The 54232-nt window shown below is 61.9% G+C and carries 62 protein-coding genes (2 of these 62 running past the window's edge); 30 read left to right on the plus strand and 32 right to left on the minus strand.

What is annotated here, in order from left to right; genetic code table 11:
- From hflX to GGD40_RS20640, 8 genes are all read left to right on the plus strand, one after another.
- A protein-coding gene (hflX, locus tag GGD40_RS20605; RefSeq protein ID WP_179703868.1) for a GTPase HflX crosses the window boundary here: on the plus strand, positions 1 to 847 show its 3' portion. The gene continues 326 nt to the left of window position 1, outside the view; the window shows 847 of its 1173 coding nt (coding positions 327–1173); the start codon falls outside the window, past its left edge; it ends in the stop codon at positions 845 to 847.
- 49 nt (positions 848 to 896) lie between these two features.
- Positions 897 to 2309 (plus strand): FtsH protease activity modulator HflK, encoded by a 1413-nt coding sequence (gene hflK / locus GGD40_RS20610; RefSeq protein ID WP_179744718.1) that lies wholly within the window; start codon positions 897 to 899, stop codon positions 2307 to 2309.
- 12 nt (positions 2310 to 2321) lie between these two features.
- Positions 2322 to 3224: a protease modulator HflC gene (gene hflC, locus GGD40_RS20615; RefSeq protein WP_179703870.1), complete on the plus strand. Its 903-nt coding sequence runs from the start codon at positions 2322 to 2324 to the stop codon at positions 3222 to 3224.
- A gap of 44 nt (positions 3225 to 3268) precedes the next feature.
- Complete coding sequence (locus tag GGD40_RS20620; RefSeq protein ID WP_035546416.1) at positions 3269 to 3460, plus strand: DUF2065 domain-containing protein; 192 nt, start codon at positions 3269 to 3271, stop codon at positions 3458 to 3460.
- A gap of 244 nt (positions 3461 to 3704) precedes the next feature.
- The gene (locus tag GGD40_RS20625) at positions 3705 to 4856 is read left to right on the plus strand and encodes an ATP phosphoribosyltransferase regulatory subunit (protein WP_179703871.1); all 1152 of its coding nucleotides are present in this window, start codon (positions 3705 to 3707) and stop codon (positions 4854 to 4856) included.
- A gap of 225 nt (positions 4857 to 5081) precedes the next feature.
- On the plus strand, positions 5082 to 6428 hold the full coding sequence (locus tag GGD40_RS20630) for an adenylosuccinate synthase (RefSeq protein ID WP_179703872.1): 1347 nt from the start codon (positions 5082 to 5084) through the stop codon (positions 6426 to 6428).
- A gap of 3 nt (positions 6429 to 6431) precedes the next feature.
- Positions 6432 to 7022, plus strand: a complete 591-nt coding sequence (locus GGD40_RS20635) for a phosphoribosyltransferase (RefSeq protein ID WP_179703873.1) — start codon at positions 6432 to 6434, stop codon at positions 7020 to 7022.
- Between the two features lie 330 nt (positions 7023 to 7352).
- Complete coding sequence (locus GGD40_RS20640) at positions 7353 to 9239, plus strand: potassium transporter Kup (protein ID WP_179744719.1); 1887 nt, start codon at positions 7353 to 7355, stop codon at positions 9237 to 9239.
- A gap of 129 nt (positions 9240 to 9368) precedes the next feature.
- On the opposite strand, the gene GGD40_RS20645 is transcribed toward GGD40_RS20640, so the two are convergent.
- Positions 9369 to 11717, minus strand: a complete 2349-nt coding sequence (locus GGD40_RS20645) for a Tex family protein (protein ID WP_179744720.1) — start codon at positions 11715 to 11717, stop codon at positions 9369 to 9371.
- A gap of 294 nt (positions 11718 to 12011) precedes the next feature.
- On the opposite strand from GGD40_RS20645, the gene GGD40_RS20650 reads away from it, so the two are divergent.
- From GGD40_RS20650 to GGD40_RS20660, 3 genes are all read left to right on the plus strand, one after another.
- On the plus strand, positions 12012 to 13028 hold the full coding sequence (locus GGD40_RS20650; RefSeq protein WP_306456587.1) for a hypothetical protein: 1017 nt from the start codon (positions 12012 to 12014) through the stop codon (positions 13026 to 13028).
- A gap of 179 nt (positions 13029 to 13207) precedes the next feature.
- Entirely contained in the window at positions 13208 to 13426 is a 219-nt protein-coding gene (locus GGD40_RS20655; protein ID WP_035546409.1) for a DUF465 domain-containing protein, read from the plus strand.
- Between the two features lie 63 nt (positions 13427 to 13489).
- A complete protein-coding gene (locus GGD40_RS20660) occupies positions 13490 to 15754 on the plus strand; it encodes an ATP-dependent DNA helicase (protein ID WP_179744721.1) in 2265 nt (754 codons plus the stop codon).
- Positions 15755 to 15913: 159 nt separating this feature from the next.
- On the opposite strand, the gene GGD40_RS36975 is transcribed toward GGD40_RS20660, so the two are convergent.
- Together GGD40_RS36975 and GGD40_RS20665 are read right to left on the minus strand one after the other, a co-directional pair.
- Positions 15914 to 16189 (minus strand): hypothetical protein, encoded by a 276-nt coding sequence (locus GGD40_RS36975; protein WP_081935648.1) that lies wholly within the window; start codon positions 16187 to 16189, stop codon positions 15914 to 15916.
- A gap of 245 nt (positions 16190 to 16434) precedes the next feature.
- Positions 16435 to 17676, minus strand: coding sequence for a cupin domain-containing protein (locus GGD40_RS20665; protein WP_179744722.1), 1242 nt, complete (start codon positions 17674 to 17676; stop codon positions 16435 to 16437).
- A gap of 32 nt (positions 17677 to 17708) precedes the next feature.
- Here GGD40_RS20665 and GGD40_RS20670 point away from each other — a divergent pair, with 32 nt between their 5' ends.
- Entirely contained in the window at positions 17709 to 18248 is a 540-nt protein-coding gene (locus tag GGD40_RS20670) for an FKBP-type peptidyl-prolyl cis-trans isomerase (protein WP_179744723.1), read from the plus strand.
- On the opposite strand, the gene GGD40_RS20675 is transcribed toward GGD40_RS20670, so the two are convergent.
- Entirely contained in the window at positions 18228 to 19607 is a 1380-nt protein-coding gene (locus tag GGD40_RS20675; protein ID WP_179744724.1) for a hypothetical protein, read from the minus strand. The genes GGD40_RS20670 and GGD40_RS20675 overlap by 21 nt on opposite strands.
- Positions 19594 to 22233 (minus strand): DNA mismatch repair protein MutS, encoded by a 2640-nt coding sequence (gene mutS / locus GGD40_RS20680; protein WP_179744725.1) that lies wholly within the window; start codon positions 22231 to 22233, stop codon positions 19594 to 19596. The genes GGD40_RS20675 and mutS overlap by 14 nt, the downstream gene beginning before the upstream one ends.
- 233 nt (positions 22234 to 22466) lie before the next feature.
- Between mutS and GGD40_RS20685 the strand changes: the two genes are divergently transcribed.
- Positions 22467 to 23771 carry a tyrosine-type recombinase/integrase gene (locus GGD40_RS20685; protein ID WP_179744726.1) on the plus strand — a complete coding sequence of 435 codons (1305 nt, stop codon included), beginning with the start codon at positions 22467 to 22469 and terminating at the stop codon, positions 23769 to 23771.
- Here the strand turns inward: GGD40_RS20685 and GGD40_RS20690 are convergent, their stop codons facing one another.
- The 9 genes from GGD40_RS20690 to GGD40_RS20730 form a co-directional block, all read right to left on the minus strand.
- Positions 23772 to 24245 (minus strand): helix-turn-helix transcriptional regulator, encoded by a 474-nt coding sequence (locus GGD40_RS20690; RefSeq protein ID WP_257030445.1) that lies wholly within the window; start codon positions 24243 to 24245, stop codon positions 23772 to 23774.
- A 360-nt stretch (positions 24246 to 24605) separates the two neighbouring features.
- On the minus strand, positions 24606 to 25355 hold the full coding sequence (locus GGD40_RS20695; protein WP_179744727.1) for a hypothetical protein: 750 nt from the start codon (positions 25353 to 25355) through the stop codon (positions 24606 to 24608).
- A gap of 20 nt (positions 25356 to 25375) precedes the next feature.
- A complete protein-coding gene (locus GGD40_RS20700) occupies positions 25376 to 25915 on the minus strand; it encodes a hypothetical protein (RefSeq protein ID WP_179744728.1) in 540 nt (179 codons plus the stop codon).
- A gap of 12 nt (positions 25916 to 25927) precedes the next feature.
- Complete coding sequence (locus GGD40_RS20705) at positions 25928 to 26074, minus strand: hypothetical protein (RefSeq protein ID WP_179744729.1); 147 nt, start codon at positions 26072 to 26074, stop codon at positions 25928 to 25930.
- 100 nt (positions 26075 to 26174) lie between these two features.
- The gene (locus GGD40_RS20710; RefSeq protein WP_179744730.1) at positions 26175 to 26780 is read right to left on the minus strand and encodes a hypothetical protein; all 606 of its coding nucleotides are present in this window, start codon (positions 26778 to 26780) and stop codon (positions 26175 to 26177) included.
- A 40-nt stretch (positions 26781 to 26820) separates the two neighbouring features.
- Positions 26821 to 27174 carry a hypothetical protein gene (locus GGD40_RS20715; protein ID WP_179744731.1) on the minus strand — a complete coding sequence of 118 codons (354 nt, stop codon included), beginning with the start codon at positions 27172 to 27174 and terminating at the stop codon, positions 26821 to 26823.
- Between the two features lie 55 nt (positions 27175 to 27229).
- On the minus strand, positions 27230 to 27433 hold the full coding sequence (locus tag GGD40_RS20720) for a hypothetical protein (protein ID WP_179744732.1): 204 nt from the start codon (positions 27431 to 27433) through the stop codon (positions 27230 to 27232).
- Between the two features lie 69 nt (positions 27434 to 27502).
- Positions 27503 to 27646 (minus strand): hypothetical protein, encoded by a 144-nt coding sequence (locus GGD40_RS20725; RefSeq protein WP_179744733.1) that lies wholly within the window; start codon positions 27644 to 27646, stop codon positions 27503 to 27505.
- Between the two features lie 66 nt (positions 27647 to 27712).
- Complete coding sequence (locus GGD40_RS20730; RefSeq protein WP_179744734.1) at positions 27713 to 27910, minus strand: hypothetical protein; 198 nt, start codon at positions 27908 to 27910, stop codon at positions 27713 to 27715.
- Positions 27911 to 28047: 137 nt separating this feature from the next.
- Between GGD40_RS20730 and GGD40_RS20735 the strand changes: the two genes are divergently transcribed.
- Positions 28048 to 28275, plus strand: coding sequence for a hypothetical protein (locus GGD40_RS20735; RefSeq protein ID WP_179744735.1), 228 nt, complete (start codon positions 28048 to 28050; stop codon positions 28273 to 28275).
- Positions 28276 to 28333: 58 nt separating this feature from the next.
- On the opposite strand, the gene GGD40_RS20740 is transcribed toward GGD40_RS20735, so the two are convergent.
- From GGD40_RS20740 to GGD40_RS20785, 10 genes are all read right to left on the minus strand, one after another.
- On the minus strand, positions 28334 to 28951 hold the full coding sequence (locus GGD40_RS20740; protein WP_179744736.1) for a hypothetical protein: 618 nt from the start codon (positions 28949 to 28951) through the stop codon (positions 28334 to 28336).
- Positions 28952 to 29027: 76 nt separating this feature from the next.
- A complete protein-coding gene (locus tag GGD40_RS20745; RefSeq protein WP_179744737.1) occupies positions 29028 to 29888 on the minus strand; it encodes a hypothetical protein in 861 nt (286 codons plus the stop codon).
- A 75-nt stretch (positions 29889 to 29963) separates the two neighbouring features.
- Positions 29964 to 30137: a hypothetical protein gene (locus GGD40_RS20750; RefSeq protein ID WP_179744738.1), complete on the minus strand. Its 174-nt coding sequence runs from the start codon at positions 30135 to 30137 to the stop codon at positions 29964 to 29966.
- A gap of 158 nt (positions 30138 to 30295) precedes the next feature.
- Positions 30296 to 31381 carry a hypothetical protein gene (locus tag GGD40_RS20755; protein ID WP_179744739.1) on the minus strand — a complete coding sequence of 362 codons (1086 nt, stop codon included), beginning with the start codon at positions 31379 to 31381 and terminating at the stop codon, positions 30296 to 30298.
- A 312-nt stretch (positions 31382 to 31693) separates the two neighbouring features.
- Complete coding sequence (locus tag GGD40_RS20760) at positions 31694 to 32071, minus strand: hypothetical protein (RefSeq protein ID WP_179744740.1); 378 nt, start codon at positions 32069 to 32071, stop codon at positions 31694 to 31696.
- 117 nt (positions 32072 to 32188) lie between these two features.
- Entirely contained in the window at positions 32189 to 32845 is a 657-nt protein-coding gene (locus tag GGD40_RS20765; RefSeq protein WP_179744741.1) for a hypothetical protein, read from the minus strand.
- Positions 32846 to 32941: 96 nt separating this feature from the next.
- Complete coding sequence (locus tag GGD40_RS20770) at positions 32942 to 33139, minus strand: hypothetical protein (RefSeq protein ID WP_179744742.1); 198 nt, start codon at positions 33137 to 33139, stop codon at positions 32942 to 32944.
- A complete protein-coding gene (locus GGD40_RS20775) occupies positions 33136 to 33990 on the minus strand; it encodes a hypothetical protein (RefSeq protein WP_179744743.1) in 855 nt (284 codons plus the stop codon). The genes GGD40_RS20770 and GGD40_RS20775 overlap by 4 nt, the downstream gene beginning before the upstream one ends.
- Before the next feature lie 3 nt (positions 33991 to 33993).
- The gene (locus GGD40_RS20780; RefSeq protein WP_179744744.1) at positions 33994 to 35001 is read right to left on the minus strand and encodes a hypothetical protein; all 1008 of its coding nucleotides are present in this window, start codon (positions 34999 to 35001) and stop codon (positions 33994 to 33996) included.
- On the minus strand, positions 35001 to 35228 hold the full coding sequence (locus tag GGD40_RS20785; RefSeq protein ID WP_179744745.1) for a hypothetical protein: 228 nt from the start codon (positions 35226 to 35228) through the stop codon (positions 35001 to 35003). The genes GGD40_RS20780 and GGD40_RS20785 overlap by 1 nt, the downstream gene beginning before the upstream one ends.
- A gap of 661 nt (positions 35229 to 35889) precedes the next feature.
- Between GGD40_RS20785 and GGD40_RS20790 the strand changes: the two genes are divergently transcribed.
- Genes GGD40_RS20790 through GGD40_RS20800 form a run of 3 tightly spaced genes read left to right on the plus strand, consistent with a single transcriptional unit; the run spans position 35890 to position 37211 of the window.
- The gene (locus tag GGD40_RS20790) at positions 35890 to 36666 is read left to right on the plus strand and encodes a hypothetical protein (RefSeq protein WP_179744746.1); all 777 of its coding nucleotides are present in this window, start codon (positions 35890 to 35892) and stop codon (positions 36664 to 36666) included.
- Positions 36659 to 36958 (plus strand): hypothetical protein, encoded by a 300-nt coding sequence (locus GGD40_RS20795; RefSeq protein WP_179744747.1) that lies wholly within the window; start codon positions 36659 to 36661, stop codon positions 36956 to 36958. Before GGD40_RS20790 ends, GGD40_RS20795 begins: the two co-directional genes overlap by 8 nt.
- 19 nt (positions 36959 to 36977) lie before the next feature.
- Positions 36978 to 37211: a hypothetical protein gene (locus GGD40_RS20800; RefSeq protein WP_179744748.1), complete on the plus strand. Its 234-nt coding sequence runs from the start codon at positions 36978 to 36980 to the stop codon at positions 37209 to 37211.
- A 31-nt stretch (positions 37212 to 37242) separates the two neighbouring features.
- On the opposite strand, the gene GGD40_RS20805 is transcribed toward GGD40_RS20800, so the two are convergent.
- Both GGD40_RS20805 and GGD40_RS20810 read right to left on the minus strand, forming a co-directional pair.
- Complete coding sequence (locus tag GGD40_RS20805; protein WP_179744749.1) at positions 37243 to 37572, minus strand: hypothetical protein; 330 nt, start codon at positions 37570 to 37572, stop codon at positions 37243 to 37245.
- A 34-nt stretch (positions 37573 to 37606) separates the two neighbouring features.
- Positions 37607 to 37936, minus strand: a complete 330-nt coding sequence (locus GGD40_RS20810; protein WP_179744750.1) for a hypothetical protein — start codon at positions 37934 to 37936, stop codon at positions 37607 to 37609.
- Between the two features lie 228 nt (positions 37937 to 38164).
- Here GGD40_RS20810 and GGD40_RS20815 point away from each other — a divergent pair, with 228 nt between their 5' ends.
- The gene (locus GGD40_RS20815) at positions 38165 to 38902 is read left to right on the plus strand and encodes a DUF5677 domain-containing protein (RefSeq protein ID WP_179744751.1); all 738 of its coding nucleotides are present in this window, start codon (positions 38165 to 38167) and stop codon (positions 38900 to 38902) included.
- Positions 38903 to 38928: 26 nt separating this feature from the next.
- Here the strand turns inward: GGD40_RS20815 and GGD40_RS20820 are convergent, their stop codons facing one another.
- Genes GGD40_RS20820 through GGD40_RS20845 form a run of 6 tightly spaced genes read right to left on the minus strand, consistent with a single transcriptional unit; the run spans position 38929 to position 43332 of the window.
- Positions 38929 to 39735, minus strand: coding sequence for a hypothetical protein (locus tag GGD40_RS20820; RefSeq protein ID WP_179744752.1), 807 nt, complete (start codon positions 39733 to 39735; stop codon positions 38929 to 38931).
- A 36-nt stretch (positions 39736 to 39771) separates the two neighbouring features.
- A complete protein-coding gene (locus tag GGD40_RS20825) occupies positions 39772 to 39978 on the minus strand; it encodes a hypothetical protein (protein WP_179744753.1) in 207 nt (68 codons plus the stop codon).
- Positions 39979 to 40014: 36 nt separating this feature from the next.
- On the minus strand, positions 40015 to 40383 hold the full coding sequence (locus GGD40_RS20830) for a hypothetical protein (RefSeq protein WP_179744754.1): 369 nt from the start codon (positions 40381 to 40383) through the stop codon (positions 40015 to 40017).
- A complete protein-coding gene (locus GGD40_RS20835) occupies positions 40380 to 41873 on the minus strand; it encodes a hypothetical protein (protein WP_179744755.1) in 1494 nt (497 codons plus the stop codon). The genes GGD40_RS20830 and GGD40_RS20835 overlap by 4 nt, the downstream gene beginning before the upstream one ends.
- A gap of 55 nt (positions 41874 to 41928) precedes the next feature.
- On the minus strand, positions 41929 to 42195 hold the full coding sequence (locus GGD40_RS20840; RefSeq protein ID WP_179744756.1) for a hypothetical protein: 267 nt from the start codon (positions 42193 to 42195) through the stop codon (positions 41929 to 41931).
- A 15-nt stretch (positions 42196 to 42210) separates the two neighbouring features.
- The gene (locus GGD40_RS20845; protein WP_179744757.1) at positions 42211 to 43332 is read right to left on the minus strand and encodes a hypothetical protein; all 1122 of its coding nucleotides are present in this window, start codon (positions 43330 to 43332) and stop codon (positions 42211 to 42213) included.
- 210 nt (positions 43333 to 43542) lie between these two features.
- Between GGD40_RS20845 and GGD40_RS20850 the strand changes: the two genes are divergently transcribed.
- The 12 genes from GGD40_RS20850 to GGD40_RS20905 form a co-directional block, all read left to right on the plus strand.
- Positions 43543 to 43788 (plus strand): helix-turn-helix transcriptional regulator, encoded by a 246-nt coding sequence (locus tag GGD40_RS20850; RefSeq protein WP_179744758.1) that lies wholly within the window; start codon positions 43543 to 43545, stop codon positions 43786 to 43788.
- 5 nt (positions 43789 to 43793) lie between these two features.
- The gene (locus tag GGD40_RS20855; protein WP_179744759.1) at positions 43794 to 44153 is read left to right on the plus strand and encodes a hypothetical protein; all 360 of its coding nucleotides are present in this window, start codon (positions 43794 to 43796) and stop codon (positions 44151 to 44153) included.
- A 31-nt stretch (positions 44154 to 44184) separates the two neighbouring features.
- Positions 44185 to 44718 (plus strand): hypothetical protein, encoded by a 534-nt coding sequence (locus GGD40_RS20860; protein ID WP_179744760.1) that lies wholly within the window; start codon positions 44185 to 44187, stop codon positions 44716 to 44718.
- Positions 44719 to 44775: 57 nt separating this feature from the next.
- Positions 44776 to 45030, plus strand: coding sequence for a hypothetical protein (locus GGD40_RS20865; protein ID WP_179744761.1), 255 nt, complete (start codon positions 44776 to 44778; stop codon positions 45028 to 45030).
- Positions 45031 to 45095: 65 nt separating this feature from the next.
- Entirely contained in the window at positions 45096 to 45458 is a 363-nt protein-coding gene (locus tag GGD40_RS20870) for a hypothetical protein (RefSeq protein WP_179744762.1), read from the plus strand.
- A 31-nt stretch (positions 45459 to 45489) separates the two neighbouring features.
- A complete protein-coding gene (locus GGD40_RS20875) occupies positions 45490 to 45804 on the plus strand; it encodes a hypothetical protein (protein WP_179744763.1) in 315 nt (104 codons plus the stop codon).
- Positions 45805 to 45894: 90 nt separating this feature from the next.
- Entirely contained in the window at positions 45895 to 48798 is a 2904-nt protein-coding gene (locus GGD40_RS20880; RefSeq protein WP_179744764.1) for a phage tail tip lysozyme, read from the plus strand.
- A gap of 99 nt (positions 48799 to 48897) precedes the next feature.
- A complete protein-coding gene (locus tag GGD40_RS20885; protein WP_179744765.1) occupies positions 48898 to 50952 on the plus strand; it encodes a hypothetical protein in 2055 nt (684 codons plus the stop codon).
- 30 nt (positions 50953 to 50982) lie between these two features.
- The gene (locus GGD40_RS20890; protein WP_179744766.1) at positions 50983 to 51876 is read left to right on the plus strand and encodes a hypothetical protein; all 894 of its coding nucleotides are present in this window, start codon (positions 50983 to 50985) and stop codon (positions 51874 to 51876) included.
- A 93-nt stretch (positions 51877 to 51969) separates the two neighbouring features.
- Positions 51970 to 52587 (plus strand): contractile injection system sheath initiator, encoded by a 618-nt coding sequence (locus tag GGD40_RS20895; protein WP_179744767.1) that lies wholly within the window; start codon positions 51970 to 51972, stop codon positions 52585 to 52587.
- 12 nt (positions 52588 to 52599) lie between these two features.
- Positions 52600 to 53949 carry a hypothetical protein gene (locus GGD40_RS20900; protein ID WP_179744768.1) on the plus strand — a complete coding sequence of 450 codons (1350 nt, stop codon included), beginning with the start codon at positions 52600 to 52602 and terminating at the stop codon, positions 53947 to 53949.
- Positions 53950 to 54138: 189 nt separating this feature from the next.
- Positions 54139 to 54232, plus strand: the 5' end (the start) of a protein-coding gene (locus GGD40_RS20905; protein ID WP_179744769.1) for a hypothetical protein. 140 nt of this gene lie beyond the right edge of the window; only the first 94 of its 234 coding nucleotides appear in the window; it begins with the start codon at positions 54139 to 54141; the stop codon falls past the right edge of the window.

Below are 54232 nucleotides of genomic sequence, written 5' to 3' on the forward strand. Positions count from 1 at the left end.
CAGCCACGAAGGCAAGTTGCAGGTGGAGCTCGCGCAGTTGCAGTATCTGTCGACGCGACTAATCCGCGCATGGACCCACCTTGAGCGGCAGAAAGGCGGTATCGGTTTGCGCGGTCCTGGTGAAACGCAGCTCGAAACCGACCGCCGTTTGATCGGCGAGCGCATCAAGGCGCTCAAGACGCGGCTCGAAAAATTGCGTCGTCAGCATGGCACGCAGCGCCGCGCGCGCAGCCGCAATCAGACCATGTCGGTATCGCTGGTCGGCTATACGAACGCTGGTAAATCCACGCTGTTCAACGCGCTCACGAAGGCCCAGGCCTACGCCGCCGACCAGTTGTTCGCGACGCTGGATACGACCTCGCGGCGCGTCTATCTGGGCGATGAAGCGGGGCAGGTGGTGGTGTCCGATACGGTCGGCTTCATCCGTGAATTGCCTCACCAACTGGTGGCGGCATTCCGCGCCACGCTCGAGGAAACCATTCACGCCGACCTGCTGTTGCATGTGGTCGACGCGTCGAGCGCGGTGCGGCTCGATCAGATCGATCAGGTGAACGAGGTGTTGCACGCGATCGGCGCGGACAATGTCCGTCAGGTGCTGGTGTTCAACAAGATCGACGCGGTGCCGGAGTTGGCGGCCCGTGGCGACGCGGTTGAGCGGGATGAGTATGGTAATATTTCGCGCGTCTTTTTGAGCGCGCGCACGGGGCAAGGTCTGGATACATTGCGCGCTGCTATCGCTGAGATCGCTACTGCCGAACCTCTTCCCGACACGCATCTCGATCTGTCGGAAGAAGACCGGTCGGCAGTTCCGCGCGACGACCGCAAGGTCCCAGAACTCGGGCACTGACCCGTTCCAATTGCACTGACCCGCTGTCTACTCTGGTGAACGAACACAGGTGAACGATTACAACGAGCGGAGTATCTGGCTGCGCATGCGCGCCATGCTTTCACTGAACGATCCGCGCTGGGGCCGGGGCGACGGCAATGGCGACCGGCAACGGCCGAACGAACCCAAGCGTCCGCCGACCAAAGACGGCGAAGGTCCGCCCGATCTCGACGAAATGTGGCGTGATTTCAACCGTCGTCTGAGCCGCGTGTTCGGCCGCAAGGGCGGCGGCGGTACGGGCGGTGGCCGGCCGGATAATGGCCGCGGCGCACGCATCGGCGTGGGCATCGTGATCGGCGTGCTGGTGGCCGTTTATCTCGGCAGCGGTGTGTTCGTTGTGCAAGACGGACAAGCCGGCGTCGTGATGCAATTCGGCAAGTATCGCTACACCGCCGGGCAGGGTGTGCATTGGCGTCTGCCGTATCCGTTCGAAGCGCATGAGCTCGTCAATATCGGCCAGATCCGTCAGGTCGAGATCGGCCGCAACAACGTGGTGCGTCTCGCGAACGTGAAAGACGCGTCGATGCTCACGCACGACGCGGATATCGTCGACGTGCGCTTCGCGGTGCAGTACCAGGTGCGCAAGCCGACGGACTATCTGTTCCGCAGCACCGATCCCGATCAAAGCGTGATGCAGGCCGCCCAGGCGGCAGTGCGTAGCATCGTCGGTGCGCGCAGCACCAGCGAGATTCTCGATCAGGATCGCGAAACGATTCGCCAGCAACTGATGGCGTCGATCCAGCAATCCCTGGATGAATATCAGTCGGGCCTCGCGGTGACCGGCGTGACGATTCAGGGCGTGCAGGTACCCGACCAGGTGCAGGCCGCGTTCGACGACGCCGCCAAGGTGCGTCAGGAAAACGATCGCGCCAAACGCGACGCGCAGGCCTATGCGGCGGATCTGCTGCCGCGCGCGCAAGCCGACGTGACGCGTCAGATCGACGAGGCGAAGACCTACAGCGACAAAACCGTCGCTCAGGCGCAAGGCGACGCCGAGCGCTTCAAGCAGGTCTACGCACAGTACTCGAAAGCGCCCGCTGTGATTCGCGAGCGCATGTACCTGGAAACCATGCAGCAGATCTATTCGAATACGACCAAGGTGTTTGTGGACAGCAAGAGCGGCAACAACGTGCTGTATCTGCCGCTCGACAAGCTGGTCGAGCAGACCCGCCAGCGTGTGGCCGATGCCGCAGTCGCTGCGTCGGGCGCTTCGGCGGCTGCCGCATCGCAAGGGGCGGGTGGTGCCGCTTCGCCGTCCGCGGCGCCGTCGGTTGCTCCGTCGGCCGCCGCGCCGGGCAGCGTGGCCTCCGCACCCGCCGCTGCCGTGGCTGCAACGCCCGCCAGTCAGGCTGCAGCCAGCAGCGACGCGCTGCGTTCACGCGACTCCTTCCGCAGCCGTATGCGCGAAGACGACGTTCAATAAGGAGCGCACAACATGAACAAGATCATTGCGCTCGTCGTGGCTGTCGTCATCGTGCTGTTCGCGGCGTCGTCGACGGTATTCGTTGTCGATCAGCGGCATTTGGCGGTGTTGTCGTCGCATGGCGACTCGGCGCCGACGCTGCTCGGCCCCGGCTTGCACGTCAAACTGCCGCCGCCGTTGCAAACCGTCACGCTGGTCGATAACCGCATTCAGTCGCTCGACGCGCCGGACGAAGACCGTTACGTCACGTCCGACAAAACCGATCTGCTGGCCAATCCGGTCGTCAAATATCGTGTCACCGATCCGCTGAAGCTGATCGCAGAAACCAAGGGCGATGTGCAAAGCCTGCCGGACCGTCTGGCGCTGCTGTCGCGCAGCGCGCTCGGCGACGCATTCGGCAAGGTCACGCTGTCCGACGCGCTGGCCAAACAGCAGGCCGTCGCCGACGAAGCACGTGGCGCGATGGACAAGGCCGCGGCTTCGCTGGGCGTGTCGGTCGTCGACGTGCAACTGACGCGCGTCGATTTCCCGGCAGCCATGGCCGACTCGGTCTACAAGCGGATGATCGCCGCCCGCGAGCAGATCGCGGCCGACGAGCGCGCCAAGGGCACCGCCGAAGCCGACCAGATCAAGGCGGAAGCGGTGGGCCAGCAGCAGGCGATTCTCGCGGACGGCTACCGTCAGGCGCAGACCATCAAGGGCGAGGGCGATGCGAAGGCCGCGGAAATCGCTGCCGAAGCGTATGGCGCCGACCCGCAGTTCTACCAGTTCTATCAAAGCATGCAGGCGTACAAGAACACCTTCAAACCGGGCGATGTGATCGTGGTCGACCCGAGCAGCGAGTTCTTCCGCTTCATGCGTAGCCCGACCGGCGGCACCGCCCCGGACGCTCCCGCGGTCCCGCGCAAACACTGATAACCGGAAGGCCGCGGCATCCGCATCGCGGCCTCTTGATTCGCATGGATATAGCCGGCTCGTTACTGCTTGCGATCGCGTTGATGCTGATTATCGAGGGGATGTTTCCCTTCGTTTTTCCGAGCGCCTGGCGCGACACGTTCCGTAAAATAGCGGAACGCCCGCCGCATCAGATTCGCGTCGGCGGGCTGATCGTGATGGCGCTTGGGCTGATCCTGCTGTTTATCGTGACCTGAAGCGGTCCGTCCGGCGAAGCGGGCGCAGAAGGCTTAGGCCGCTGTGCGCTCGCCGTGTCGTGACCGCGTCTTTGCCTCGCGGACGCTGGCCTGCCGACTCGATCAGTCGGTACGCTGGCCGAAAATGCCTGTCGCGGGCTGCACCCACGCCTGCGATAGCCGCCAGAATCGAGCCGCCGCCCGCCATTCACATTCACTTACCGGCGCACCCAGTCGCCGTGTTCAACGTCGTAGGACTGTATCGATGTCGACCTGGTTACTTCCCGAGAATATTGCCGACGTGCTGCCGTCGGAAGCCCGCAAGATCGAAGAACTGCGGCGCCATCTGCTGGACCGTTTTCGCTCGTACGGCTACGAGATGGTCATGCCGCCGCTGCTCGAATACATCGAGTCGCTGCTGACCGGCGGAGGGCACGATCTGAATCTGCGCACCTTCAAGCTGGTCGATCAGTTATCCGGGCGCACGCTCGGTCTGCGCGCCGACATCACGCCGCAGGTTGCGCGTATCGACGCGCACTTGCTGAACCGTCAGGGCGTGACGCGTCTTTGCTATGCGGGCAACGTCGCGCATACGCGGCCGCGCGGCCTGCATGCCACGCGCGAGCAGATCCAGATCGGCGCGGAAATTTACGGTCACGCCGGCCTCGAAGCTGACCTCGAAATCCAGCAACTGATGCTCGACGCGTTGCGTCTGGCCGGCCTCGCGAAAGTGCGGCTCGACTTGTGCCACGCGGGTGTGCTGGCCGCGCTGATCGAAGCGGAACCGGTCGCGGCGGAGTTGGGCCAGTCGCTCTACGACGCGCTTGCCGGCAAGGACGTGCCGCGCCTCGTCGAGCTGACCGCGAACCTCACGCCGGTCACGCGCGACGCGTTGCGCGCGCTGCCCGCGCTGTACGGCGACGCGTCGGTGCTCGCGGAAGCGCGCGCCCGTCTGCCGAACGCGCCGGCCATTTCGCGCGCGCTCGACGATCTCGCGTTCCTCGCGAGCCAGGTGGATGGCGCCGAAGTGATGATCGATCTGGCGGATCTGCGCGGCTATGCGTACCACAGCGGCGTGATGTTCTCCGCGTACGTGGACGGCGTGCCGAACGCGGTGGCACGCGGCGGCCGTTACGACCACGTCGGACAGGCCTACGGCCGCGCGCGCGCGGCAACCGGCTTTTCGCTCGATCTGCGCGAAGTGGCGCGGATCTCGCCGGTCGAAGCACGCAGCAGCGCGATCCTCGCGCCGTGGCAGCACGACGACGCGTTGCGCGTCAGCGTCGCCGCATTGCGCGATGCCGGCGAAGTCGTGATCCAGGCGCTGCCGGGTCATGAACACGATCTGGATGAATTCGCTTTCGATCGCGTGTTGGTCGAACACAACGGCGCATGGGTCGTCGAACCGCGCGCGTGAGCGCGTTGAGGCGCGCTCACGCGCGCTTCGTCGGACCCGCCTGAGGTCTCACCTCAGCGCAACTCAGAAGGCGTCCAAAGTGTCGCCGGACCCCCGGCGCGGCCATCCGCCGCGCTGTTTTCGATATACCCACCATAACGTGCATACCGTTGAGCGGAAACGGAAAAATTCGGAAGGTTCCGCGAACATAGGTAGAATACGTTTTTAACCAGCTTACGAAACAACATGTCTGCCAGCGCAGTGAATGTGAACCCCGGGCGTAACGTCGTCGTCGTGGGGACCCAATGGGGTGATGAAGGCAAGGGCAAGATCGTCGACTGGTTGACGGACCACGCTCAAGGCGTCGTTCGCTTCCAGGGCGGTCACAATGCCGGTCACACGCTTATCATCGGCGGCAAGAAAACGATCTTGCGTCTGATTCCGTCGGGCATCATGCATCCCGGCGTCGCGTGCTACATCGGCAATGGCGTCGTGTTGTCGCCGGAAGCTCTGTTCAAGGAAATCGGCGAGCTCGAAGCCGCCGGGGTCGATGTTCAGAATCGCCTCTTCATTTCCGAAGCCACCACCCTGATCCTGCCGTATCACATTGCCATCGACCAGGGCCGAGAAGCGCGCCGTGGCGCGAGCAAGATCGGCACCACCGGCCGCGGCATCGGCCCGGCATACGAAGACAAGGTGGCACGTCGCGGCTTGCGCGTGCAGGACCTGTTCGAGCCGGAAATCTTCGCCGAACGTCTGCGTGAAAATCTCGACTATCACAACTTCGTGTTGACGCAATACCTGGGCGTCGCCGCTGTCGACTTCCAGCAAACGCTCGACACGATGCTGAGCTATGCCGATCGTCTGAAGCCGATGGTCACCGACGTGTCGCGCCGTCTGTACGACGCGAACGCCGCGGGCAGCAATCTGCTGTTCGAAGGCGCGCAAGGCACGTTGCTCGACATCGACCACGGCACGTATCCGTACGTCACGTCGAGCAATTGTGTGGCGGGCGCCGCCACCGCGGGCGCCGGCGTCGGTCCGCAAAAGCTGAACTACATTCTCGGCATCACCAAGGCGTATTGCACGCGCGTCGGTTCGGGCCCGTTCCCGAGCGAACTGTACGACGCGGACAACGCCGCCCGTCAGGAAGCGATCGGCCTTGAACTGGCCACGGTCGGCAAGGAATTCGGCTCGGTCACCGGCCGTCCGCGCCGCACCGGCTGGCTCGACGCCGCCGCGCTGCGCCGCTCGATCCAGATCAACGGCGTGTCGGGTCTGTGCATGACCAAGCTCGACGTGCTCGACGGTCTCGCCGAGGTGAAGCTGTGCGTCGGCTACACGGTCGACGGTCAGTCGGTCGACCTGCTGCCGCGCGGTGCGTCGGAAGTCGCGCGTTGCGAGCCGGTGTACGAAACCTTCGCGGGCTGGAAGGAAAGCACGGTTGGCATCAAGGAATGGGACAAGCTGCCGGCGAATGCGCGCGCGTATCTGTCGCGTGTGCAGGAAGTCGCGGGCATTCCGATCGACATGGTGTCGACCGGTCCGGATCGCGACGAGACCATTCTGTTGCGTCATCCGTTCAAGGTTTAAGCGATGGTTCAAGGTGTACCCATGATTGCGATGAAAGACCCGCGCAACGACGACAAGAACCTGTGGGTCGGCTGGGACGAATATCACCGGCTGATCGAACTGCTGGCGCTGCAGGTGCATGAGTCGGGCTGGAAGTTCGACAAGATCCTGTGCCTCGCACGCGGCGGTTTGCGCGTGGGCGACCAGCTCTCGCGCATTTACGATCTGCCGCTGGCGATTCTCGCCACGAGTTCGTATCGCGAAGCGGCCGGCACGGAGCAGGGCGATCTCGACATCGCGCAATACATCACCATGACACGCGGCGAGTTGCACGGCAACGTGCTGCTGGTCGACGACCTGGTCGATTCGGGCGTGACGTTGGCGCGGGTTCAGCAGCATCTGAAGGAACGCTATCCGGCGATCACCGCGGTGCGTTCGGCGGTGCTCTGGTACAAGGGCTGCTCGAACGTGAAGCCCGACTACAGCGTGCAGTATCTGCCCACCAATCCGTGGATTCATCAACCGTTCGAGGAATGGGACACGGTGCGTCCGCATAACCTCGGCGCGTGGATCAAACGCGGTATGGCGCAAGCGCAGGAGTCGTCGGGGCAGTGATGCCCGCTTCGGCGCCCGAACTGTCGCTTCGGAGCCAGCGCTTTGTGCCGCCTTTGACCCGGCTTTGTCCCGTGTAATACCGCAAAACGGAGTCCCAACGGACTCCGTTTTTTTGTTTGCGCGTCCTGAACGCACCTTCGACACTGCACCCGGCAAAGCGCGAACTCGCGCTTCAAACGAAACACCTTGCACGGCAGACGCGCCCATACCTCAGTGCTACACTGCGCGGACCAGCCACGTGGTGTATCCACAACAAGCCGGGCGGCGCCATGCCGGCAGTTTAGAATGGCGGTCGTTTTTTCCGCTCAGGGAACGGATTTCCTCGCGTTTATGACAGATAACAATCACGTGCACAAACAACCTCTGCCGTCCCTCGCCATTGCCGCGATCGGGGTGGTGTTCGGTGATATCGGCACGAGCCCGTTGTACTCGCTGAAAGAGGCTTTCAGCCCTTCGCACGGCATTCCGCTAACCGACCAATCTATCCTCGGTGTGATCTCGCTGCTGTTCTGGGCGATCGTGATCGTGGTCGGCATCAAGTACGTGTTGTTCGTGATGCGCGCGGACAATAACGGCGAAGGCGGCGTGCTCGCGCTGATGGCGCTGGCGCTGCGCTCCATCGACCAGAAGTCGAAAATGGCCGGCGTGCTGATGATGCTCGGCATCTTCGGCGCCTGCATGTTTTATGGCGACGCGGTGATCACACCGGCCATCTCGGTGATCTCGGCGGTCGAAGGTCTGGAGATCGCCGCGCCCAATCTGTCGCATCTGGTGCTGCCGCTCACCATGGTGATTCTGGTGCTGTTGTTCTGGATTCAGCGACATGGCACGGCCACGGTCGGCCGCCTGTTCGGGCCGATCATGGTGCTGTGGTTCGTGGTGATTGCCGCGCTCGGCCTGTGGCATATCGTTCAATCGCCGAACGTGATTCGCGCACTCAACCCGTACTACGCGTACACCTTCATGGCCGCGCACGTGCTGCAGGCCTACGTGGTGCTCGGCTCGGTCGTGCTGGTGCTGACCGGCGCCGAGGCGCTGTACGCCGACATGGGCCACTTCGGCGCGAAGCCGATCCGCATGGCGTGGTACGTGCTGGTGATGCCGTCGCTGGTGCTGAACTACTTCGGCCAGGGCGCGCTGCTGATGCACGACCCGAAAGCGATCGAAAATCCGTTCTTCCTGCTCGCGCCGGACTGGGCGCTGTTGCCGCTCGTCGTGCTGTCGACGGTGGCGACCGTGATCGCTTCGCAGGCCGTGATTTCGGGCGCGTATTCGCTGACGAGCCAGGCGATCCAGCTCGGCTATGTACCGCGCATGAAGATCCTGCACACGTCGGACCTGGCGATCGGCCAGATCTATGTGCCGGTGGTGAACTGGATGCTGCTGTTCATCATTCTGTGCATCGTGATCGCCTTCAAGAGCTCGGACAACCTCGCCGCCGCCTACGGTATCGCGGTGACGGCCACGATGGTGATTACCACGATCCTCGCGTGCGTCGTGATGGTGAAGGTGTGGAACTGGAACAAGCTGCTGGTGGCGCTGATCATCGGCGTGTTCATGGCGGTCGATCTAGGCTTTTTTGGCGCCAATCTGCTTAAGGTCGCGGAGGGCGGCTGGTTGCCGCTCGGCATCGGCGCGCTGCTGTTCTTCCTGCTGATGACGTGGTTCAAGGGCAGGATGATCGTCAAGGAGCGCACGGCCGCCGACGGTATTCCTCTGATGCCGTTCCTGCAGGGACTGCTCGCGCATCCGCCGCATCGCGTGTCGGGTACGGCGATCTATCTGACCGGCAGCGATTCGCTGGTGCCGGTGAGCCTGCTGCACAACCTGAAGCACAACAAGGTGCTGCATGAACGCACTATCTTCCTGACCTTCGTGACGCGCGACATTCCGTATGTGAATGAAGCGGAGCGCGTGACGGTGAAGGATATCGACGGTGGTCTGTATCTCGTCAAGGCAGCCTACGGCTTCAACGAAACGCCGGACGTGAAGGCGGTGCTGCAAGAGGTCGGCCGCACTAATGACATGACGTTCGAGTTGATGGACACGTCGTTTTTCCTCGCGCGCGAGACGGTGGTGCCGACGCAATTGCCGGGCATGTCGGTGTGGCGTGAACGCGTCTTCGCGTGGATGCATCAGAACGCCGCGAAGCCGACGGACTTCTTCAGCATTCCGGCCAATCGGGTGGTGGAGTTGGGGACCAAGATCGAGATTTAACAACGCCCTGTGCGTTGTCGGGCGCTTCGCTTTGAGCGGAGCGCTCGGGAAAACAAAAAGCCCACGCAATTTTGCGTGGGCTTTTTGTTGGGCGCCGCGGGTTGCGCGGCGGGTGTTTCAGTGTCGGTGTTACTTCTGCTTCAGCTTCGCGAACGCCGCCGCCATTGCGCCGCCTGTTTCCGGCTCGCGCGAGCGCTGTTGCTGCGCGCCGCGTCCACCGCCGCCCGAGCGTGCCGCGCCGCCACGATCTTGCTGCGCGCCGCCACCGCTACGCACCGCGGCCGCACCGAACTCATCATCCAGTCGCATGGTCAGCGCAATACGTTGACGCTTCACGTCGACTTCCAGCACCTTCACCTTGACGATCTGGCCGGCCTTGACGACTTCATGCGGGTCCTTGATGAACTTCGTCGACAGGGCCGACACGTGTACCAGACCGTCCTGATGCACGCCGATGTCGATGAACGCACCGAACGCCGCCACGTTCGTCACGACGCCTTCGAGCACCATGCCCGGCGTCAGATCGCTGACCTTCTCGACGCCTTCGCGGAACGTCGCGGTCTTGAACTCCGGACGCGGATCGCGGCCCGGCTTTTCAAGCTCGAGCAGAATGTCGCGCACGGTCGGCAAGCCGAAACGCTCGTCGACGAATTCAGCCGGCGACAGGCCGCGCAACGCGTCGCGATTGCCCAGCACTTCGCCGACATGCTTGCTGATCTTCGCCAGCATCCGTTCGACGACCGGATACGCTTCCGGGTGAACCGACGAGCGGTCGAGCGGATTTTCGCCGTTGTTGATACGCAGGAAGCCGGCGGCCTGCTCGAACGTCTTGTCGCCCAGGCGCGGCACCTTGCGCAGATGTTCGCGCGACGGGAACGGACCGTTCGCATCGCGATAGTCGACGATATTGCGTGCCAGCGTGGCGTTCAATCCCGACACGCGCGCGAGCAGCGCGACCGACGCGGTATTCGCGTCCACGCCGACCGCGTTCACGCAGTCTTCGACGACCGCATCGAGCGAGCGCGCCAGTTCGCGCTGATTCACGTCGTGCTGATACTGGCCGACGCCGATCGCCTTCGGGTCGATCTTCACGAGTTCCGCGAGCGGATCCTGCAGACGGCGTGCAATCGACACCGCGCCGCGCAGCGTCACGTCCATGTCCGGGAATTCTTTCGCCGCGATTTCTGATGCCGAGTACACCGACGCGCCGGCTTCCGACACCACGATCTTCTGCAGCTTGAATTCCGGATGACGCGCGATCAGTTCGCTCGCGAGCTTGTCGGTTTCACGCGACGCCGTGCCGTTACCGATGCTGATCAGCTCGGCCTGCGTCTGCGCGCAGAGGCGCGCGAGTTTGGCGATCGAGCCGTCCCAATCGCGGCGCGGCTCGTGCGGATAGATCACGTCGGTGGCGAGCACCTTGCCGGTCCGATCGACCACCGCCACCTTCACGCCGGTGCGCATGCCCGGATCGAGACCGATCACGGCCTTCGGGCCCGCGGGCGCGGCCAGCAGCAGGTCCTTCAGATTGCGCGCGAACACGCGGATCGCTTCGTGTTCGGCTTCGTCGCGCAAGTTGGTCAGCAGTTCGTTTTCGATGTGCGGCTGCACCTTCACGCGCCAGCACCAGCGGCACACGTCGGAGAGCCACTTGTCGGCCGGCCGGTTCTGATTGGCAATGCCGAAGTGACGTGCGATCAGCGCCTCACCCGGATGCGGCACCAGCGCGTCGAGTTCTTCGCCGAGGCCCAGCTTGACCATCAGCACGCCCGCATTGCGGCCGCGGAACAGCGCCAGCGCGCGATGCGACGGCACGGTCCGGATGGTTTCCGCGTAGTCGTAGTAATCGCGGAATTTTTCTTCTTCCGCGTTTTCCTTGCCCTCGACCACTTTCGACGACAGCACGCCCTGGTTGAACAGGTAATCGCGCAGCTTGCCGAGCAGGTCCGCGGTTTCGCCGAACTGTTCCGACAGAATGTCGCGCGCGCCGTCGAGCGCGGCCTTCACGTCGGCGACGCCTTTCTCGGCGTCCACGTAGGCGGCGGCTTCGGTTTGCGGGTCGAGCAGGGGATTGGCCAGCAGCGCGTCCGCGAGCGGCTGCAAGCCGGCTTCGCGAGCGATCTGCGCGCGCGTGCGGCGCTTCGGCTTGTACGGGAGATACAGGTCTTCCAGCACCTGCTTGCTGTCCGCGCCTTCGATCGCGCTGCGCAGTTCGTCGGTGAGCTTGCCCTGTTCGTCGATGCTGGCGATGATCGCCGCGCGCCGGTCTTCCAGTTCGCGCAGATACAGCAGGCGTTCCTCGAGATTACGCAGTTGCGTGTCGTCGAGATTGTCGGTCACTTCCTTACGGTAGCGGGCGATGAACGGAACAGTCGCTCCTTCGTCGAGAAGTTGCACCGCGGCCGCGACCTGGCGCGGCTGGACGGACAGTTCGGCGGCGATGCGCTGTACGATCTTGAGTGCTACGTTTTCCGTCATAAGGTCTTGGTGTTCCTGCGGACTCAGTCTAAGGCCGCGCGCTGATGACCCGTTGGGGCACGGGGTGAGCCACCTCGGGCACGTGTTGCACGGTGTGGGTCACGCCGTGAAGCATGCCGTGAAGCACGCCGGGCGTGCGCGCTGCGACCAGGTTGCTAGAGCGGGGCATTTTGCCATAAATGCCAAAGGGCTCAACCACAGGGTGATAGAATTTCGGGCATGTTCCGTTGACCTCCTACGACGTTGCCGATCTCCTTGTCCCTCAACTGCCTGGGCTCCCGCTTGGTCTCTCGCTTGCCACAATCGCCGCTGTTTTCGCGTTCGCCGCTCGTGTCGCTCACGCGGGTAACGCGCTCCGTGTTCAAGTCCGTGCCTGTTCCCAACGGGGTGTTCGCCGCGTCGTGCGCAGCGGGCGTGCTAGCCGTTGCGCTGGGGCTGTCCGCGCCGGCTATGGCGCAGACCGCCGGGCAGGCTGCGGCGCCCATGATGGGCAGCAGCGCCACGGCGGCTGCGTCAAATACTCGGGCGGCGGATGCAAACGGCGGCATGAACACCGGCAACGCGGACAGCACCGCTAGCATCGCGGCGCAAGACAATGCGTTCGACGCGCGCCAGAAGGTGCTGGATCAACGCAGCGACGAAAACAACTACCGCTACGGGGTTGCCGAACACGACTGCTATAGCAAGTTCTTCGTCAACTACTGCCTGAACAAGGCGCGCGACAGCATGCGCGTCGTGCAGGCCGACATCCGCAAGGAACAGTTGGCGCTCGACGGCGAACAGCGTGCGCAGCGCGCCCGCGAGCGCGACGAGCAGGCCGCGATCAAACGCGCGCAAGACGAAGCGAGCGCCCCGCAGCGCGCCGCCGACGACGCGCGCAACACCCAGGCATACCAGGACAAGCAGCGTCAGCATCAGCTCGATCAGGCGCAGCGCACGGCCGAGGCGCCGCAGCGCAGCGCCAATGCGCAGGCGTATCAGGACAAGCAGCGCCAGCACGCGCTGGATCAGGCGCAGCGCGGGGTTAGCCCGTCGCAGGCAGCCGGCAATCAGCAGGCGTACGATCAGAAGCAGGGCGACTTCCAGCGCAAGCTCGACGAAGCCCATCAGCAGGGCGCGCAAAAGGCGCAGGAGCGCGTCGAGAAACAGCAGAGCTTCGAGAAGAAGCAGACTGACGCGGCGCAGCACAAAGCCGACGTCGAGTCGCGTCAGAAGCAGGCGGCCGAGAAGGCCGAGCAGAAACGTCAGGATCAGTTGAAGCAGCAGCAGGAACTCGAACAACAGCAGAAACTGCAACAGCAGCAACAGTAAGTGTGCTGTAGTTGAGCACTGTGTGTGCTTGCTGTAGTGGCTCGGGCCGGTTTGCAGTCGCAGTGGCTGACCGAAGCCGAAGCCGGCGCCGCAGTCGCCGTAACGCGTTTTAAGCCGGACAGCAACCTCAGGCATCGAGCCGCACACGCGGTTCGTGCCGTCGACGAGAGGAGGCGAGCATGCGCGATCAACATCACGTCATCGACGCGAACACACTTCGCGACCGTATTCTGCAACTGGAATCGGAGCACAGTGGGCTCGATCGTTTGATCGACCGAATGTCGGATGAGCCCGGCATCGACGACTTCGAGTTGCAGCGCCTGAAAAAGCGCAAACTCAAAGTCAAGGACACCATCATCTTGCTGCAATTGCAGCTCGAACCGGACACACGCGCCTGAGTTCGCGGCCTGGCAAGCGCCGGGCGCGCGCCGCGCGAGCCGGACTTTGCAGGAACGCTTGCCTTGAATTCATCGCTTGAACCTTCACCCCGCGCCGCCTCGGGCGACGCCGCATCGGCAACCGGCACGCCGGCGCCGCGTGCGGTCGCGTCCACACTGAGCGCGTCATTGAATCCGCGCCGGGCCGCCGAACTGGACGAGATCTTCGCCGACAACGGTCTGCTGGCGAGGCAGATCGACGGCTATCGGTCGCGCGCGTCGCAGATCGAGATGTCGCGCGCGGTTGCCGCGGCGATGGAAGCGTCCGGCCGCGCCATGCCCGAACCCGCGATGTTCGAGGCGCAGAAGCGTCCGGCGCGACGGCTCGGTGCGCCGTCAGGCGCCGAGGCGGCCGCGGTCGAAAGCGACGAAGCGAGCAGCCTCGACGGCAGCGAAAACACGCTGATCGTCGAAGCGGGCACCGGCACCGGCAAGACCTATGCGTACCTCGTGCCGGCCATGCTGTGGGGCGGCAAGGTGATCGTCTCCACCGGCACCAAGCACTTGCAGGACCAGCTGTTTCAGCGCGACATTCCGACCGTGCGCGACGCGCTCGCGGTACCGGTGTCGGTCGCCATGCTCAAGGGGCGCGCGAACTACCTGTGCCACTACTATCTGCAGCGCACGGCGGACAACGGCCGTCTGCCGTCGCGTCAGGAAACCTCGTATCTGCAGGACATCGTGCGCTTCGCGAAGCTCACGCGCACCGGCGACAAGGCCGAACTCGCGAGCGTGCCGGAAACGGCGGCGGTGTGGTCGATGGTGACGTCGACGCGTGAAAACTGTCTCGGCCAGGAGTGCCCGCACTACAAAGATTGTTTCGTCATGCAGGCGCGCCGTGAGGCGCAGCAGGCGGATATCGTGGTGGTGAATCACCATCTGTTTTTCGCCGACATCATGTTGCGCGATACCGGCATGGCGGAGTTGCTGCCCACTGCCAACACGGTCATCTTCGACGAAGCGCATCAGTTGCCGGAAACCGCCACGCTGTTTTTCGGCGAGACGCTGTCCACCACGCAGTTTCTCGAACTGGCCCGCGACTCAGTTGCGGAGGGCCTGGGTCATGCGCGCGAAACCGTCGACTGGGTGAAGCTCGGCTCGACGCTCGAACGCGCGGCGCGCGACGTGAGGCTCGCGTTCAAGGAAGACTCCGTGCGTTTGTCGATCGGGCAGTTGCCCGACGACCATCCGCTGTTTGCCGCGCTCGAAACGCTCGAAACCGAACTCGATGCATTGACCTCGGCGCTCGCGAGCCAGGCCGAGCGCGCCGAATCGATCGGTGCGTGTCTGCGCCGCGCACGCGAGCTGCAAGGCGTGCTCGCCGGCTGGACCACGCCACCCACCGAAACCGAACGCGCAGCGGCTGACAACGCGGCTCAAGGCGCGTCCGCCGACGGCAAGAGCGAACGCGCCGACCCGAACGAAAAAGTGCGCTGGATCGAAGTCTTCTCGCATACCGTGCAGTTGCATGAAACGCCGCTGTCGGTCGCGCCGATCTTCGCGAAGCAGCGCGCCGGCGTGCCGCGTGCATGGATCTTCACGTCAGCCACGTTGTCGGTGCGCGGCGACTTCACGCACTACGCCGCGCAGATGGGCCTGAACGCCAAGCGCTCGATGACGCTGCCCAGCCCCTTCGACTATCCGACGCAAGGGCTGCTGTACGTGCCGCGCAATCTGCCGCAGCCTTCCTCGCCGATGTTCACCGACGCCGTGTTCGACGCTGCGTTGCCCGCGATAGAAGCGTCGGGCGGCGGTGTCTTCATGTTGTGCACGACGCTGCGCGCGGTGGACCGCATCTCGACCAAATTGCGCGACACGATCGAAACACGCGGCTGGGACTATCCGCTGCTCGTGCAGGGCGATGCGAGCCGCACCGAATTGCTCGACCGTTTCCGCTCATACGGCAATGCGATCCTGGTGGGCAGTCAGAGTTTCTGGGAGGGTGTCGACGTGCGCGGCGACGCGCTGTCGCTGGTGGTGATCGACAAGCTGCCGTTCGCGCCGCCTGACGACCCGGTGTTGTCCGCGCGTCTCGACGCGTTGACGAAGAAAGGCTTGAGCCCGTTCGCCGTGCATCAGTTGCCGCAGGCGGTGATCACGCTGAAGCAGGGCGCAGGCCGTCTGATTCGCGCTGAGACCGATCGCGGCGTGCTGATGATCTGCGACACGCGCCTCGTCGACAAACCGTATGGGCGCCGTATATGGCAGAGCCTGCCGCCATTCAAGCGCACCCGTGAGATCGAGGTGGTGCGCGAGTTTTTCGAAGAGAGCGCGACGCCGGCTGAATAAATCACGCCGGTCGGTATTAAGTCGGCGCTGTTGTAAAAAGCGGCGCCCAAACGACAAAACGCCACGGATGTGAATCCGTGGCGTTTTGCTTTACTGCCCGGGAAATCGAGGGGATTTCCCGATGCAGTTTTCGCCCAGAGGCGAACCCTATGCGACAGCTTACTGGCTTGCGCCCGAAGCCGGAGCAGCAGCCGAAGCAGCAGCGTCCGAAGCAGCAGCGGTTGCGTCCGAAGCAGCCGTCGTAGCCGAAGCAGCAGCGTCGCTCGCAGCAGCAGCAGCACCCGAAGCAGCCATCGCCGAATCCGAAGCTGCAGCAGCCGGTGCCGAAGCAGCAGCTGCGTCGCTAGCCGGGGCAGCGGCTTGATCGTTGCTCTTGTTGCATGCAGCCAGTGCCACAGCTGCCAACAGGGATGCTACGAGGAGGGATTTCTTCATGATCACGTCCTTTTATGGATTAAAGGTAAGCAACAGCGCAAAATAAAACCGGTAATGTGCTCCAACACCGACCTGGGCCGTTGGTGGAGAAGCTCTTTGAACGAGCTGGAATCTTCCCTACGGCTTGGGCGGAAATTATATGCACTTTCGTACTGACAATCCATAAATCCGGGGTCAATACGTTGTCTTTCTCATACAAAATTTGAAAGTACGGTATAGCAGGTGAGCAAGAGTTGCGCAAACAGTTACGCGAGCTCGCCCACTTCTATCCAGCCCGCACAATACCACTCGTGTAGCAATGCTGTCACCGACGAATCGTGTGAGAGTGTTACAAAGCGTTTCGCACTCATACACCGGTGGTCAGCGAGGTCAATCAACCACTTTTTTGCGCCATCAAATAACGTTTCCTCTCCATTTACGAAGAAAAAACGGCGGTTGTACAACAAATTAGTCTTGCGGTTCAGCCGAATGCCTGACTTTGATGCGCGACTGATAAAACGGGCTTCATTAAGCGGCCTTTGCGGCGGATCAAACACGACACTCGGCTTCGGTTCGCTGAGGTACGTGCCAAGGAACGACGCAATATCCTGCTCTTTCCATTTGATGCCAGCAAGGATCGATCCAACCCTTTCGACCAGCGCCGCCGGCAATTCGGCCGGACGCTCGACGGCGGGTTGCTGCGGGTCGCGATACAACGCGCCTGGGCTGCCCGCCGACTCGCCGCGCTCGGCCAGATGATAGAGGAACTGTGCCGTCAACTCGCTCGCCGAGGGCGCGCGGAAACCGATCGAGCAAGTCATGCATTCACCTTCGGCGATGCCGTCATGGGCGATGTGCGGCGGCAGGTAAAGCATGTCGCCCGGCTCGAGCACCCATTCCTCTTCGGCCTGGAAATTCTGTAAAACTTTCAAAGGCAGACCGTCTCGCAGTGTCAGATCTTTCTGCGCGCTGATGCGCCAGCGGCGCTTACCTTTTACTTGCAAAAGAAACACATCGTAGGAATCGAAGTGCGGGCCGACACCACCGCCGTCACTTGCGTACGAGATCATCAGGTCGTCGAGCCGCGCGTCCGGCACGAAGCGGAAGCGGTCCAGCAACGCGCGGGCACGGTCGTCGTAAAGATCGACGCCTTGCACGAGTAAAGTCCATGCGCGCTGCTTCACCGACGGCAGTTCGTCCGGCGCGAACGGGCCGTGCTCGAGTTGCCACTTGTTGCGAAAATGGGTGATCAGACGGGCTTCGACTTCGTCCTGATCGGCCAGCTCGAAAAATTCGTCCCGCGAGAGCGGCGCCTCGACGTTCGGGATCGCTTGACGGATCAGCAGCGGCTTCTTTTGCCAGTAGCGGCGCATGAATTGCGCCGGCGTCAGATTGCCGAGCAACGGTGTCGGCGTATCGGACGAAGGCGGCAGAACCGGCTTCGCCGCCGATGAAGAATTTCGTGCCGAAGCTATGTCGGCCGGGTGGTCAGAGGGCCGCTTGGGCATCGTATAATGTGGGTTGTATTCTGGAGAATCGAATGAAAATCGCAAAGAACACCGTCGTGTCGGTCGCTTACAAGCTGTCGGATGCGCAGGGCAATCTGATTGAAGAAAGCGACGAGCCGATGGTCTATCTGCACGGCGGCTATGATGGCACGTTCCCCAAGATCGAGGAAGAGCTCGACGGCCACGAGGCCGGCTTCGAGGCTCAGATCCAGCTTGAGCCGGCCGACGCGTTTGGTGAGTACGACCCCGACCTCGTGAAGATCGAGCCGCGCGATCGTTTTCCTGAACCGCTTGAAGTCGGCATGCAATTCGAAGGCACGCCGGAAGAGGGCGACGACGATCTCGATTCGCTCGTCTACGTCGTGACGGATGTCGCGGAAGACAAAGTCGTACTCGACGGCAATCATCCGCTCGCCGGCATGGCGCTGCGTTTCGCACTCACGGTCAAAGACGTGCGTCCCGCGACTGAAGACGAAATCCAGCACGAACATGCGCATGGCGCCGACGGCCTCGAAGTCCTCGACGAAGACGACGAAGCCGACGACGACAAGTCAGGGCCCACGTTGCACTGAACTGGCGGGCACGCCGCCGTTTACGGTCGAACCTGACGCGGCGCCCGGCATGTGCGGCAACGTAGCGGAGGCGGGCGGGCCCGAAGTCGCGGGCCCGTAGCCGCCGCCACCCTGATCGGCCGGAATGCGCGGTTGCTGATCCGGTTGCGAGTCCCCGGGCGTCGGCAACAGTGGCGGCAATTCCGAAGCGGGACCGAGCGCCGGTACAGCCGGTATCGAGGCGGCAGGCTCTTCGTGCGGCAGCAACGGCGGCGGCACGGGCAAGGGCATTTGCTTCGGCACGTCGCGCACACTCACGCGGAACGGCGGTTTCCTGCCGAGATCCGCTTCAATCCGAATCCATTGGTTAAGACGATCATGCGGCGCCAGCGCGATCCGCGTCAGATTCGTCACCAGCGCGCCCTTGTCATTGCGTAACGGCTGATCGATCAGGAAGCCGCCGCTCGCGCGTTCGTCGTCGCAATGAATCACCAGTACCGGTCCGCGGAAAGTCTGCGCGAGTTTGACGAGGCTGCGCTTGAATTCGAGAAAACCATCGCGGCGTGTGCTGCGGGCAAAACGCAGCCAGGCGAAACGGTCCGGCCGTTCATAGCGCTCCGGGTCGGGGTCACCTTGAATGAACACGACGATCGCGCGCGCGTCGCGGCGTTTCGCATATTCGCCGGCATGCTCGAGCCAGAATGCATTGGCAATCACCCGATCCTCAAATTCACCGTTGCGGCCACCCGCGCTCAGGTAGTGATTGTTCGGGCTCGGCGCATTCAGACCGATAAACACGGTATCGCCTACTTGCCAGCGCACGTTCTCGCGAAACGGACGAAAGCGCGAGACTTCGCTTTCGCGCGTCAGCGTGATGGGGTTCTGGCCCATCGACGTCGAGTCGGCGAAGAGGGTCTGGCGCAACTGGTCGAGCCGTTCGGTCGGATCGAAGCCGCCGGCCTCGGCCGTGCCGCAATCGGCCCAGTCATGCTGGCCCGGAATGAAGAACAGAGCGGGCCGCGACGTCTCGAGCAACGCGTGACGGCGCTCGTAGAGCGCGTCGCGGCAGGCTTCTCTCGCCCCCTTCAGATTGCCGTTGTAGACGATGAACGCGATGTCGCGTTCCCGGCCGATCGCGTCGATCAGGCGCTGCGTGGCGGCTTCGTCGGCGGTGTTTTGCAACGTGTTGGCGATGACCGCGAACGCGTAGCGCTGCGCTTCGGCGTGCGCCGGTTGGGCGCACATGAGCAGACCCGTGAGCACGCCCATGAGCGGACCTGCGAGCGGCACGAAGCCGCCCGCGCGCAGCAGGGCGAAAGTCAGCGCCGCGCGAAACGTGCGCGAACGCTGCCGGGGTCTGGGAGCGTCAATGATCCGCATCTGGCGCGGTAGCCAGCTCGTGCAGTTCGTACAGCAAGTCGAGCGCTTCGCGCGGGCGCAAGTCGTTCGGGTCGATCGCGCGCAGGCGTTCGGCGAGCGCCTGCATGGCCGGCGGTAGCGCGGCGGGCCGCGGCTCGTCGTAGCGTTCGTCGTCCGCGTCTTCGACCAGCATCGGCAGAGGGGCGGCGAACAGATCGAGTTGCGGCGCGGGTTGCGCTGCCGACTGCTGTTCGAGATGCGTGAGATGCTTGCGTGCCGCGCGAATCACCGCGTTGGGCACGCCGGCGAGTTGCGCGACCTGCAAGCCGTAGCTCTGATTCGCCGGACCTTCGCTGACTGCGTGCAGGAACACGATGCCGTGCCCATGCTCGACCGCCGACAGATGCACGTTGGCCGCTTGCGGAAACTCGGCCGGCAACTGCGTGAGTTCGAAATAGTGCGTAGCGAACAGCGTGTGGCAGCCGTTATGCGACAGCAGATGGCGCGCGATCGCCCAGGCCAGCGCGAGTCCGTCGAAGGTCGAGGTGCCGCGGCCGATTTCGTCCATCAGCACGAGACTTTGCGGCGTCGCGTCGTTCAGGATCGCGGCGGCTTCGGTCATTTCCACCATGAAGGTCGAGCGGCCGCCGGCCAGGTCGTCTGCCGCGCCGATCCGCGTGAAGATGCGGTCGATCGGCCCAAACGCCGCGCGCCGGGCCGGCACGTAGCTGCCCACATAAGCCAGCAGCGCGATCAGCGCCGTCTGCCGCATGAAGGTCGATTTACCGCCCATGTTCGGGCCGGTGATCAGCAGCAGTTTGCGCTCGGGTGTCAGCGTGCAGTCGTTGGCGATGAACTGCTCGACCTGCGCCTCGACCACCGGGTGACGCCCCTGTTCGATTTCGATGCCCGTATCAGGCGAGAACGTCGGCGCGACCCAGTCGAGCGCGCGGGCACGTTCGGCGAAGGCCGCCAGCAGATCGAGTTCGGCGAGCGCCGAAGCGACCCGCTGGCAATCGGGGATAAAGGGCAGCAGCGCCTGCAGCAACGCGTCGTACAGCGAGCGTTCACGCGCCAGCGCGCGTTCCTGCGCGGACAGCGCTTTGTCCTCGAAGGTTTTCAGCTCCGGCGTGATGTAGCGCTCGGCATTCTTCAGCGTTTGGCGGCGGCGATAGTCGTCGGGCACTTTGTCGGTCTGGCCGCGCGTGACTTCGATATAGAAGCCGTGCACCTTGTTGTACTCGACGCGCAGATTGCCGATGCCCGTGCGTGCGCGTTCGCGTGTTTCGAGGTCGATCAGGAACTGCCCGCAGTTCTCCGAAATATCGCGCAATTCGTCGAGGTCCGCGTCATAACCGCGTGCGATCACGCCACCGTCGCGCACCATCGCCGACGGCTCCTGCGCGACCGCGCGCTTGAGCAGTTCGACGCAGTCTTGCGGCGGCACGAGTGAGGCGTCGATACGCGCGAGCGAATCCGCGTTGGACGACACCGCCGCGAGTTGCGTGCGCAGTTCGGGCAACGCGATGAACGTATCGCGCAAGCTCGACAGATCGCGAGGCCGCGCGGACAGCAGCGCGAGACGCCCGGTGATCCGCTCGATATCCGAGATTTGCCGCAGCGCACCGCGCAGCGTTTCGACGCTAGAGCCGGGCGGCGCATCGAGCAGTGCGCCGATAGCTTGCTGACGTGCCTGCGCCACTGCGGCTTCGCGCGGCGGGTGATGCAGCCAGTGACGCAGCAGTCGGCTGCCCATGGTCGTGCAGCAGGTGTCGAGCAGCGAGCACAGCGTGGGCGACTCGGTGCCGCGCAGCGTTTCGGTGAGTTCGAGGTTGCGGCGCGTGGCCGGGTCGAGGCCGATATATTCGGACTCGTATTCCACCTTCAGGCTGCGCACGTGGCGCAATTGCTGGCCTTGCGTGGCCGCCGCGTACAGCAGCAACGCGCCGGCCGCGCCGCAGGCGGCCGTCAGCGAATGGGCGCCGAAGCCGTCGAGGCCCGCCACTTCCAGTTGATCGCAAAGACGCTGCGTGCCCGACGCGATATCGAAGTGCCACACCGGCACGCGGGTGAGGGCGCTGGCGTTGACGGGCGGGGTCCAGCTCGCGGCGTCTGCGGTGGAGTCGGCCACCAGAATTTCCGCGGGACGAATGCGTTCGAGTGCGGCCGCCACCTGGTCGGGTGCGACTTCCGCGAGGCGCAACGCGCCGCTCGCCAGATTCAGCCACGCCAGCCCGACGCTGGTCGCGACGCCGCGGCGGTTGTGCGCGATGCACAACGCCATCAGATAGACGTCGCTCTTGTCGGACAGCAGCGCGGCGTCCGTGAGGGTGCCCGGCGTGACCACGCGCATCACTTTACGTTCGACAGGGCCCTTCGACGTCGCCGGGTCGCCGATCTGTTCGCAGATCGCGACCGATTCGCCGAGCTTCACCAGCTTGGCCAGATACTGTTCGACCGCGTGATACGGCACGCCGGCCATCTTGATCGGATTGCCGCCTGACGCGCCGCGCTGCGTCAGCGTCAGATCGAGGAGGCGGGCGGCCTTTATGGCGTCGTCGAAAAAGAGTTCGTAGAAGTCGCCCATCCGGTAGAACACCAGCGTGCCCGGATGATCCGCTTTGATGCGCAGGTATTGCTGCATCATTGGCGTTTCGGCTTTCTCGCTTGCCCTTGCTGGGCTTGGGTTTGCTGCCTGCAATGCCTTGAACTCCATATCTGACGGGCTTTTCGCCCAATCTTAATCTACCCAACTACGCCCAACTACGCGCAGCAACATTCGATTGTTTTGCGTCGTTTTTTCAGAAAATCGACGCATGGGCTAAAATCGACGCGTCGGGAAAATCGACGCAAGCCCAAAACCAACCATACGAGGCTGTCATGAAATTCGACGCACACACCGCCAAATCGCTCGCGCCCGGTGAGCATCTTAACGTAGAGGGTTGCCCTGGCCTTCGGCTCGTGGTGACTTCATCGCGCCGCTCGTGGTCATTCCGCTATCGATCTCCGATTGACGGACTCATGCGTCAGGTGAAGATCGGCGAATGGCCCGCCATGCCGGTCGCGGCGGCGGCGGGTGCATGGTCGAAACTGCGCGACGCTGTAGCCAACGGCGAAGACCCCTCGAAGAAGCGCTCAGAGGCGCGCGCAGCGGCTCCGAAGGTCGCGCGTGCGCCGCAGGGCGCGCAGACCGTGCGGGCCGTCTGTGACGCGTATCTAACCGGCCATGTGGACGCGCACAGAAAGGCGAAGGGGGCCGCAGAAGTGCGTCGCATGTTTTTGAAAATGATTCCGGCGACGTTCTCGGCGAAGGATGCCGCCACACTCACGCGCGGCGATGCGTTCGGCCTGATTGAATCGCACGCGAGCATACCGACGCAGGCCGGTAACCTGAAGCGCGAACTGGCCGCCGCGTGGGATCACGCGCTCGATGCTGGCCGCCTTCCGGACGCAACGCCGAACCACTGGCGCTCGATAATGCGCGGGAAGTTGCGCTCAACGGGAAAGACGATTGCTGGCGAGAAGATCGGCGTCGTCAAGCGCGTGCTGTCGGCGGCCGAACTGGGTGAGTTGATCGTCTGGCTGCCGAACTTCTCGCGACTCGTTGAGGACGCGCTAACGCTCTATTTGTGGACCGGGTGCCGTGGCGCTGAAATCATGGCAATGATGGGCTCAGAAGTCGCTGACACGCCCGATGGGCTTGTGTGGACAATACCGAAGCACAAGACGAAGAACGCCCGCCACGCGAACGCCATGGATCAACGTGTCCCGCTCATTGGTCGCGCCGCGCTGATCGTGCGAAGACGCATTGCTGCGCACGGGAAGGGGTATCTGTTCCCATCGGACAAGGGGCCGGGCCATACGCAGCAGAAAGTAGTGTCGGAAAGCGTCTACTTCAGGCAGCCCTATTGCAAAATTCGCGAGAACTGGGAGCGCACGCGGCTGACGGTCACGCATTGGGGCCCGCACGATCTTAGGCGATCATCGCGAACGCTTCTGGCCGCGCTCGGTTGTCCGCACGACGTTGGCGAGTCGATCATCGGCCACATGCTGCCTGGGGTTGCCGGGGTCTATAACCTGTACAAGTTCGACCCGGAAAAAATGGAGTGGCTGACTCGCCTAGATGCGGAGCTTGAGAGGCTGGCCGCCGCGCATGTGAAAGCGGCCAGCGCGAAGCAGGGGTGACTATGCGGCGTTACGCTGGCCGCAGTTCTTTGGCGGAAGCATGTCGGAAATAGGCAGGGCGTCCACCCACGCTTCTACCTCGCGCACGATCCAGCCCACCCGGCGAGCCGACATCGCGCGGGGCTTCGGAAACGACCCTTCGCGAACCAGCTTCTGCACGTTGCCAGTGGATAACGATACGGCCTGTGCGACTTCGTCCAGGCTGTAGACCAGCGCCCTGACGTGCGAGTGACGCGCCGGCGCGGGCTCACCCTCTGAGTCGCCACCGTCACCGCCAGCCGGTTTGCGAGCCGTGCGGCGCTGTGTGCGTGGTGCGCGTGGCGCTGGCGTGTCCGCGCTGCCGCCGCCGATGGACTGCATTGCGGCCTCGTTGCGGGCCTCGCACAGGCGATGGAGTACGTGGGCATGGCGCTCGCGCCTGCGGGCCGTCCTATGGCCCAAAATCGAATCCATGCCGCCGAAGAAGTGTGTCATTTGTGTTTTCCAGGTTCAGAACGCAAAAAGGGCAGAGAAGCGCCCCTGCGCCTTTCTGCCCAACGAGCAGAACTTTACTGATCTTCTGCGCCTCACGCAACACGAAAATGAAATGCCCCGCAACCGTGGAGTGCGGCGCGGGGCATCCTTGCTGAAGCACGGTAGCGAGTGCCAATCGTCGCAGACCATCGAAGCCAGGCGAACCTAGAAGACTCTATCGGAGACAAGCTGCGATGTCCGATGTCTGCGATGCGGCGGTTACGTGCGCCACCTATCCGCTGGGCGCTGCGCATCAAAGCGATTGGCCCATGCTGGCGTCACGAATCACCACCCCCTTAGAAAAGCCTTGTCGAATAGCGGTTACTCGAATGCGCGAGTCGGGCGCGGATCGCCTTGCATGAATGCGCCAGCCGGATACGTGTAGGCATTCCCGCCAGCAGCACTCCACTTTCCGTCGTCGCCCTTGAAGATCACATGGAAAGCAATCGCGTCCGCGTCACCATCGGTCTTATGGCCCCAGCATCCAAGCGCTGCCCAGCTTCCCATGAGACTGCTGTATCCATACATGATGCCGAGAGAGTCCCCTTCGCCGCCGACAGGGCACTTCGAATGCGTGAGCAGCAATTGATTGCCAATTCCGCGCGAGTAGGCGAACGCGTGCGTCTTGTGCGCAATGCTGGCCGCCAGCGCGGAGTTTTTAGCCAATTGCTGAAGCTCGTGATTCGCAGCCTCCTGCTGATCGGCCAACTGCTTCACGTACGCGTCATGCTTCGCTTTTGCGTCAGCCACGATTGCCGCCTGCTTTGCATCCTCTTGTGCGTCGTGGACCGCAAACTCGGCCTTTGCCTTGTCGGCTTCCGCCTGACTCGCAAACGGCCCGATCATCCATTCGCCAGTGCTCCCATTCGGGAAAATCACGTAGCTCGGGATATCCTCGGCCCACTCGCCCCTATCGGCGTGACATGATGGCGAGCCCATTATCTGCATGCAGTGCGTTTCAGCAGGAAAGTCGAAAGGGGTCTTCGGATCGCTTGGCGGCCCCCAGTTGATGCCTGCGCAACCGGCGAGCGATGCCGCGAGCAGCGCGGCGAGAATGATGATCTTCTTCATTTGAATCCTTGTTGAGTTGGTTATTGCGTTTCTGACGCGGGCGCGGCGTCGCGCTCGCTGTCGTTCATATTTGCCGGTTGATCGGCTGGCGGGGCATCGCTGGCTGCGGCATCGCTCGCCGGTTCCGACTCGACATAGCGCTTCTCGGCGAACAAACTGACGCACTCTTCGCGACTGTTCTCGCCATCGGCGGCGCATTTGTCCAGATACGCACGCTCGTCGGCCGGTAGCTCGGGTTCCGGCGCGACGGTTGCGCTTGCCGCGCTGGCTGCGTCGATTGCGTCCTGCTCGGCATCGGAAGGCGGCCCGCTGTACGGGATCACCTGCGGTACGACATCGCGATATTGCGGCTGCGCTGTCGCGTCAGCTTGCGGCATCGGCAGGTTCGTCTTGACGTGTTCGTGCAGGAAGCCGATCACCAGAACTGCGACGACCCCGACCAGCGCGACCTTCCAGAAACGCAGAAGGAACCCGCCGAACAGCGCGGCCAGAATGAGTGCGCCGACGAGCGACCATGCCTGACTGCTCGAAATACCTACGATGCCTGCGAAAACGTCCACGACGAACCCCTTTTATAGATCGAACCAATCCACTTCATCGCGCGGCGAGCGGCGCAGAACCCGCCTGAGAAGCTGCGCCGCCACCACTGACAGGCCGCCAATCAGCCCACCGATGCACGAACCGAAAATCAGGCCATTCCAGAATGCCTGCTCGCTCATGGTGAGAGCACGACAAGCGCCACAAGCAACGCGACGCCCAGCGACAAGATCAAGCCCTGCGCGAAACGTATGGCCGTCTTCCGATTCATGAAGCTGGCGATCATGCCGTGACCTCGGCGCGGTTATCGACCGGCGACGCCTCGGCGTTCAGCGCCTTCTGCACGACCAGCATTCCGTCTACGCAGGCATCGTCAAAGTGCGGGCAGTCCGAGCCGTCGGCGAGCGCTTGGAACACGCCGTGAGCCGCATACAAGGCAATCAGCATCGTGTCCACGGCGTCGTATCGGGCGATGCGCTGCGCGCCGTCGCCAAGGGTCGATTCAGCGCTGCGCAACGCGCTGAAGACGCGCGCCGACCAGCTTTCACATGAAGCCTTCACGCGGGAGTCGCGCGCCACCACACGGCACCGGTCGAACGCCGCAGCGCATTTAATCAGGGCACCGGAAAGGCGCTTGGCTTGCGCGGCGCTCGGCTGCGCACGTACCAGCAGGCGGCCGACATCGAAGATCGGTTCGACGGGTTCGCGATGACCGGCGCTTTCGAGCACGGCATGAATCGCGGAAAGGGCCGTTTCCGCCTTGGCAGTCGGCTCGAACAGCGCGGGCTGCACAGGAGCATTGGCGATGACAGCAGGCAGGTCAGCGAACGACGTGGCGCGGGGCTTCTGCCCTTCCGGGCGGCGATTGAGGCGCAGGTATCTCGGCATGGTTTTCTCTGTGTTGTGTGGGTCGGCGGGGAGCGACGGGTTAGGCTTTGCGCTGAGAGCGGCGCGCGTACGGCGGGCGGTCGCCGATGCGCGCGAACGTGTGCCAGGTTTCCATGAAGGCGTCGTGCAGCGCGTGGTTCTGCGGGTCGATAGAGCCCTTCACGTTCGTGTAGCTCAAATTCATCAAGCGGCCCGCAATCACGGCCCCGACGGTGCGACGGTCGATAAATGCGCGGTAGGCGTAATCGCGCCCGTCGAGTTCGACTTCTTCCGTGTCAGCGCCAAACACCATGCGAAGCGATCCAGCGGTGCGCGCACGGCACACGAGAACATTCGCGTCGCGGTCTGACGCGATGATTGAGATAAGTCCAGCTTTAGGATCGAGGAGCCACATAATTTAGGTATCCTGGTTATTGTGAGCGGACCCGTGAGCCCGCGCGTGTTTGTCGTTAGTCTTCGCGCATGCCGGAACCTGTCGGCAGCCCGATTTTGGTGTTGATCTTCGGCGACTTGTGCGGGGTGAAAGTGTCGGGGCGCACTTCGATGAAGACGCGCGCGAACTGATCGGCGGTAAGCTCTTTTTTAAGCGTTGCGACAACCTTCTCGCGCTCGGCTTCGTTCGGGACTGGCACAACGATGAAATGTGTATTCACTGGGTATGTCTATCGAAAGTTGCCGGGTAACCGACCCGGCGACGGTACTGCGTGATTCTTAGCGGCAACTTACGGGCAGGGGCGCTTGCCTTGCAGTGCTTCGTTAAATGCCCGCATCCATTCGGTATTCGCCCTGACCTCGGCGATAACTGGATCGAAAAGTTCGGCAAGCTCTTTGATGCAGGAAAAATCAGTCTTGTTTTGCTGAAACATGGACAACTCCATAAGTAGTACGAAATATAAAACCTGGGGTTGTCATGCGGGGTTAGGCGCTACTGGTTACTGATTCACTGGCAAAAACACGACGGCCACGCGGCTGTTGACGAGTTCGCACGCCTTGGCAGAGCGCTCGTCGTCTGACGTGAAGGCCAGTTCGGACGTAACGACAGCGCCGTCAATCGGGGTTTTGAACTTCAGGCGATAGGGGCGCTCTACGGCGGCGACCGGCTTTACGAAGGGGAGCACGTTGGATTGCATGTCTTGTTCGGTGTTTGTGTTTCGATGAGGTAATTGTACACGCAAACCTCTCTCGGTCAAGAGGTATTTGTACACGTCAACCTATCCAGATACCCCGGTATTTGTACACGGCATCCTAGTGACGTACAATTCAGCCCATGGATACGAACGACACCACCAAAAACGTCGGCGGCCGCCCTCGCCTAGAAGACGAGGAGCAGCGCCTTGTCGCCAAAACCCTTCGCTACTACCCGCGCCAACTGCGCCATATTGAGCAGTTCGGCGTGGAGCGCGTTCGAGACCTTATCGACGCAGACATTGCCCGCGAGGAGCGCAAAGCCAAGCGGGAGAGGCGCGGCGAATCGCGCGAAGACCTGGACGAATGACCCGGCAGTAACGAAAGAGGCCCGCACGTAGCGGGCCTTTTTCATTGGTGCGTCCGAATCAATGGACTGTTTCGGGGGCGCGGTGAACGAATCCCTTGTTTTCCGCCAGACGGGCCGCCAGACGCGTCGCTTCGATCGCCTGAATACCGAAGCTGCGGACGTGCGCGGCGTGACGCTGGCGCTCCTCGTACGCAAGTGCAACCTCGCGATCCGCCTCATGTTGCGAGCGGAACAGCGGCGTCGTGTTGAGCACGCCAGCAAATTTCAGCGGCCCGAAGCTGCACTCGCCGCCGATTGGGTGCTCGTAACCCAGGCCAACCATCTTTGCGAAGGGTTCGTTGCGACTCGGGTCCGCGCGGTGGCCGCAGCCAAGCAAGTCCCACTTCTGCGGCGCGCTCATGGTCGCGTCGATCTCGTCGCAGGTATCGAAGAAGACCTCTGCGGCCGAAATGATCGACTCGCGAGCGCGGAAGCGGCGGGCGACGATGCCGTGATAGGTCTCAACCAAAAACGATTTGTTGACCGGGAAGCCCTGTTCTTCGACCTTCTGGAAGTGGCGTTCCTTCACGCGGATTTTGTGCTCGTCGCGGCTGCACTGCTCGATGACGGCGAGCGCTGCCATGATGGCGCGGCGGGCGTCGAACAGGCGGCGAACGATGGTCTTCGTGGTTTTCATATCTCGAATCTCTAAGTCTCTACTGAATTTTATGATCTAGTGGCGCTGGGGAGTCATTCGATCATCGGCGCAGAGGTTAGAGCGGCACTCCCGATGCCTGCACATACTGCTCTGTCATGCGGCTAAGATATGAGCGGGCGAGCGCAGCCAGGTCGCGATGGTATTTGTGCTGCATCCACACGTTGCGCGTGAATGCGCGGTACTTCGGGCAGGCGTGGTCAACCTTCGAGAGGCCGTGCTTCGCCTTCCACGTCTTCGTGTACGTTACCGCGACGTGGTGCCAATCCTTCGAAATCTTCTCGTGCTCGTGAGCGCCCACAACGAGATTCAGAATCGTAGCGGCGAGAGGCTGGCCGTCAACGGGATCGGCAAACAACTGCTTGGGCTCGCCCATCGGCTTTTTTGCGAACTCGGCATTAGCGAGCAGCATGACTTCGTACGATGCTGCCATTTCAGCATCAACCTTATCGAAGTCTTCCTGTTCAATGCAATCGCTATAGAGGCCGTACGGCGTGCCGCGCACGTTCTCGTACTCACGCTCGCCGGCGAAGAACGGCAGGCCGATATGCTCGGCATAGAGCGCCATCGCCTTCGGGGTCAACTCCGCTTCGAATTCATCCTTCACGGCGCTTTCAATGAGCGCCATGTCGGTCGTCACAACGCACAAGTCCTCGCCGACATAAGCGAGCGTCTTGCCGCTTGCGAGCAGGGCGGGCGCATCCTTCTCGCTCGCGATCAGTGCCGCCGCGCCAACCCCATCAAGCTCCACGATGCGCTTGTAGCACTTCGAGCGGCCAAAGGTCTTGAACGAGTGAAGCTCATGGTGCATGACCGGGATATGTGCCGGGTCTAACACCGGAAGCGCGACCTTCTTCGCCTTCTTCGCCGTCGTTGCCGCGGACTTCTTCGAGTTTGCTGCCTTGATAGTTTTAGCCATGATGCAGATTCCTTACAGTCTTTTAGTAGAACTATTGAAAATGGAGTTACAACTTTTGGACTGGGGAGTCTCTGATTACGGCTGCTTCTGTTCCTGCTTGTCGCCCTCGATCTTGACGCCGTGCTTCGCGAGAAAACCGTCAATCGCCTCGCGGGCAACGGTGCTCATGTCGGTTTTCAACTGAGCGCAAAGCACCTTCAGCTTGTGGTGGCGCTCGCCGTCAATGCGTGCTGCAAACCTCTTATCCATATCGTCCTTCCTTTGTGTGTTTGTACGCTTGTGCGTACGTTGAGTTGAATACTAACCACGCATCATCAAAAAAGATCGCGCGCAGCTGATTATTTTTGAGAGTGTTGCGATCTGCCCATGAGGAAGAATGCGACCGGCCGGGGAGCCGTTGCCGACGTTTAGCGCGTGGAGTTCTGGTAATAGGCTGCCTCGCGCACGTCGCGCGACTGGTTAGTGGCCTGCTCCATCTTTTGGCGGTACGCAGCAGCGTGCTTCTCGTTCTCCGACTTCGGCCACCTAGGCACATACGCGCCACTCGCCACAAGGCGGTGATAGCCCGGCGAAATCAGGCGCAGCAGTTCCGTGAACTTCGAGACGTAGAAGAGGCACGTATAGTCCTTGCTGCGGCCCACGCGCTCGTCATAGCCGAAGCGCATGCCTTCCGTCGTGAAGCGCCATGAGTACTTGAGAACGTCCTTACTCTTCGTGCTCGGGCGCGCGAAGCGGTACACAATGCCAGCCTCTTCGAGCAGCTTGAAAAAGCGCGGCACCGGCAGGCACCGGCCAGCGCTCTTCAGCAGGTGCGTCGCAGAGCCCTCGTCCGAATACGTGTCATCGGTCGGGGCCGGAAGCATGTCGGTCGGCAGACCGTGCGAGCGGATCAGCTTGTGGACGCCGTTGCGGTGCTCCTCCTGCGTCAGGCCATACGACTTCGAGCCAGCCAGCAGGTCAAGCACGATGATGGCCTTCGACACGCGGGCAATCGTCTTGTCTTCGATGGCAGCGGGCTCGGGCGTCGGCGCGGGAGCGGCCAGCGTCTTCGCAGCAATCACGCGCTCCAGTTCATCCAAGCGCTTGATGCAGGCGTGGCGCAGATTCACGTCGTAGCCGGTCACCAGCGTCATCGACAGTTCCCTGTTCAAGCGGAATTCAATGACGCGGTCGCGCACGTCGCGCTCAAACGTGAATTCGGCCCCGAGTGCGTGGGCCAAATTTGGCCCAGCCAGCAACTCATCAAAAAGGCGGTCATTGTTCGCGAGCAGAAACGTCGAGCGGCCCTTCTCCGGAAGCTGCTGCTTCAGCCACTCACCGCCATGCAGATTCAGCAGCATCACGCGGATATCGCGCAGAATCTTCTTGTGCTCCTTCTCAGCGCCAATCGACTCGGCGACCGTGACGATCTCGCGGCTGGACATCATCAGCGGCTTCGTCAGATCATGCGACGCGCCGACGCGCGCCAAGGTGTTGCTGATTACTTCGGACATACGAAACCCCTAAAAAGACCGGCAAAAAATCGTTGGCGGGCAGTATTCGGAAGTTTCCTCAGGTGTTTGCCCGCAGGATTGCGAGGCGTTGGTGGGACTGTATCGAATGTCGAACAAACAAACAAGCAAAAAAAGCCGAAAACCCACGCCAGACGGGCGTTTCAGCGATGCGTCGGACGCAGAATCCACATAAAATCCCTTGTCGAATATGGGGAAATTCTCGGTAAAACTAACAGAATTTATTTTTCGCCAGACGCAAAAAAAGCCCGGTGTCGCTGGGCTTGATCCTAAGCTCTGCTTCGGACGCATAGACTAGAACGCTTCACTCGCGCCCTGCGCAGCGCTGCCGCGCAATTTCACGTCGCCAGCTTCGAGCAGGTCGGCGAGCGCATCCTGCACCGCCTTCGACGCCCACAGCGCGGCAAAGCGGCTGCGGTCGAACTTGAGATTCGTCGGGTCCCCAGTCGGAACCGTGGCCTTCTCATTGGTCGCGCCGAGCGATTCGCCGTAGCTTGTCGCGACTTTGTACGCCTTCGCCGGGCGGCCGGGCTTCGAGCTATCGCGCCAGGCCACGCCTGTGATACCCGCCACCAGCAGGACTTTGCCCGCCGCGACTGCGGACAACGGGATGGCGTTCGCGTTGAGCGCTTCCGTGAGGCTCACCGGCTGTTCATTCGTCGTGTCGTTCATGTTCGTCCTGTTTCTATGTATCGTTCGCGGGCGATACCGGAATCTCCCGGCGCTGCGCCCGCTGTTACCCTGAAAATTCTATGTATCGTTCGCGGACGATACGCATATTGGATGGCGCTACACGTCGATAATCTCGGTATCGTGCGCGGGCGATACGATCATTTTCGGCGGCGGTGCGCCGATATCCTCGACTGCGCCCATGAAGCGCTCGAACTTCTTCGGCTGCCATCCGTACTTTGCTTCGCGGCCAGCGTGCCACGCCTGCGCGCGCCGCATGTCGCGATCAAACGTCCTGGCGCTCCAATAGCACACGCGCGGCATCTCCATAGTGCGCCCGCTCATGCCGTTGATCGTGTCCTGCTTCTCGCGAACCTGAATGAGCAGCCCCTCTGCGACCATTCCGCGTAACGTGCGAGCGAAAGACTGAACCTGGCTTTCTGACGCCCTCCAAAAGCAGTTTGGGTCTGCGGATGTTTTCGTGCCGTCCGGGCGCTCAATCCACTTGATCTCCGGGCGTCCGTTATCACCGCCGAACCAGTCGATATAGTTCGCGATGTCCGTGGCGGTGTATGGCGGAATCCCGATCTCCTCGTATGTGCCATCGTCGTGTTCTTCGAGCATGCGAAGGATCGCGGCCTTGCGCGGTGTCATAAACTTCGTCATCTTGAATCCGAAAGTTGGTATCGCTCGCAGGCGATACATATTTAGGCTGACTGGTTGCGTCGAAAAGTTGGTATCCGTCGCAGGCGATACGCGGTCGGAGTCGGTGCGCAACGCAGAATCGTTTAGCGGTCTTTAGAGCCGCTGGCGCTCGCCACCGTCACCACACCACTCGGACTATCTTGCGAGCGGCGTGGCGACGGCTCTGGTCTAGCGCGCCACGACCTTTTCGCGAAGACGGGCTTCGTCCTCGAATTCGAGCGCCTGCGAGCCGTGGATCGGACGGCGGCCCGTGACTGTCTCAATCGCCTTCAGCGCGAATTCGATCTGGTGCTCATTGATGGCCTCGCGGTTGCGGTAGCGGTCGATCAGCTTCCAGGCAAAATACAAACCATTGCGCCCACTCATGCGACCTCCTGGTGCTCTGCCATCAAGCGAACCATGGAAGCGAGCACGTCGTCGGACAGGTGAGCCATAGACGCGATCATGCGGAAAGCCTCTGCCTCTGCCTTGGTGCGCTGCTGCGCTTCGTACTCGGCGCACTTGCGCGCCTGTTCCGCTGCGGCATCGCGCGATTCAGCAAGTTTCGGGTCCATGTCGCGAGCGACAGCGGCGGCTTTCGGCTTCTGAAGAATCGCCAGAATGTTCGCGACCTTCGAGCGGTTTTCCGCTGCGGTCTTCGGGTCGATAGGCTCATCGTCGCCCGGGCTCGCGAGAAGCGGGTAAGCGGCGCGACCATCCGCCAACGAGATACGGCCAGCGCTGACGGCTTTCGACACTACCTGCTCACGCTGCTCGGCATCCGTGCCAAGCGAGATACGCCAGCGCGGAACCTGCTGGGTCTGACGCGCGGCATCCGTCAGGCGCACGTAGATATCCTTGAACGCGCGGCCCGCGTTGAACTTGTCGCCAGCCTCCAGGAGGTGGCGCACTGCGTCAGTCGCTGCGTCGATCTCGTTGCACGTCTCAACTGTGTTGCGCGGATCGTACCCGCGCGTCGCGATGGCCCACGCCTCATCGGCGGATACCCAGCGGTCCACGCGTTTCTCGATATGGCTGATTACGTCGATAGGAACGGGGGCGAAGCGGGTTCCTGCCTGCATGTAGTGAATGAGCGCGGCCTTCACGTCGGCGAGCGAATACGGTTCGAGCAGCTTGAACCAGAATTTCAGCGAATCAACTTCCGGGAGCGGCTGGCGAAGCGTGGAACAGCAGAGGTTAAGCGCCTTGGTGAATTCAGTTTTGTCTTCGGCCAGCATGGCTTACTCCATGTCAATCGTGAAGGGGTCATTCGGCGGCGGCAGCGCATCAAAGGGCGTCGCGCCATCGTCTTCGAGAAACGCGCGCATGTTGGCGTCGCTGATAGCGCGGTTGCGCTCTTGCGTCGTCATGAAGCCGCCAGACTGCGGGCGCTCCGTTGCGACCGGGATATCCCACGCTTCCTCGAAATGCAGCGACGGGCCGAAGAAGGTCGAAGCCTGCTTCACATACTCGGTCCCGATGTTTCCCTTCGCCGCGCAGAACTTCGCGTAGCGCATAACGCCAGCAATCATGTCGTCGGGCTTCTTGCCCTGCTTAACGCGAGCCGTCCACGCCTTCAGTGCTTCGGTCTTGCTGTTGCCGCCTGCGCGCTTCGGATAGATGCCCCATGCTGCTTCGAAGTCGGCGTCAACCGGCTGCGCCTTCGTCACCGCGCTCTGCTTTCCCTCCTGTTCGCCGGGAATCAGACTCGCCTGTACCGGACCACACTCACTCTCGACCGACTGCGCAGCAGGAGAGAGAGGTTTACTAACCGTAGTTGAAGATGAAGATGAAGATGAAGATGAAGATGAAGGGGTTGCCGTTTGGTTGACGGCTTGGTTATCCGCTTGGTTGGACTTTTGGTTAAGCAAAGCGGGATTCCCCCCCTTTTTGCCTGCCTCGCGGCGAATTTGGCAGAGGTTTTCGTCTGCGACCATGCGCTTCGAATACAGCGCGCCATCCGCATGCCTCACCTTTGCTACGCCGTAGGTTGTGAGGTTGGTTAAGGTTTGGTTGAGAATTTGGATATCCAAACCAAGGATGTTTGCGAGCGCCTGCGTCGGCATCGGCAATCCGTTCAGCAAGAGAACGCCACGCTCCGACGACTCGTGCATGATGCAGAGGATTTCGAACCACACGCCGCGATCATGGAAGCCGAGAGCCTGCACGCCCGGGTCTTTGCGCCAGTCGGCAGGGTAGAACTGCATCGCAGGCATCTTGCCCGCGTTCTTTTGGGTGCGCGCAGTCATTACGCGGCCTCTGCGACGATCTTTGCGGGCGCGGGAAGGCCCAGCTTCGCCATGTGGTCGCAGCGCGCGTTATGGGCTTCGATAGCGGTGTTGTAGCGGCCGGGAACCTGCGAGCACTTGCCCTTGATCCAGATGCGACCGACCCACAGGTGTACGGCGTGCTTCGGTTGATGCAGATACACGCCGACGACGCCTGCGGGCTTCTGCTGCTGTGCTGCTGTGTTCATTTGACACCTTCGAGATTTCGAAGGCGGTACGAGCAATGCGGGTAAGGTCGGGCGAGCGCAATTCAATCGCTCGCTAAGGTGTACTTGATAAGCAGAATCAAGCTGGATATAATCGAAGCCAGTGCCAGCACCAGCCAATATGCACTCCCCAGCCGCCCTATACGGTTGGTCTTGACGCCCCGCAGAGTTTGCCGCTCTCGGGGCGTCGTTGTTTGTGGCTCGCGCTTTGCAAGCCGGTGACGAGATTGTGCCTGACGCCGCATAACAGCGCAAGCAAAATTCTGCCTAACCTACTGATTCGATTGAGTAATTCTGCGTCTCGCGCAGATATCATCGCTAAGTCATTGATCGGATTCACTCTGCGTTATCCGCATAGTTGCGCGCGCATCCATTCGCCATAGGCGAGCCATAGCCACGTAGAGCCGTTCTCGACCGCCGACCATGCCAAGACATTCGCCGTAGGGTGCGGGCCGCTCACGCGCGATCCTCGCAACGCTATTCCGCTGGTATCCGCGCAGCGGTCGCCGCCCCCGAGTAAGAATTTCAATTTCCGCCCGGTTTTTGACCGTGTACGTGGTGGTGTACGGCCTGTGTACGGGGTGTGTACGCAGACCGGACGTGATGGCCCAATGGTTCCATTGAACCGCAGGCAGAGTCCGCAATGTCGCACCAAAAAGTCACAGACGAGCAATGGGCCGCCGCCCGCAAGCGCTACGAAACCGAACCCGGTCTCGGCTTGGGAAAAATCGCGCAAGTCCTTGATTGTTCGAAAAGTTTGGTCGCCCGCAAGGCCCGCGAAGAGAAGTGGCAGAAGGATCAAGGGGTGCCGTCGCAGGTGCAAACGCCTGCTCAGGTGAGGGATTCTAAATTTACAGAAAGTGCCGTGCAGAGCGAGACCCAAGCCGTACACCTGTACGAGCCAGGGGCGTCTACACAGCCCGCTCGCGTCGTGGCCGATGTCTACGTGCCGCCGAGCGCCGCGCAGGCTCCCCAGCAGCCCCAATCGAACGACTACGCCGACGAAATCCGCATCCCCGACGGCCTGGACGAAGTAGATCGCGAGGAGTTCGTGAAGGCCGCCATCGTGGCCCGCCAGCGCGCGATTAATGCCCGCCACCTGAAGGAACTGAACGCGGCCCGCTCGAAGCTGTACGAGTCGCTGAGGAAGGCCGGGACGAAAGAGGGTGCCGGGACGGCGCTGGCATCGCAGCGGAACGTGGCGGCGCTGATCGCGTTGCAAGCCGCCGAAATGGAAGCCGAGCTTCAGCGCGTCCGCTTGGAAGTCGCCGAGTTCGTCGGAAAGCCCATGAAGCCGACGCCAGCCCGCATCGTGGTCCATGTGCAGCCCGGCGAGCAACTGCTGCCAGTGGCCGCCACGTACGGCCGCAACGCAACCGAAGTAACTGACGTGATCGCAACGGAGAACCAGAATGCGTAAGACACACGCTGAAATCAATGCCGCGCTCGACGCGAAGATGGCCGCGCTGGGCATCGCCACCGCAAGCGCGAAGCTGCCGACGGTGACCGTCTACCCCGGCGAGCGCACCACTGAGCGCCTGGCCCACTTCGGCGCTGATCGCCTGATCGCGAACAACCCGGCATATGACTCGATGAGCGAGCGCCTTGATGCCGAGCTTCGCGAGATTCTCGACGGGCGCGTGGGCCTGGCAGCGCCCCGCGCGAAATCGACGCGTCGCGAACGCGTGGCGCGCGTGATGACGAACGATTAGGACCGATATGAGCCAATCAATGAACTACCTGCCAGACGACGCGTGCGACCTGTTCGAGCGCACTATCTCGGCGCTGATGCTCGAACTGCTGGTGAGCGGCGTACCGGCTCCATACATTGATGCAGCCGTGGACGGGCTGCGCGATGACTTCGACCGCACTCGCGAATGGCTCGGCGTGATTGAGCGCTCGGCGAAGCGCCGTAATCCGTTTCCTGGCTTCCGAGTGATCCGGTTCCGGCGCGCGTTCACGTAGGGGCGTCGGTGTTCCGCTCGCTGCGTGCCGGTCAGAGACCGCGGGCGGTCACGAAAGCCATATACAGCCGGTAGATGTCGTTCGCAATGGCCCGCCCGGTGCTGTTCCGTATCGACTGCATTGTGTGTTCGAGCGCGCTGTTCAATACGTCGCCGGCCGCGTCGCGCTCCGGTCCTTTCCGCGTGAGGCGGTGCATGATGCTTTCCCAGTCCTCAAGCAGTTCGGGCGGGAGTTCCTGGGCGGTCAATTGATTGAGCGGCCAATGCGCGGCACGCAGGCGCTCGCGCACGTCGCCCTCGCGAGTGGCGAGCCGGTGGAGCGCGTTGAGCAGTTTTTCTCGGACCCGCGAATAGCGTCGCATCTGAGTGAGTCTCCCGCGATTGATTCCTGTCGCCTTAGTTGACGGTCGATACGCCGTTATCGGGGCGCATGATCGGGCTTTGCGCATGCGCAATGCACTTGAACGTGATCGACGCGCCACCTAGCCGCACGCCAGGTATGTTCTGCGTCGTCTGCTGAGTGACCAGTTCGAACTCTAAGCCCTGCGACTCGCAGAACTGATTGCCTTCGCCCATTAGGCTACCCGCCACGGCAGAAACGTCGCCGAAGATGCCCGCCGTGTTTGTCTTGGACGCGTAATAGGTGTTTGCGCCTATCTTCGTCGGCGCAGTGCTGGCGCAGCCGCTGAGACTTGCAACGGCCAGAATCAGAATCGTTTTTCTCATGGTGACGCCCCGGATCGGTCAATTGTTTTACGTTCGGGGCAATTATAAGGAAAACGCGGGCGGCATTAGGAAAACGCGTCACCGTACTACCGGTCGCTTCAGCCCAAGTCACGCGCCCGAGGACCGGGCCGGGCGTTTGGGGGATGTCTCCCGGCGCTTATGGTGGCTCGAAATGCGCCCCCTCTATACTTCGATGCTGACCAGCGAATACACCAAAGGAGACGCTGAATGACAAAGCCTGAAGCGGCGCGCGCCGCCGCGACGACGATACTTGATAGCTTCGAAGACCTGCTTGGGCAGGCGAACGTCGCAGATTCCGGCGAGGCGCGCATTGGCGCTAGTCTTATTCTGACAATATTCGAACAGTTCCGCTCGGCTTTGTGCCTTATTGATGCCGGTTATTCCAGCCATGCGGCGGGGCCGATCCGCTCGATGCTTGAAGGCGTCGCCGACCTCGTGAATCTCTCGAAGGACTCGGGCTATCTCAATCAATTGCACTTCGAGAACGCGCGAAACAATGTCGTGCTGTTCGATGAGCTTCTGCGCCTGAAGGACGTGCCAGAAGATATGAAAGAGAAGGTCGGCGAGTGGCGGGAAATCGAAAAGCCCATTCGCAACAAGCTCGCAAAGGACGGGCATCAAAAAATGGACCTCGCGCAGAAGATGCGAGACGGCGGTATCGGCGACGCCTACGCGCAATACCGCATCCTGTGCGGAATGGTTCACACGAGCATTACGAGCCTTATTGCGCGTCACGCAGGCCGCGAGCGGCTGACTGAACTCGGATATTGCCGCCCGGCAGAACCGGACGTAATCGGAATGCTGCTGCTGATTGCGGTCGATCTTCTTGTGCGGGCCGGGTCGGAACTGCATAGCTTTACCGACCTGACCGAAGACGAGGTAAACGCCGTCGCGGAAGAGGCGAAGCGAGTATGGGCGGCGGTTGATGCAGATGAGGGCGCGTGACGCGGTTTCGCGCCGGTTGCCCCTGTTCAACGCTTCTTCTGAGCCAGGGCGCTAGACGCGCGCTCGGTCGCGATCCGGGCTGCTTCAGCCCTGTCTTGATGTGCTTTCATCGCTCCCTCTGCCTGCAAGATTGATGATTTAATCCGTTCGGACAAAGTGCCTGACGCAGGCATGATCGGGCTGTATTGCCTGTCTGGGCAAAAGCTCTCAACCGCTGCTTCGGCGAGCCGTAAGCTGTTCATTACGTCCTGCATCAGAACGTTGTAGGCATTAAAGTCAAGAGCAGTTTTGCCTTCGATCCATGAATTGACGGTTTCTGCAATGCCATGCGACGCATCGTAAAACTCGATTAGCAGAGTCGCGTCCGCTTCGGAAAGATCCCTGAATTGAGGTGCAGACGGGTATAGGAGTGGCTTCCTGGGCCGAAATGCCGTGAGCGGATCGCCCGGTGGTTCGTACTTCATCGAGGTCGATACGAAGTTCGCAACAAGCCGGTTGAGGATGTAGACGTGCTGCGCGATGACGCGCGCCAGTTCCGGTGTGAAATAGACCCTTGCTGCTTCCATTCTCCGTGTCGCGTCCTGCTTTTCAGATGCTGCTTTTGTCGTCTCGGCGACCCAAGCACCGGTAAAGAGCGCTGCTGCACCGAATAGCGCTCCACCTAGACTCGCAGCGCTCTCGTTGGTGGGGAAGTGGCAGAGGATGGCTGCGCTGCCGACGACGACGCTTATGGCCGCCATGGCAAGATTTGGCTTGCGCCGGAACAGCAACGTCACGTTTTCCTGCGCATCCATAAGGGCATCGCCGATTTCACTTGGAGTTCTCTCGCTCATTATTTCTTCCCCGCTCCATATTCGAACGCCACTAGTCTACCCGGTCGGTTCGTTGTATTCGAAGACCGCTAGATGCCCGGCGAAGCGCATGGCGTCCTCGCCTTCGGTGTCGCGACGGAAACGCAGCGTGGTGTATGCCAGATGCTCGATGATGTTCGGATTGAACAGCGTACCGGTGGTGCGGGTGACGGCGCGATGGCCGAAAGTGCCGAATGTGTGGGCGGTGCCCGTGGTGGTGCTCATGGTGATTCCTGGTGGATGGATGCGGAAAGAGTCAAGTCACGTCGCTGCGTGCGCGCGCCATACCGGGCTGACTGGCTGGCCGTCGGGGCCGATGACGCGCGGGAAACACCAGGCGAACGGTTTCGAGCGAACGGGCGGCGGCACGATGATCTTCGCGTTGCCGCTGGCGACGTGGTCGGCGATGGCCTGCGCCGCGTCGTGCTCGGTGAAGTTGGCAGACACGCAATGTCCGCATGTCGTGTGCTCGCCCCTGCGCACGGCCCTGATGTGCAGGTTTGCCGCCCGCCCGCAGTCACAGCGAAAGAGCCAGCGAGCGCCGGTTCTTTTTCGCTGCGCCTTGCTGGCGTATTGGGTCGCGACAAGCGAGCCCCAGCGCTGGCCGGTCCAGTCGAAGTGAGCTTTCATGCCGTGAAACCGTTTAACTCGAACGCGACCTGCACCAAGGCGCGGGCTGTGACCGCGATTGCACGCGGGCTCTTGCCGATGGTCGGGCGTTCCGGTGCCGGTGCTGGTGCCTGACGCTCGGCGCGACGCTGCGCCTTTTCGAGCTTGCGCAGTTGCTTGCCGGTGAGTGGCTTCTGCGGCTTGCGTGCAGGCTCGATGACGGGCTGCGGCGCTTCGTCTGGTGCGCTGGTATCGGTCGGCTCGTCGTCGGCCTGTACGGGCGCGTATTCGCAGGTCAAGCTGCATCCGGTGGCGAGAACGAGATCGGCTTCGGTGATGCCCTTCGGCGCGTCGTCGCGCTGGCTGTGCATGAAGTGAGCGGCGAACTGATCCGGGCGCATGCCGTTGTACGTGTTGCCGAGCGCAACCGGCGCGGTCTCGACGTGCTCGACGGCTTCAGCAACCGGCGCGGACGGCTCTGCGGTCTCATCGAACGACTCGCGATAGGCCGCGTCATCCTCTTCGGACATGGGCGGCAACCATCCGGCGCGGCGAGCGGTGCCATTGCCATCGGCGTCGCTTTCATCGCTCGCTACGGGCTTCGCGTAGAGCGGCGTATCCCAATCGTCCCAGTCAACGGCCTTCGCTGCGGCTTGGTGGTCTGGCGCAACGGCGCGCGTCCTTTTCTTGCGCGGCTTGCTTGCCGCGATGGGCGCGTTCGTTGTGCGAGATACGGCGGGCCAGTATTCCGGCCTCGGATCGACGGCCCCGACCGGGATGGACACGCCGCCAATGAAAACTTCAACGATGACGCTGCCGGGATGGATGCGCTCGACGTAGCGCTCGCACTCGGCGCGGCCAGAGCGCAGGCCAAGATCAAGCGTTTGCCACTCGCCGGCCGCGTCTTCAATCGTGACCGTGGCTTGCCGCAGGTGCGCCCACTTTTGCGGCGCAGCGCCCTTACTATTCGCGCCCTTGACGCATTCATACTCGCGATTCGCGCACGAAATACAGATCGTGTGTTGCTTTACGAGGCGAAAACGCCCGATTACCCTGGTGGCCGTTAGCCCGGTGCGCTCACAGCGGATGCACGCGAGGCCGAGCGAATCATTGACGGCCGTGTGCATGTTTTCGGCGACTGGTGCGCCGCCGCTGAAGTGCGATCCGATGGGGCACTTGTAGCAGGCCGATCCAATGTTATTGCGCAGGTGCGAGGCCGCGCATTGCTCGCGCGTGACGGTGGCGATGATGCGCTCGCAATCGAAGACGCTCTGCTTCAGGCCATACACTTCGCGGTCGAAGAAGACGATCTTCGCCGGGTCCGTCTGCGTGACGGTCGGAGCGGAAAAACTGCGGCGAATCTGTTCCTGCCTTTCGCGCCCGCCCTTGCCAAGTCCCGCCATGATCGCCCGCCTATCCCGTTGCAATGGATAGAGGCTCGCGTCACGAACTTGCGCCACGAGATAGTCAACAAAATCCTTGATGAATATGGCATTTGTTGTGGCGCGCACGCAACGAAAAAGCCCCTCGAAAGGGGCTCATTCAACGGGCTCAAATTTGAGCCGGTTAATCGCGGCCTTCGAGTGCGGCGATGATGTTCTGCGGAATCGAACCCGGGCCGCCAAGCGCGAGAGCCGAACTGATCGCCGTCGCCGTCTGTGCGTCGATAGCGCCATGGGCGAGCGCGAGGCTTGCGCCGTGCTCGATTTGCTCGGCGGAATACTTCGGCGCGACGGAACGCAGGCCGCGCACGCCGGTAGGAAGGCTCTTGCCGAGTTGTTCTTCGGCGGTCTCGAAGGTGCCGACGGCGCGGCGCAATTCGTCAAATGTCATAACGCGATACTCCTTTTACTTGCTGTGGTGGATGGACTTCAGGCGCTGCATTACGCCGCCGTCGATTGCGTGGCCGAGACTCAGGCAGGTGCTGACGTGGATTCCCTCTGCGCCGCTGATCGCTCCGGATTGCATGCCCTTCGCGCACGCTGCCTCGACCTCAGAGCGGGTCAATAGGCGCGTGGGCGTCGCGGTGGTCTCGCCAGTCAGCTTCTTCAGAAGATGATCCGGGCAATCCCCGGTCATGTTGACGTGGTGCTGAATCGCCTGTGCTTCAGCGCCCGTGATTGCTCCCGCGTGCAGGGCAGCGGCTGCGCCTTTGAGCAGGTCTTCGGGGCTGTAGCGCGGCTTCGGATCGCCGCCGATGGTGGTGCTCGCGACACGCTTCGACAGGGATTGCTTGCGCATGGCGCTGCCGCCCGTGAGAGTGGCCGAATTCGAGCCGTAGCCAGCTTCGAGCGACTTGACGAGTTCTTCGTTGCCGACCGCCCGCGCCAAGCCAAGCAAGCGCGCTTTGACGGTCGCCATCGTGACGGGCTTCGTGGATGGCTTCGCAATCGACTTTGCGAGTGTCGGCTTGGCTGCTGCGGGCGCGGCCTTCACGCCGACGGCTTGCGCTGCCGTAAGGCCGCTCGTCCCGTACCGCGATTCGAACGACTCGCCGTGTTCGGTGCCGACCGACTTCGCGAGCGCGGCCGGGTTGCTGCAATAGAGCGAGTTGAGCACGCTGAGAGTGCGTGCGCGCGCTTCTTCGTCGCTCACAAGCGCCTTCATGAACGAACCGAAGCCCTTCTGCACGCGATCCTTCATAACCTGAAACGCGCCGAACGCGCTGCCTTGGGCTTTGCTCATCGAGCGGCCAGCATTGTCCGCGCGCTGCTCGCGGGCGTCGCTCATGCGGGCGAGTGCGTCGTCTTCCGTTTCATCGCGAACGCGGCGCATCCCCTGCGCTACCGGCTTGCGCTTCGGCACGCCGCGCAGCAGTTCGTCGGGGCCATGCGAACGGCGGATAACGGCCGTCGGATTGGCGGGCGCGTGACTGCCTTCGTGCGTGTTGCCGCTCGCGCGAAGGTGGTGCTGTAGCGCATCGGCATGCTGCTGCGACTTCAGCAGTGGGCCGGGTGACAAATTAGCCATCAATGCAGCATGGCGCGGTACGGCGTTAAGGTCTGCCTCGCGGCTGGTGACGGGTGATGGGCGGTGCATGAGTGCTCCTGTCTGTTGATAGACCGATGGTGCAATCACTACTTTCAGGTGTGCTGACTGGTGCGAATGACGCGATTTATTTTGTTTGCGCCCGAAAAATTCGTGACGCCATAGTTGAGTCCATCGAAGCACAAGACGCGAATGACGCGAAAGACCAACAAACCCGGAGGTACGCATGTGAGTGATGCCGCTGTAGTAGTGGCCGGGCGCGGGGCAGACCTAATCTCAATCGGCGAAGTGAGTGAAATTCTCGCCGTGTCGAAAAGTACGGCGGCCCGCATCGCGACCAAAGAACCGGGGTTCCCGAAGCCTTACACGCTGAACCCCAAAACGAAGAAATACAGCCGCCTCGAAGTGCTCGACTGGCTGGCATCGAAGAAAGGATGATCGACGTGACGACCAAACCGAACACGAAACGCCAGGAGGGCGCGACGATGTCGAAAGAAGACCTGAGCAAGAAAATCGCCGATGCGCGCGCCGCGCTCGCAAAGGCGCTCACCGCTGGCGACCCGACCGCGAAGCTGCGCGAATACGTCCGCGAACTTGAAGCTGAAGCGCAGGCCGCCGCCGCCGCGCAAGCCGCTCAGGAAGCCGCTGCGCGCGCCGCAGAGGCATCGAAGCAAGCCGAGCGCGAAGCGTCGATCCGCGCCGCCGCAATCACCCTGCAAGAGGCCCGCAACGCGCGTCTTGACGCAGTGCGCTCGCACCTGTCCGTGCGTGCAATTCCCGATACCCGTTCGAGCTTCGTTTAAGCCCGATATCTGAACCAATAGGAGTTTTACGATGACCACTCAAGCCCTCGAAAATCTGGCCCGCGCACGCGCCGCCCACGTCGAAGCCAGCACTGCACTCGACCAGGCAGCGCAGGCGAATAGCGCCCTTCTGGTGCGCGCCGCAGAGGCCCGCGCAAAGATCGAAGAGGCCGTTCGCGAAGCGAAGACGAACGGCGATCCGACCGGAAAGTGGGCGATGCAATTGCGCCTCGCGACCGACGATCAAAACGATATTCAGGGCATGCTGAACGGTTCGCAGGCGCTCCTGAACGAACGCAATGCGGCCATGGCTGCTGCGAATCAAGCCGTACAATCCGCCGAGTTGGAAGCGCGCCATGAAGAAGCCGGGATTCATGCCCGCGAACTCGATGCCCACATTTGCGAACTCGAAGCCAAGTTCTGCGAAGCGATTCAGGCTCGCCTCGCGGTCCACGTCGCAATGAATCCGCCGTCGCAGTTCGGTAGCAAAACGGCGTGCCACAAGTTCTATGCGCCGTCGCGCCTCATGCACAACATCGTCGCGCGTCAAGACGCAGCCGCCTAACCATCCACGGGCCGCCTCGCGCGGCTCCATCGAACCCTTCAAAGGTATCTGATCGCCATGCAACTCACCATTCAAAAACTGGCTCCGATCCAATCTTTTCCGAACGCCGAATACACCGTTGAAAAGTACGACGGCGGATTTATCACCACGTTCGACGGTACTTGCCGCATTGACGGCGCTTTCGATCCGCTCGACACGATTGGCGTGACCGACGGCGACGGCAACGCGCTGCGTGGCGTGGTGCAGTCGGTGTCGCGTGTCCTCAAAGATGGCGCGTTGACGGCGGTTGTTGACGCCAAGCTGATCGCCTAACCAACTCTCACGGGCCGCTCTAGGGCGGCTCAAAACCTCTCTATTCTCGTAAAAGGTAACTGATTATGCGCGCAGCACATGCAACCGACTTCGTTGTTGACGTTGAAAACATCGGCCGCTTCACCTTCGCCCGCCGCAAGATGGGCGACGTGGCAAAGATTCGTTCGCGCTACAACGTGATGACCGAAGGCAACTACACGCCCGAAGGCTACATTGCCGATATGTCGTCGTGGGCCGTCGTCACGCTGCAAACGCTGATGGTCGCGCAGCCGGATTCGTTCAACATTGACGACCTCGACCCGCTGATGGACGTGGACTGCGAAAAGAAAATCACCGCGATCTACAACGCCCTGCGCAATAAGGAGGACTCTTTTCGTCCCAAACAAGCGCAAGGAAGCGAAGTCGCGGGGGAAGGAACTAGCGAATAGTTACGAGCTTTGGTATCGCGACCGATACAACTTGCCGCCAAATCATCCGCTGTTTCTCGAAGTTAGCGCGGAAGACATCGAAGCCGAATGGTGGGCGTATCACTATCGCGATTCCAAGGCGTCCGTCGAATTCGATGATGACGACGAAAACGCCTCAAGCGACTACGAAGCTGAAGCGCGGCGTGAGATGGAAGAGATGGAAGCGGCGGCTGCTGCGGCGGGTATGACTCTCGAAGAGTATCTGAAGCCCGCACCGAAGCCAGCAGAAGCCTCAGAGCAGCCAGCGCAACCCGTCGCAGAGCCTGACCCTGACGACCCCGAAGAGTGGGGTGAGAGCATCGTCTAAGAGAGCCCCGAAAGGGGCTTTTTTCATTGATCCGCGCGCTTCGTAGTGACGCCACGATAAGGCTATCAAACACGGATTCGGAGCATGGCAATGGCGGAGATCAAGATCGGAGTTTCGGCGGGAGTTGGCAACGTAGACCAAGCCATCAAAAAGGTGACGGACAGCCTTAACAAGATGGGGCAGGCTGCGGCTGCGGCGCAGAAGATGAAGTTCGAACCCGCTGGGGTCAAGGACATCGCTCGCGATCTCTCGATGATTAACCAGCAGTTCAAGCAGACCCTTGCGCTCAGTGCGCAATTGCGGAACGCGCTGAAGACGAGCGGGCAGTCGGGGCTTCCTCTTCACCAGATCGACTTCGACAAGGCATTCCTCAACCCGGCGACCGCGCAGAGCATGCGCAATAAGGTGTTCCGCAAGGCCACTCAGGGCACGTCGCTCGACTTCACGATTTTCAACCCGGTCAATCATGCGGGCGAGGCCCTATCGACTGCTGCTGCCGAAGCGGCCGAGCAGAAGAAAGCGCAGCGGGATCGCGACAATCAGGCTCGTGCCGATGCGCGCAGCAAGGCTCGCGATGATACCGCCCGGCTTCGGAAAGACCGTGCCGACGAGAGCGCGAAGATGCGCGAGTCTGAATCGGCGACGAAGCGCGCTGCGAAAGAGGACTCTGCAAGCGCTATGCGCCGCACGCGGGCATGGCGCGGCGCGGCAGGCAGCATTGGAACTGCGGTAGGCACGGCTGCGGGTGCTGCTGGCGGCGGTATCGGCCAGATCATCGGCGGCGGCATTTCTGGCGCGGCCGGGGCATTCGGCGGTGGCGGCGGTATCGGCTCGATGCTGGGCGGCGGCGTTGTAGGCATGATTACTGGCGGCCTCGCAATGGCCGGGCAGTTCATTTCACATGGCGTTGAACTGGCTGGCAATCGCGCCGGGGACGCAGACACGCTTAAGCGTCAGATGGGTGACCTCGGCGTGTCGTTCAGCGATCTCATTGCCGGTACCGAGAAGTTTAACCAAGGGCTCGGCGTATCTAGCGCTGAATTTGCCAAGCTCGAATTGTCCGCAGAGGCTGCGAGCGGCGGTCTGTATCGCACTGCTGACGAAGTGGGTCGCGCTACTGCTGGCGGCGTAGGTTTCGCTCGCGCGTTCGGAATGGACCCTTCGCAAGGCATCAATACGCTTTCCGGCTCGCAGCGCATGGATTCGCACGCGAGCCTCAACGAACTGGCTGTGAAGTTCGCGAACGCCATTCAGGGCGCGCAAGGGAAGGCTCTGCCGGGCGAAGTGGCCGCGATCATTCAGGGTATCGGCTCGCAACAGAACCGCCTCACCGCCGATGCGCCGAACCTCGACCGCATCGGCAATATGTTCAATTCGGTTCTCAAGAGCATGCCTGGCATGACCGCATCGCACGCGGCTGGCATCCTGGGGCAAGCGAATTCCGCCACGCAAGGCATGATGGGCCGCGAAGCGACCGCGAACCTGGCTATGCGCGCATTCGGCGGCCTCGATCCGATTCAGGCGGATTGGTTGCTTGAGGGCGGATTGGGCGCAACGGTTTCTTCGCGGCTCGGTAAGGGTAGCAACTATGCCGGCTTTACGGGTGGCGGCATGAGCGGCAACACGACCGTCGCAAGCATGCTCATGCGCCAGATGCGCGCCGATCTCGGAATCAAGGGCGTTACCGGCACAGAACAGCAGCAAGAGCTTCTGGCGAACGGCATCAAAAACGCATTCGGACTTAGCTCGATGGATGACGCCGTCGCGCTGTCGAAAATGAGTTCGAGCGACACCGATAGCCTGATGGGATACATCAAAAAGAATCACATTGACCTCAACAGCATGAACCCTGAAAGCCTCGCGCGGTTGACGGGGCTGTCGAAGACGGATTCGTTTGCGGGTGTTGATGCCGTATATCAGGATATGCGCGGCGGCCTGACCGACGACGAGCGCGATGTTCTCGACAAGAAAGAGAAGGCCGCGCAGTCTGGCAATCCGCAGGATGTGGCGTCGTTCAAGGCTGAAATTGGCCGTGTCGCGAGCGGCATGGGTCAATCAGACGACCTCGGCACGAACATGCGCCAGGCTGCGAAAGACCTTGATGACATCGCAACGAACATCGGCCAGCGCATCGCCCCGGGTATCACCAGCATGGAAAGCTGGCTCGAAGCGCTGGCGAAGAAGATGCTGGGCATTGGTGGCGAAATGGGACCGCCAAGGCCCGATACGAGCATCCCTGATCCGAGCGCGACGGCTGGCATGGGCGCTGCATCGCATCCGCAGGGCGCGGGCTCTGGAGGCCTTGGCGGCGATATGACCTCGCGCGCCGCAGCGCTGAAGTCGCACCTGCTGTCTCAGGGGGTGCCGGAAGCGCAGACGGACGGCATTCTCGGCAACGCCGCACGCGAAAGTTCGGTGACTGCTAACGCATGGAACCCGGACCACACGATGTATGGCCTGTATCAGTTCAACGGCGCGAATCGCAAGGCGTACGACGTTTGGGCTAAGGCCAATAAGCGCCCGGGCATGTTCGATAGCTCGGCAATCGACCAAACTGATTTCATGTTGAGCCAGATTCGCAAGGGTGGCAGCGAGTACGGCCGCATGGGCGCGTTTTGGAGCGCCGCTTCCCCGGGCGTTGCTGGCACTGCGTTCAATTCAGGATACGAGCGCCCGGCGAGCGTCGCGCAGGAGAACCCGATTCGTTTCGACCTCGCGAACCGCATGGCGCAGATTCCTGCTGCTGACCAGGCAAAGCAGGCTGAAGCCGTCGCCAAGGCCAACGCTGACGCTGCGCGCTACTCCGCATCGTACGGCGGCAACATGGGCGGATTGAACGGGGCTGGCGCGAATATCTCGGTGGTGCTCGAACACACGAACAACAACATCGCCGACGGCCGCATCAAGTCGCAGAAGGTGACGAAGACCTTCCATGCGCCTCTTGCGCAAGGGTCCACGCCCCGCTTCAGGTTCTCGACCGATACCGCCAGCTAAACCATCGCGCCCGCTTGTATTGGGGCGCTCTCCTTTCTGCGATCCGTCGGACGTGATGCCAGCCTATGTCTATCGAATTCGACATAGGCAGCAGAGAAAATGAGGGTATCCCAAAGGCGTCCTGGCATTAAGGTCTATCTGCATAAGGTGGTGGGCCGCAGTAGCGTGAGTGGCGCGAGCGGCAACAGCGCGCCCGTTGCTGGCCGCTATGCACTGCCGACCAATAACGGCACGGTCGCGAACATTATCGACATTACGCCGTGGCTCGGCGAGGGCTCTGTCGTCCGCACACAGCGATCCGTTCGCGAGGGCACTGGCGGCTTCTCGATCACGATGCTCGACCGCTACGACGCGGCGGTGCAAGACACGCTATACACGATGATCGAACCGCTCGACATTGTGGAAATTCGCTTCGCTGGCGACGCATACAAATATGCCGGAAGCCAACTCGGCAAGCATCAAGGCGTGGCGCAGACGAACGCGCAACTCCCGATCCAAATGTGGGGGTGGATTACCGATGTTGAGCGCATTGAGAGCGTCGGCGGCGGCGACGGTAAGCCTCATTGCGGGCTCGAAATTTCGGGCCACGACTACTCGAAGATTCTGCAACTGATGCAGCTTTCCAATCTGCCGGGCACGCCGACGCAAGGCAACCTAATTCAGACGTATCCGATGTTTGCCAACTTTGGCACGCTTCAAAACATGCAGGACGCCGCCACGTTCCTGACTCAGTTTATCGGCGCGTTCAGCGCGGCGAATCCCGATGGAAGCGCGCCGACGCAGCCGAATAACAGCGTCAACGGGTACATTCAGAAGATGATTCAGGCGGCGACAATCGCCGAGCAAACGAGCCCGCCTACGCCATCCCTTCAGAGTCAATTGACGACCGCGCAGCAGACCGTCAACGACCTGCAAGCGCAGTATCAGCAACTCACAGCCCCGTCGCTTACGAGCGTGATTAGCGCCGTGGCAGGTGCCGTTGGCGTTACGACGAGCCAGGCGAGCCAGGCGCAGGCGCTCGCCGCGCAGATCGCGCAAGCGCAGCAGCAGGTGAGCCAGCTTCAGGCGACCATCGCCGTGAATAGTCGCCCGCAAACGGCGATGATCCTGCCTATCACGCTCGACATTCAGGTGCCAGATTGCAGCGTGACGATCAACATCGGGCAGGTGGCGGGAAGCAGCGCATTCAGCATCCTTCGCGACTACTTCGACACGAAGAACGGCTGGAACGAAATGTTTATCGAGGATCGCGATGCTGGCCCGTGGGGCCCCGCTGGCCCGTACCTTGTCTATCGCCCCGCGCCGCTGCTGGACATCGCATCGCGCCTGCCGATTCAGCCGATTCTCACGGACGCAAACGGCAATCCGGTATCGACCTCTTCCGTCGCGCAGCAGAACAATCCGACGTATCCGGTCGCGAACACGCTGACCATTGATCGCGGCGATATCACGTCGATTTCATCTAAGCGCGATGACCGGAACATTGGCAATTACTTTTGGGTGGAGTGCGCCGCGTTCGATATTTACATGGATCAAATGAACCGTGTGTACGCGCTCGCGCCGGCAACGCCTGGCAACGAAATGTATCAGGCCGGTTACCCGAACTGCAACCCGGCCGTCTATGGCCTTCGCCAGATGACCTCATCAACCTCGATGGGCGGCCCGGGTCAGAAGAACAACGGCAACGGAATGCAGGATGGTCCAGAACGCGAGGGGGTGAAGCAGAGCCTCATGGGGTGGATCAACGCGCGGCGCGGCCAGCTAATCCAAATGAATAAGGACAACGTCGTTTTCGAGTCGGGCACGCTGCGCATGAAGGGTAACGAGAACCTTCGCCCCGGCATGTACGTCGCGGTCTTTAACGGTGCGTCAGTTTCGGGGTCGGCGAATAGCGGTGCGCCTGCATCATTCGGCGCGCAGCCGTCGCAGAATCAGTCGCTGTATTACGCACACAACGTCACGCACACGTTCGAAGTGTACGGCAACTATTTTTGCGACGCGGAGTATGACCGGGGCACTGGATTCTCAGACCGCCTGACATCGCAAGTCCCGCAATTCTTCACTGAGCGCGCGCAGCCGACCGATCCGGCCACGCTTGGCGCGTCGAAGCCATCGCTTCTCTCGACAATCAGCAGCGCAATTTCGAGCCTCTAAGGACTGTCAAAAATGAATCTGTATAGCGGTTTGTCGCTCGCCGTTGTCGTCGCGGTGCATCCAGAAGGAAACTCGATTGACGTTGTCGATTCCGATAGTGGCGCATGGATCGGCAATGTGCAAGTCATGTCGCACACGGGCAGCAGCAACACGGGGCACATGGACCTTGCTGATATCGGCATGCCCGTCGGCGTGTCTCAGTGGGATTTGACGCAAGCCCCTGAGCGCTACGTGCAGGCGCTGCTGTCGCACGTCAAGGGGATGCCTATTGCCGTCGGTTTTTTGATGCCCCAAATCACGCAGATGACCTTCCAGCGCTCGAACTTCCGCGTGAATCGCCACGCGTCCGACGTGTACGAAACGACGAACGCCCAGGGTGACCACGAATTCTCGCATCCGTCTGGTTCATACATGCGCTGGGGGCAAAGTCCCGCTCACGAAGACCTGACCGGCGCGGACTGGGACGGCCAATGGCAGATCACGCAGAACAAGGGCTCTGCGCCGCACCTGAATATCACGGTTGCGAACGCGGGCTCGCCGGTTGCGACTCTTCACTTCGATCCGCAGGGGAATGTCACGCTGACGCACAACGGCAACCTGACGGTCAACGCGAAGGGCAACGCGGCGGTGACGGTAGGCGGAACAACCGAACTCGACTCGTCTGGCGACGTGACCATCAAAGCCCCGCAAACGACCGTAGAAGGGCCGCTGACGGTCACTGGACCCTTCGCCTTCCAATCCGGCATGACGGGCTCTGCTGGCAGCGGCGGCGGCGCAACGATGCAGATTCAGGGCGATGCGACATTCTCTGGCACGCTGACGGGTGAAACCGACGTGGTGGCAGCCGGTATCAGCGGCAAGGGCCACAAGCACACGTCCGAATCGCCGGGCACTCCGACGAGCACGCCTATCGCTGGCGCGTAACGCAGAGGCCACCTTCGGGTGGCTTTTTTCATGGCCCTCTCGCGTGGACGTGATGCCACCATCGGGCCATGACCTCTACCGCGCGTTGACTTTATGCCATCCATCTTCGATACCCCGCTAACCGGCTTCCGCTACGTCCAGACGCAGCACGGCGACACGCTTCAGGAGTTCGCCGCTCGCGTCATGGGCGATGCGACAAACTGGGCCATCCTTATCGGGATGAATAACCTGGTCCCGCCGTATCTGACGGACGACCCGACTCAGGTGACGGATGGCGTCGTGCTGAATGGCTCGACGCTGATGATTCCGGCCGCCACGCCCGCGCCGTCAACCGACGTGGACGACGTTTTCAAGACGGACGTGCTGCTCGATGCCGATGGCTTCCTTGCGATTACGGAAAACGGTGACCTCGCGACGGTATCTGGCTCGGCGAACCTCGTGCAGGCGCTCGAAAACGCGCTCGACACAGACCAGGGTGAACTGATTTATCACCCGAAGTACGGCTATCGCGGACGCCGCTTGCTGGGCTCGAAGAACGGGGCGACGGCTGGCCTGATGGCTGCGCGCTATGCGAAGCAGACCGTGGCTGCTGACTCGCGCATTTCTAGCGTGACTAGCTCGACCGCGACCGTGCAGGGCGACGCGATTGCGACGGTTGTGCAGGCTGAAACGGTTGTCGGCACGAAGGTGCCCGTCGCCACGACGATCTAACAAGGATTCGCAATGTCTATCAGCTTGCCAACATCGCTCACGCTGCCGTCCGCGCTTCAGGCGCTTCAAGCTCCGACCAATACGACGCCGGGAAGTCGCCCAATCTCGTTCATGATTGACGACCTGACGGCCCCGGCTGCGGCCACACCAAGCGGCCTCGACGGCGTGCTCAGTCTCGTCGGCTCTGCGCTGGGCCTCGGCGGCGGCTCGAACCCGCCGACCTCGTACAGCTTCGGTATCCCGCCCGAATCGCTGACGCGCACGGAAGTCAATCGCGTTGCCGTGCAGAACGCTCTCGGCGGCGCATGGGTGGACGACTTCGGACCCGGTATCACGCAGATTCAACTGAGCGGCACGACCGGCTGGCGGGGCTTCAACGGGAAAGACGGCCTTACGCTTTTCCAGAACCTGCACACGCTGGTTATGAAGACGTGGAACCAGAAGCGTCAGGACGCCATGAGCAAGGGGCTCGACCCCTCTCAAGTAGAACTGATCTTTTCGGACGGCATTGATGGGACTGTGGACGTGGTGATTCCCACGAATTTCACGCTGCGCCGCTCGAAGCAGAGCCCACTTATTGCGCGCTACGATATCAGCCTGTTGGTGACCGGCGACGCGCCGCCGCCCGCGCAACCCGGCTTCCCTCAGAGCCTCGCGACCGCGCTTGGGCTCGATAGCCTGTACACGGCAATCGCGACAATCGGCGCTGTCATCAAGTCCGCCGTCGGCGTCGTCAGTTCGGTGATTGGCGCTATCACTGGGGTCATTAACAGCTTCCTGAGCCTCGCGTCGCAGGCGCTGTCGTTCGTTTACGCATTCCAGAACACGAACGCCGGGCAGGTGGCTTCGATGATCGGTTACACGACGGCGATTGCGCAGGCGGGCACGCAGGTGTTTGCGACGCTGGGCGCTCTGCCGGGCCTCGATGCGAACGACATCGGCTGGTGCATGACTGGCTATTCCGCGATGTCCGACGCCGCGTGCGTTTGCTCAAACGTGTTCGCTCAACTCGCAAAGACGTTCCCGGTTTATACGGGCCTCTACGGCGCATCAAACTGCTCCTCAACGGTTCCGGGTTCGTCGCCGCAGTCGCAATATGCGCTGGCCGCGCCGGGTTCGTTCGCATCGAATCCGTTTTGGGACGTGGCCGGCACGCCCCCGCCGCCGCCCGCCATCAACGTCAATCAGCCCGCAGTGCTGGCGCTTGCGACCATCAACGGGACGGACTGCGTTCTTTCGCCGCTGACGCCGCCGCAAATCGCCTCGCTGCTGGGGACCATCAATACCGGCGTGAGCGTCAACATGAGTGCGGGCGCGTCCAACACTTCAAGCTCGCCGAGCGGCTCGCTCATGAACGGTTGATGGGGTGGCTGTCGTGATGGAGAATAGGAACTGTGACGCGACTTAGATCATCCCGTCACGCTTGACGTAGTCCTTCAGCCCCGCACGGTTCGCCGTCGCGGGGCTTCTCTTTTGTGCGTGGACGTGATGCAAACATTGCGGCACGCGCCCGGCAAGGGCGAAGCCAACATACCGATTTAAGGAATCACCATGTCCGCAAGCACTCGCATCGTCGTCAAAGACACAGACGGAATCACGTTCGACCCGACCTCACTGCCGCACGCGTACACGTACGATACGCACG

The sequence above is a fragment of the Paraburkholderia bryophila genome (assembly GCF_013409255.1).
Lineage (GTDB): Bacteria > Pseudomonadota > Gammaproteobacteria > Burkholderiales > Burkholderiaceae > Paraburkholderia.

What these genes read in the sequence shown, in the direction of transcription:
- hflC (WP_179703870.1), top strand. Translation starts at nt 2,322, where the DNA reads ATGAACAAGATCATTGCGCTCGTCGTGGCTGTCGTCATCGTGCTGTTC.
- GGD40_RS20620 (WP_035546416.1), top strand. Translation starts at nt 3,269, where the DNA reads ATGGATATAGCCGGCTCGTTACTGCTTGCGATCGCGTTGATGCTGATT.
- GGD40_RS20625 (WP_179703871.1), top strand. Translation starts at nt 3,705, where the DNA reads ATGTCGACCTGGTTACTTCCCGAGAATATTGCCGACGTGCTGCCGTCG.
- GGD40_RS20630 (WP_179703872.1), top strand. Translation starts at nt 5,082, where the DNA reads ATGTCTGCCAGCGCAGTGAATGTGAACCCCGGGCGTAACGTCGTCGTC.
- GGD40_RS20635 (WP_179703873.1), top strand. Translation starts at nt 6,432, where the DNA reads ATGGTTCAAGGTGTACCCATGATTGCGATGAAAGACCCGCGCAACGAC.
- GGD40_RS20640 (WP_179744719.1), top strand. Translation starts at nt 7,353, where the DNA reads ATGACAGATAACAATCACGTGCACAAACAACCTCTGCCGTCCCTCGCC.
- GGD40_RS20645 (WP_179744720.1), bottom strand. Translation starts at nt 11,717, where the DNA reads ATGACGGAAAACGTAGCACTCAAGATCGTACAGCGCATCGCCGCCGAA.
- GGD40_RS20655 (WP_035546409.1), top strand. Translation starts at nt 13,208, where the DNA reads ATGCGCGATCAACATCACGTCATCGACGCGAACACACTTCGCGACCGT.
- GGD40_RS36975 (WP_081935648.1), bottom strand. Translation starts at nt 16,189, where the DNA reads ATGAAGAAATCCCTCCTCGTAGCATCCCTGTTGGCAGCTGTGGCACTG.
- GGD40_RS20665 (WP_179744722.1), bottom strand. Translation starts at nt 17,676, where the DNA reads ATGCCCAAGCGGCCCTCTGACCACCCGGCCGACATAGCTTCGGCACGA.
- GGD40_RS20670 (WP_179744723.1), top strand. Translation starts at nt 17,709, where the DNA reads ATGAAAATCGCAAAGAACACCGTCGTGTCGGTCGCTTACAAGCTGTCG.
- GGD40_RS20675 (WP_179744724.1), bottom strand. Translation starts at nt 19,607, where the DNA reads ATGCGGATCATTGACGCTCCCAGACCCCGGCAGCGTTCGCGCACGTTT.
- mutS (WP_179744725.1), bottom strand. Translation starts at nt 22,233, where the DNA reads ATGATGCAGCAATACCTGCGCATCAAAGCGGATCATCCGGGCACGCTG.
- GGD40_RS20685 (WP_179744726.1), top strand. Translation starts at nt 22,467, where the DNA reads ATGAAATTCGACGCACACACCGCCAAATCGCTCGCGCCCGGTGAGCAT.
- GGD40_RS20690 (WP_257030445.1), bottom strand. Translation starts at nt 24,245, where the DNA reads ATGACACACTTCTTCGGCGGCATGGATTCGATTTTGGGCCATAGGACG.
- GGD40_RS20695 (WP_179744727.1), bottom strand. Translation starts at nt 25,355, where the DNA reads ATGAAGAAGATCATCATTCTCGCCGCGCTGCTCGCGGCATCGCTCGCC.
- GGD40_RS20705 (WP_179744729.1), bottom strand. Translation starts at nt 26,074, where the DNA reads ATGAGCGAGCAGGCATTCTGGAATGGCCTGATTTTCGGTTCGTGCATC.
- GGD40_RS20710 (WP_179744730.1), bottom strand. Translation starts at nt 26,780, where the DNA reads ATGCCGAGATACCTGCGCCTCAATCGCCGCCCGGAAGGGCAGAAGCCC.
- GGD40_RS20715 (WP_179744731.1), bottom strand. Translation starts at nt 27,174, where the DNA reads ATGTGGCTCCTCGATCCTAAAGCTGGACTTATCTCAATCATCGCGTCA.
- GGD40_RS20725 (WP_179744733.1), bottom strand. Translation starts at nt 27,646, where the DNA reads ATGTTTCAGCAAAACAAGACTGATTTTTCCTGCATCAAAGAGCTTGCC.
- GGD40_RS20730 (WP_179744734.1), bottom strand. Translation starts at nt 27,910, where the DNA reads ATGCAATCCAACGTGCTCCCCTTCGTAAAGCCGGTCGCCGCCGTAGAG.
- GGD40_RS20735 (WP_179744735.1), top strand. Translation starts at nt 28,048, where the DNA reads ATGGATACGAACGACACCACCAAAAACGTCGGCGGCCGCCCTCGCCTA.
- GGD40_RS20740 (WP_179744736.1), bottom strand. Translation starts at nt 28,951, where the DNA reads ATGAAAACCACGAAGACCATCGTTCGCCGCCTGTTCGACGCCCGCCGC.
- GGD40_RS20745 (WP_179744737.1), bottom strand. Translation starts at nt 29,888, where the DNA reads ATGGCTAAAACTATCAAGGCAGCAAACTCGAAGAAGTCCGCGGCAACG.
- GGD40_RS20750 (WP_179744738.1), bottom strand. Translation starts at nt 30,137, where the DNA reads ATGGATAAGAGGTTTGCAGCACGCATTGACGGCGAGCGCCACCACAAG.
- GGD40_RS20755 (WP_179744739.1), bottom strand. Translation starts at nt 31,381, where the DNA reads ATGTCCGAAGTAATCAGCAACACCTTGGCGCGCGTCGGCGCGTCGCAT.
- GGD40_RS20760 (WP_179744740.1), bottom strand. Translation starts at nt 32,071, where the DNA reads ATGAACGACACGACGAATGAACAGCCGGTGAGCCTCACGGAAGCGCTC.
- GGD40_RS20770 (WP_179744742.1), bottom strand. Translation starts at nt 33,139, where the DNA reads ATGAGTGGGCGCAATGGTTTGTATTTTGCCTGGAAGCTGATCGACCGC.
- GGD40_RS20775 (WP_179744743.1), bottom strand. Translation starts at nt 33,990, where the DNA reads ATGCTGGCCGAAGACAAAACTGAATTCACCAAGGCGCTTAACCTCTGC.
- GGD40_RS20780 (WP_179744744.1), bottom strand. Translation starts at nt 35,001, where the DNA reads ATGACTGCGCGCACCCAAAAGAACGCGGGCAAGATGCCTGCGATGCAG.
- GGD40_RS20785 (WP_179744745.1), bottom strand. Translation starts at nt 35,228, where the DNA reads ATGAACACAGCAGCACAGCAGCAGAAGCCCGCAGGCGTCGTCGGCGTG.
- GGD40_RS20790 (WP_179744746.1), top strand. Translation starts at nt 35,890, where the DNA reads ATGTCGCACCAAAAAGTCACAGACGAGCAATGGGCCGCCGCCCGCAAG.
- GGD40_RS20795 (WP_179744747.1), top strand. Translation starts at nt 36,659, where the DNA reads ATGCGTAAGACACACGCTGAAATCAATGCCGCGCTCGACGCGAAGATG.
- GGD40_RS20800 (WP_179744748.1), top strand. Translation starts at nt 36,978, where the DNA reads ATGAACTACCTGCCAGACGACGCGTGCGACCTGTTCGAGCGCACTATC.
- GGD40_RS20805 (WP_179744749.1), bottom strand. Translation starts at nt 37,572, where the DNA reads ATGCGACGCTATTCGCGGGTCCGAGAAAAACTGCTCAACGCGCTCCAC.
- GGD40_RS20810 (WP_179744750.1), bottom strand. Translation starts at nt 37,936, where the DNA reads ATGAGAAAAACGATTCTGATTCTGGCCGTTGCAAGTCTCAGCGGCTGC.
- GGD40_RS20815 (WP_179744751.1), top strand. Translation starts at nt 38,165, where the DNA reads ATGACAAAGCCTGAAGCGGCGCGCGCCGCCGCGACGACGATACTTGAT.
- GGD40_RS20820 (WP_179744752.1), bottom strand. Translation starts at nt 39,735, where the DNA reads ATGAGCGAGAGAACTCCAAGTGAAATCGGCGATGCCCTTATGGATGCG.
- GGD40_RS20825 (WP_179744753.1), bottom strand. Translation starts at nt 39,978, where the DNA reads ATGAGCACCACCACGGGCACCGCCCACACATTCGGCACTTTCGGCCAT.
- GGD40_RS20830 (WP_179744754.1), bottom strand. Translation starts at nt 40,383, where the DNA reads ATGAAAGCTCACTTCGACTGGACCGGCCAGCGCTGGGGCTCGCTTGTC.
- GGD40_RS20840 (WP_179744756.1), bottom strand. Translation starts at nt 42,195, where the DNA reads ATGACATTTGACGAATTGCGCCGCGCCGTCGGCACCTTCGAGACCGCC.
- GGD40_RS20845 (WP_179744757.1), bottom strand. Translation starts at nt 43,332, where the DNA reads ATGGCTAATTTGTCACCCGGCCCACTGCTGAAGTCGCAGCAGCATGCC.
- GGD40_RS20850 (WP_179744758.1), top strand. Translation starts at nt 43,543, where the DNA reads ATGACGCGAAAGACCAACAAACCCGGAGGTACGCATGTGAGTGATGCC.
- GGD40_RS20860 (WP_179744760.1), top strand. Translation starts at nt 44,185, where the DNA reads ATGACCACTCAAGCCCTCGAAAATCTGGCCCGCGCACGCGCCGCCCAC.
- GGD40_RS20865 (WP_179744761.1), top strand. Translation starts at nt 44,776, where the DNA reads ATGCAACTCACCATTCAAAAACTGGCTCCGATCCAATCTTTTCCGAAC.
- GGD40_RS20870 (WP_179744762.1), top strand. Translation starts at nt 45,096, where the DNA reads ATGCGCGCAGCACATGCAACCGACTTCGTTGTTGACGTTGAAAACATC.
- GGD40_RS20880 (WP_179744764.1), top strand. Translation starts at nt 45,895, where the DNA reads ATGGCGGAGATCAAGATCGGAGTTTCGGCGGGAGTTGGCAACGTAGAC.
- GGD40_RS20885 (WP_179744765.1), top strand. Translation starts at nt 48,898, where the DNA reads ATGAGGGTATCCCAAAGGCGTCCTGGCATTAAGGTCTATCTGCATAAG.
- GGD40_RS20895 (WP_179744767.1), top strand. Translation starts at nt 51,970, where the DNA reads ATGCCATCCATCTTCGATACCCCGCTAACCGGCTTCCGCTACGTCCAG.
- GGD40_RS20900 (WP_179744768.1), top strand. Translation starts at nt 52,600, where the DNA reads ATGTCTATCAGCTTGCCAACATCGCTCACGCTGCCGTCCGCGCTTCAG.